The organism is Secundilactobacillus oryzae JCM 18671 (assembly GCF_000740055.1).
In the GTDB taxonomy this organism is placed as follows: domain Bacteria; phylum Bacillota; class Bacilli; order Lactobacillales; family Lactobacillaceae; genus Secundilactobacillus; species Secundilactobacillus oryzae.
The window spans coordinates 1-47,939 of the sequence record NZ_BBJM01000012.1; the positions used below are offsets into that span (position 1 = coordinate 1).

Below are 47,939 nucleotides of genomic sequence, written 5' to 3' on the forward strand. Positions count from 1 at the left end.
GTAATCACTCCCTATATTGGTTGGAATTAGCTACTACCATTGTAAGTGATTGCTTTGGGCTTTTTAATTTCTGTTCGGATTAATTATAGAATTTGCCTTATGGAAATCAAAAATTTTTTATTGTTACTCCGACTATCAGAAGGCATTGGCATTCACGGCGAGAACTTAATCTATCAGTGGTTAGTCGAAAATGAGGTACCGGAAACGATTGAACCGAACCTAGAGCAACTATGTCGGATTGCCCGATTACGTTCAGACCACGCTAAACGATTTCGCGAAAGCTTCAATGCCCAACGGCAAAAACTTCACTTACAAAAGTTCCCAATGCAAATGAAATGGTTAACCATTCTAGATGCTGAGTATCCAGATCAGTTGCGTGAAATTTACCTGCCACCGATTGTGCTGTTTTATTCTGGTAACCTTGAATTATTGACCAGTTCACACTTGCTGGGTGTTGTGGGCGCTAGGAAAGCCTCTGGCTACTCTATTCGCGTTTTGAAGGACTTGGTTAGGCCGGCCGTTCAAACGGGACTGACGGTCGTTTCTGGGCTTGCTGAAGGCGTTGATCGACTGAGTCATCTCTGCGCCATTTCAGCTAAGCAACCGACGATTGGCGTCATTGGGACCGGGTTGGACGTCTTTTATCCGAAAACCAATGTCGCGCTGCAAAACGAAATGAGCCGTTATCACCTGGTGCTAAGTGAGTATGGACCGGGCGCTCGCGCGGAGCGACACCATTTTCCAGAACGAAATCGCATCATTGCGGGGTTGGTGCAGACCTTAATAGTGACGGAGGCCAAGCACCAAAGTGGCAGTCTCATTACCGCCAACCTAGCCTTACAGGAAAATCGCAATGTTCTTGCGGTTCCCGGAAATATTGACCAGCCACTATCGGCCGGTTGCAATGAGTTGATCAGTGCCGGTGCTAAACCAGTTCTAACCCCCCAAGATATTCTCGAAGAATTCACTATTTAGCTTCTATTAATAGTAGGTTAGGGAGCGAAGGTATTTGACTTTCTAAAAATCTTGAAATATGATGTGAAAGAATTGGAAAGCGATACCGCTAATCTTTATTTGGAATTGAGGGAGTAACTTAATGGCGACAACGAAGAAAAAATCGCGTGCAAAAACACAAAAGAAATTAGTAATTGTTGAATCTCCCGCAAAGGCGAAAACAATTGAAAAATACTTAGGCCGGACTTACAAGGTAATGGCAAGTCTGGGCCATATTAGAGATTTACCCAAGAGTAAAATGGGTATTGATTTTGATAATGATTTTGAACCCCATTACATCTCGATTCGAGGTAAGGGTGACGTCATCAAAAAACTGAGATCAGAAGCGAAAAAAGCTAAACAAGTCTATCTCGCAGCTGACCCGGACCGTGAAGGTGAATCCATCGCTTGGCACTTGTCCTACTTGTTAGGGCTGGATGTTAATGATAAAAACCGCGTGGTCTTTAACGAAATTACCAAAGATACGGTTAAGGACGCATTTAAGTCACCACGAAGCATCAACATGGACTTAGTGGACGCCCAACAAGCTCGTCGAATTTTAGACCGGTTAGTCGGTTACTCAATTTCACCATTGCTGTGGCAAAAGGTGAAGAAGGGCCTCAGTGCTGGACGAGTTCAATCAATCGCTTTGAAGTTAATCATTGATCGCGAAAATGAAATTAAGGCCTTTGAGCCAGTCGAATATTGGACCATCGACTCTGAGTTCAAAAAGGGACGTTCAAAGTTTATGGCCAGCTATTATGGTGTGAACGGCAAGAAAGTTGACTTGAACAACAACGATGATGTTCAAAAGATCTTAGGTCAATTAGACCGTGATGGTGATTTTGACATTACCAAGGTTGTAAAAAAAGAACGGAAACGGATGCCACAACCACCATTTACGACTAGTTCGATGCAACAAGAAGCGAACCGAAAGCTACGGTTCAGAACTCGTAAAACGATGATGGCAGCCCAACAGTTATATGAAGGAATCAATATTGGCGAGGGTGGTACTCAAGGTTTAATCACCTATATGCGTACCGACTCGACCCGGATTTCATCAATTGCCAAGCACGAAGCTTCACAGTTCCTACATGAGAAGTACGGTGCTGAGTATGCTGCAACGAAACCCGTTAAAGGTAAGTTGCCAGAAGGGGCCCAGGATGCCCATGAGGCGATTCGTCCTAGTTCGGTCTTTAGAACGCCGGCGAGCCTTAAAGATTATCTTTCAAACGACCAGTTCAAGTTGTACCAATTAATCTGGAACCGCTTCGTGGCCAGTCAAATGACGCCAGCAGTCATGGATACGATGGCAGTCACTATCGAACAAAACAAAGTGATGTTTCGGGCCAACGGTTCAAAGCTGAAGTTTGATGGGTTCCTTAAGATTTACAACAGTGACAAGGAAAAAGATAATCTATTACCTGACCTCAATGAGGGCGACACCGTCAAGCTAAGTAAGACGGATCCCGCCCAACACTTTACCCAGCCACCTGCACGTTACAGTGAAGCGAACTTGATCAAGGCGCTGGAAGAAAACGGGGTTGGTCGTCCTTCAACCTACGCACCAACGTTGGACACCATTCAACGTCGTTACTACGTGAAGCTTAATGCCCGGCGCTTCGAGCCAACCGAGTTAGGTGAAATCGTTAACGGTATTATCTTGGACTACTTCCCAGACATCGTGAACATCGACTTTACAGCGAACCTGGAAAAGGATCTCGATGGTGTTGAAGAAGGCGACAAGAACTGGGTTCAAGTCATCAAGGAATTCTACAAACCATTCTCTAAAGAGGTGGAACATGCTACCGAAGACTTGGAGAAGGTACAGATTAAAGAAGAGCTTGCTGGCTTCGACTGTGAAGTCTGTGGCTCGCCGATGGTCGTTAAAATGGGTAAGTACGGTAAGTTCTATGCCTGTTCAAGATTCCCAGATTGCCGTAACACCCAAGCAATCGTTAAAGAAATCGGCGTGATTTGTCCTAAGTGTCATAAGGGTCAAGTCATCGAACGGAAATCGAAGAAGAACCGAATCTTTTATGGTTGTTCAAGATATCCAGACTGTGACTTTGTCTCGTGGGATAAGCCAGTCGGCCGTGATTGTCCTAAGGATGGTCACTTCTTAGTCGAAAAGAAGGTTAAGGGCGGCCTCCAGGTCATCTGTCCTAATGGCGATTACGAAGAACCCGTTCAAAATTAATTGCTTATAAAACGAAAGACTCACTAATCGATGCACATGCATCTGATTAATGAGTCTTTTTTTTGCGAAAATTCTCAATAAAATGTTTAATTTGTTGAATTTTTTGCAATTATTTTATTTATCCATTTCTAAGATATAGCTTACCCTAATCATAGGTAGCGCTTATCCAGCTGTATCATGACTATAATAAGGTTTGTTGAACAGCTGTGTCTGAATTCGAAAATGATTGAAACCGATTTTATGAATCTTTTCTCATCAAAATTGTATTTTTATGGGCGAAAACCCGTTCTCTTGCCATTGTCGATTATTTAAAAAGATGATAAAGTACTTAAGTTAGGTATAAATTCTTAATTAAATTTAAGGATTTTACCGTGGAGATACGTAGGTCCATAAATACACAAAGAAATTGAGTTGATAAATTTTATGAATACAGAAAGCGCAGGAGTTATTTCATTCGGCGAAATCTTGCTGACGTTGCGCAAGCACATTATGTTAATCCTTGGTACCACGGTGGTTGTTACACTGGTTGCTGCCATTGTCACCGTCTTTTTCATGACACCTAAGTACACGTCGGGTACTCAAATATTGGTCAATCGAAAGATGTCTGCTGAAATGGCGGGAGCTCAACTGCAAGCTAACCAAGCTGATATTCAAATGATCAATACATACAAAGATATCATCACTAGCCCGGTAGTTCGGTCCAGTGTTGAAAAGCAATCCAATAACCTCCCGGGGGCTACTGATAGTGAAGTTTCAGTAGCAACCCAAACGAACTCACAGGTCTTTACGATTAACGTGACGTCAACTGATCCGTTCACTTCAGCCTTTGTCGCAAACAAAACCGCGCAAGTGTTTAAAAAGCGGATTGTGAAGATGATGAGTATTAATAACGTAACGATTGTTTCAAAGGCGAAGGCTAATAAGCAGCCTGTATCACCAAAAACAAAGCTCAACTTGTTAGCCGGTCTGGTACTAGGTTTGATTTTGGGAATTGGCTTAGCCTTCCTAAGTGAGTTTAACGACAAGACGGTTAAGGATGAGAAATTCCTGACCGAAACATTAGGACTTAACAGTCTTGGGATTATCAATGAAATTGAGCAAAAGGAAATCAATCGCTTGATTCAGAGAAAATCTGGTGGAATCGAAAGATCCAGCACACATCGTAGAAGGGTCTAGGTGAGCAAATGCCATTATTTAGAAGAAAACGTAAAATTAATAATGATAGTCTTAAAAACGGTGTTGGCTTAGTCGCCATCGACGATTCCAAGTCAATCGTAGCGGAACAGTTTAGAACTGTTCGGACGAACATCCAGTTTTCATCAGTGGATGAACAAGTTCAAACGCTCTTGATTACCTCCTCCGATCCATCAGAAGGGAAATCGACCGTTTCAATGAACTTGGCAGCCGTTTGGGCACAACAAGGCCAAAAGGTATTAGTTCTAGATGCCGATCTTCGTCGACCAACGGTTCACCGGACATTTAGCCTATCCAATCGGGCGGGATTATCAACCTACCTAAGTCATTTGGCTAGTTATGAAGATATTATTCAAGAGTCGGGAATGGAGAACTTATCCGTCATTACCAGTGGTCCGATTCCACCAAATCCCGCTGAATTATTGAACTCAAAGGGATTAAGTGACTTGTTAGAACAATTGAAGGCTAACTTTGACGTTGTCATTCTAGATGCACCGCCTGTTAACACGGTTACGGATGCTCAGTTGCTTGCCCATAAAACGGATGGCGTTATTTTAGTGGTTCCTCAGGGAATTGCTGAAAAGAGTAGTGTGGCTCATGCCGTTGATATGCTCAAAAAGGTGCATGCAAATATTTTAGGAACAGTCATGAATCGGTTCCAATCAAGTAAAGCTGCTGGCTATTACGGTGGTTACTACGGTGGTTATTATGGGGTAGATGAGAAGAATGATTGATCTACATTCTCATATCTTACCCGGAGTTGATGACGGTTCACCTGATATGGCGACTTCACTAAAACTAGCAGAGGCTGCCGTTAAACAGGGAATTACACATATGCTCTTGACGCCACATCACATGGATGGCGAGTTTATCAACCATAAAGCCGACGTTATTGAGAAAACGGCACAGTTTCAAGCAGAACTCAATGCGCATGATATTCCATTAACTGTTTTTCCGGGCCAGGAAGTTCACATCTCCGGTGAATTAATACAAGCGATTGACGATGATGATATTTTGTTCGCTGATGAGGATAATCAATACTTAATTCTGGAGTTACCACATAACGAAATTCCAGAGTATACGGATAAGCTATTGTTTGAGCTCCAGGCAAGGGGAATTACGCCTGTAATCGTTCATCCAGAGCGGAATCAAGGCTTTATCAAACATCCTGATAAGCTATATCAGTATGTCGAGCAGGGGTGTTTAACCCAACTAACGACGACCAGTTATATCGGGGGCTTTGGTCCAGAGATTCAAAAGTTTACAGGTCAAATTATTGATAGCAATTTAGGCTTTGTCTTTGCTTCAGATGCTCATAATTTTAAGGGAAGAAGCTTTAAAATGGTGCAGGCGTTCGAACTTTTGGCAGAGACTAAAGGCAAAGCATTTGCAGAACAGTACATTGAGAATGCTAAAGCAATTCTCAATGGAGACAGCATCATCCCTAGGGAAATACATCATGTTCGGAGTCAGAAAAAGCGAAAAAAGTTTTGGGGACTTTTTTAATTAACGATTGAAGACGTTTTTTAAATAAGGAGTGTTTGATTATGAAAGTAAATGGGTATAGCAATCAGCGAATACACCAGCTTGATAAAGAAGATATTTATAGTCGTCATGTCTATTACGACGTCAAGCGAGCTTTTGAACGGAATGCTCAAATTATTGCTGAACCGCAACGATTATACAAGTTGGTCGAGGATGGGGTCTTGGCACAGGTTACGGCCACCAGTCCAGTTTAGTAGGTACTTTTGGGGAACAAGTCCAGCGAACCGCAAAAGAATTCGTTAAGTGTGGTTTAGTTCAAGTGGTCGCATCAGATGCGCATACGCTGAAAAATCGGGGCTTTGCTATGACCAAGGCTTATGACGTATTAAATGAGATGAATTAGGAATATCCTGGACGTTTTGCAACCAACGCTCGGGATTTGTTGAATGGTGAACAGATTGATATTGGCAGAATTGAGATGCCACGAAAACAGCGAAAGCACTGGTTGTTTTAAAAGAAGGAGCGAGTTAAATGAAAGCATTAGTAACTGGAGGAGCGGGATTTATTGGTTCCCACCTTGTGGATCACTTGGTATCAGAAGGTTTGGACGTTGTCGTAGTTGATAACTTGTCCATGGGGGACTTACATAATATTAAGCATCAGGATGAAGTCACTATTTATGTTGAAGATGTCCGCAACGAAAAATTCATGCAACAATTGCTACAGGAAGAACAGCCTGATTATATTTACTTTTTAGCAGCTGTTGCTAGTGTGGCCGATTCGATTGAACGTCCAGCTGAAACCCATTCAGTGAATCAAACTGCAGTATTCAATATGTTGGAATATATTCGGAAGACTAATTTACCAATTAAACAGTTCCTATTTACGTCTTCGGCAGCGGTTTATGGTAATCTTCCAGAATTGCCTAAGAAAGAAGACTCACGAGTCGATCCACTATCACCATATGCGATTGATAAGTATGCAACGGAACGCTTTGTCTTGGCGTATGGTGAGCTATATGATTTGCCAACGGTCTGCGTTAGATTTTTCAATGTGTATGGTCCGGGTCAAAATCCTAGTTCACCGTACTCAGGTGTTTTGTCGATTTTAACGGATTGTTTGCAAAATAATAAGCCTTTTACATTATACGGTGATGGTAGCCAGACACGTGACTTCGTTTATGTTGAAGATGTGATTCAGGCGCTTTGGCTGATTACCAAGAGTAAAACGGCACATGAGGTGTTCAATATTGCAAACGGTAATGAAACCAGTCTAAATTCAATTATTGAGACATACGAAAAGGTAGCAGGAATTTCATTAAAAGTAAAAATGATGCCAGGCCGTGATGGGGAAGTAAAACGTTCGGTAGCTAATATCGGTAAGTTAGTTAAATTAGGTTATACAACAAAATGGTCATTAGAATCAGGATTAAACAAATATTGGGAAGGGGCACAACAAAGTGAAACAAGTCGAAATTAATGAAATAGTCAAAGTTGGTCGTGTTCAACCCCAGACAAACTACCACTTTCCAATGATGATTGGAAAACCAGTTTCCGGTTGGAAATTGGTTGTGAAACGAGTTTTTGATTTGATTGTTGGGTTAATTGGTACAGTCTTGAGTTCACCGATTGTTTTGGTGTTTGCTATTTTTGTGAAGCTGACATCTAAGGGCCCAGCCTTTTATAAGCAAGAACGAGTTGGGCTGATGGGAAAGAGCTTTAATGTAATTAAGCTGCGGTCTATGTATCAGGATGCTGAAGCGCGAACGGGTGCGGTTTGGGCCCAAAAGAATGATCCGCGAATTACGCCCATTGGTCGGTTTATGCGAAAAACTCGTTTAGACGAATTACCGCAATTTTGGAATGTGTTAAAAGGTGATATGAGTTTGGTGGGACCGCGACCAGAACGACCAGTACTAACCGAGGAGTTTAGTCGTCAATTTTCAGATTTCCCTAAACGGTTACGAATTATTCCTGGTATTACAGGGTATGCACAAATTAATGGTGGCTACGATATTATGCCAGATGAGAAATGTAAGCTGGATAATTACTATATTGAACATTTTTCGGTTTGGTTCGATATTAAAATGTTATTTGGAACTGTCAAAATTGTGTTTACTGGGGGTGGGGCGCGATAGTGAAGATTGTTTATGTAATTACGCAGGCAACTTGGGGTGGGGCGCAAGCTCATCTATATAGCTTAATAAAGTATCAGGCTGCGATTGGTAACAATATCACACTGGTTTGTGGGAGTAGTGGACGGTTAAGTGAACAAATAAAAAAAGAGTTCCATTCTGTTGAGGTAATCTCAATTTCTAGTCTTGTACGTCGTATTTCACCAATTAATGACTTAAAAGCCGTCCATGCATTAAGAGGATTACTGCGCAATATACGACCAGACATTGTGCATTTACATTCTTCAAAGGCTGGTATGGTTGGAAGACTTGCAGCCGCTGGGTTGTCAATGAAAGTGATTTTTACAGTACACGGATGGGGATTCACACCGGGTGTAGGCACCAAACGTCAGATTTTAATGAAATATATTGAAAAAATATTACAGCCGTTGGCAACATATTATATCTGTGTTTCCAAATTTGATTATGATTTGGGTGTGAAAAATCGTGTTATTACAGCAAAGCATCCAGGATTCGTCATACATAATGGCGTTTCAGAGTTGAGTTTTCCAGTAAAAAAACGGGAGTCATTTGTTTTGTCGATGGCTGCACGTTTTGATGTGCCAAAAAGACAAGATGTAGTGATTAGAGCATTGTCGTATATACCTGATGATGTCCCGATTGTATGTAATTTTCTTGGTGATGGTCCTCTTGTTCAAGAATGTAAAAGCTTAGCCCAAAGTTTACACGTCGGTTCAAAAGTTAAATTTTATGGTGTTGTTGATAATGTTCAGAAGTATTATAGCCAGTCAGATGCGGCCATTTTAATTTCTGATTATGAAGCACTACCAATCAGTTTAGTTGAGGCGTTGGCACAAAGTTTACCAATAGTTGCCTCTAATGTAGGTGGAATCAATGAATTGATAGACCGTAATGGCTTTTTGGTTAAGAATGATCCCCAAGAAATTTCGGAAAAGCTTCTTTTACTATACAAATCAAATCAGATTGATGAAATAAAGAATAATTCTTATGAGATGTATCAACGACATTACACTGAGAGTGAAATGCTTGAAGAAACACAAGATTGTTATTTGCGATGCCTGGCATAATGGAAGGAGAGTATTGCCAATGACAAAGATTGTCCATGTTTTATTTTCTTCCAAATTAGGTGGAGCTGAACAAGTCGCTATTAATATTAGTAAGAACTTGAGTGGAAGCTATAATTTTGTTTATGTTTCTCCATCTGGACCAATACAGGAAAGTCTGAAAACTTTGGGAATTCAGTATCAAAGCTTTACCCCTAAAAAAATTTGTGAATTTAAGCATAAGATTGAAGCACTTAAGCCAGATATTATACATGCACATGATTTTAAGGCTAGCTTTTTAGTCAACTTACTTTTTAATAATATTCCGATTATTACACATATACATCAGGCACCTAAGTGGCAAACTAGTTACAATTGGAAAAGCATTGCTTTTCAATATATAGCAAAAAAAAGTTCACAGATAATATATGTTTCAGATTGGGCTAAAGAGTCCTATGTTTTTCAAGATAAACTAAAAAATGCATCCGTTATTCCTAATGGAATTGATACTTTGCATGTAATTAAAATGTCCAAGGTGAAAACATCAACGGTTTTTGACTTATTATTCGTTGGTCGTCTTGAAGCGGTTAAGGATCCTGAAAGATTTGTGAAAATTGTGAAGCGGTTATTGAAAAAAATTCCTGAATTAAAAGTTGGAATTATTGGAGATGGCACCCTAAAAGAACGTATAAGTGAGCAGATTGAGAATATAGCACAAATTGAATTGTTAGGCTTCAGCAGTAATCCATACAAGTATATGGTAAATGCCAAGGTGGTGCTATCAACTTCAAAGTCGGATGCCTTTGGACTAACGATGGTTGAGGCGGCTTTACTTGGTGCAATTCCATTTGCTCCAAGTATCGGAGGAATCGCACAAACTACCTCCAAAGTAAATGGTATTGTCTATTCCAGTGATGATGAATTAGTAGAATTATTATCCCGTGTTTTTTCAGATGTAGTATTTTACAAAAAAACTACATCTGAAATGTCGAAAGTCGAAATGAATTATTATGATCAGGGAAGATTTATTGAGCAGATACGACAAGAGTATGAAGGGGTATTGAATAATGGGCGAAACAGATAATTATACTGGCGGAATGCTTTTGAAGCCTCTTTTATTCATTACTGATTTTTATTTGATTTATCAACCCAATTTTTGGACTAGTAGCTATATTCCTACGGTAATTACGCTAGGGATTACAATTGTTTTTATCATGATGTTGTCACCTTATGAAGTGTTGCGGAGTATATATCAATTAAAAATTTTTGTGATTGGTGTGATATTGTCGCTGGGATACTTTGCTTTTAGAGCGATGCTATCTGGAAATGATCCACGTGTTTTTCAAAATGTTATTATCATTCTAAATGTTATTTCGCTAGTATTATGGTTAGAAGTTCTCCGCAAGTATTTTCACTTTACAAAAAATGATGTGTTAACTTGGATGCTATGGATGGTGGTTGTCCAATGTTTTTTTGCTCTGATAATGCTGGCAAGCTCAGGCATACGGGCAACTATTTTGGCAAAAACAGCCACTAATATTATTGATAATCAGCTTGTTTGAGAGCGTAAAATATCTTGTGTAAATGCATAAAAGATTTCTGAATTGTATAGAAATAGGGAATGCCCTCTAAATATGAAGGCTTTGGATTATCGGCGGTAGAAATGTTAGCTTTAAGGAAACCAGCAATTGCTAGTAATGTTGGCGGGTTGAAAGATATTATTAACAATGATTGTGGTAAGTTAATTGATGGCTTTGATGCTGATGAATACGTTGAAACATACTTTAAATTACTCGAGCCAGAAGTGTATAAGCAAAAATCACAAGGTGCATTATTAACTTCAAAGAAGTTTGCGAATACCAAGCGATTTAGTGCTAATTTTATGAATATTTATATGGAGGCATTAAAATGCCAGAATTAACAATTTTAACTCCATGCTTTAACCGCAAGCCTCGAATGAAGAAATTACTAGAAAGTTTAGAACAACAAACCATTTTTGATTTTCAATGGTTAATAATCGATGATGGGAGTACCGATGGAACGAAGGAATGGTTTGATCAACTTGATAAAGCTTTATACTCTTTTAAAATAGATTACTATTATAAGAAAAATGGTGGCAAGCATACTGCCTTAAATTATTCTCATCAATTTATAAAGGGCAAATATATTGTTATTGTTGATAGTGATGATCGCTTAGTTGATAATGCGGTAGAAACTATTTTGACGTATTGGCGAAAATATGAATCTGATTCCCAAATTGGTGGCATTACCTTTCAAAGAGGAGAACTAAGAAATCATCGAAAATTTGACGATAAAATCGTTGGGGTTAAAGAATCAACATTTAGTGCCATGACTAATGAGGGAATGTCAGGAGACCATTGCGAAACATTTAGGACGAGTTTATTTAGACAACGTAACTTTCCAGTATTTAGGGATGAAAAATTTGTCGCAGAGGCTGCTATGTGGTATTTCATCACTCGAAATTATCATGTGATATATGTTGATGATGTTGTTTATTTAGCTGAATACTTAGATGGTGGATTGACAAAATCGGGAAGAAGCTTACGAATATCGAATCCTAGAGGGAGTCGGTGGCATGCAAGAGCTTTTTTGAATTCCGATTTTAACTTTCGGATTAGGATAAAAAATTCCCTTTTGTTTAATACGTACTCTCATTTTATTGGAGAAAATTACTTTAAAGCTGTTTCTACAACAACCAATAGTCGATTTATATTGACTATAAATTGGCTACCAAGTTATGGTTTATATTATATTTGGAAGAAAAAATATGGTAATTAATGCTTTAGATTATTAATAAGTTAAGGTAGGAGTTAACTAATGATGAATGATATTAATTGGCAAAAAGAGAAAACGCTCATTTTAACTCAGACTGATCCTAATGTTGACGTTATGTTTAAGAGCTGGCTAAAGTATGGCCTACATGCGGACGTTATATTTAAGAATATATCTAAACCTTTAAGAGCTATTAGGAGGGTAGTAGCAACTAATTTGCCTGCAAACTTTCTTGCTGGTTGGCTTAACGATTGGAAAAATGAACTAGATAAATATGAAACTATTATCATTCATGCTAGTGAGTTAACTTCTCACTTGCCAACATATATTCATCAAATAAATCCGCAAGCTAGGATTATTTACTGGTATTGGAATCCGGTTAATAGCCATACTTTGCCTTCCTTGGTTACTGATTCAGATGTAGAATTTTGGACATTCGATAAGGGGGACCAGGGAAAATATAATATGAATTTTAATATTCAGTATTATTCGGGGATGGATAATGTAAAAAAAACTAAATTGAAAAATGATATTTATTTCATTGGTCATGATAAGGGAAGAAAACAAGAGATTGATAATATCCTTGAAAAAGTGAAAGCTTCAAATCTTAAATATAGAGCGGATATATTATCAGATGGGTCAAAAAATTATATTCCATATGATACAGTAAAAAAAAGGGTGTTAGAATCACGCGCTATTTTAGAAGTAAATCAACAAGGGCAAAAAGGGTACACTCTTCGTGCACTTGAGGCTTTATTTTTAGAAAAAAAGCTAATAACAACTAATAAAAGCATTATTAATGAGGACTTTTATTCATCTAATAATATTTTTGTTGTTGATGTAGATGATTGGGAAAGACTTCCAATTATAATAAAATCGCCATATTACAAAAAAGTAAATCGTTTTAAGAATGAGTATGATGTTAATAAGTGGTTCAGTAATTTTTTTAGGCTTGAATTTACACTTTAAGTGCAACACTAATTAAATAAAGAATGGCCCATGGCCAAATTTCTGTAAAATGATGTTTGCGAAAACAATCATGAAAGGAATTTAGCCATGGACCACTACAAGCATATTACCATAGATGAACGGGAAACTATCTTTTTAATGAGGAATCATGGAAACTCACTTCGTGAGATTGCCAGCCATATCAAGAAAAGTTACTCAACCATTTCTCGAGAATTAAGCCGTAATTCTACTGGTAAATCCTATTCACCTTCGAAGGCTCAGGAGAAGTACAAACAGCGCAAAGGCAATTGTGGCAGAGTCTCTCTTTTGAGTAACCCTCAGGTGTTTGAAGTGGTGAGAGAACACTTCTGCGAAGACCTTTGGTCTCCGGAAGAAATATCGAATCGCTTGGCAGTCGAAAAGTATCCGGTGCAGATCAGTACCACGACTATTTACCGTGGGATTTTCAATGGCTTATTTGATAATTTATTTAAATCTGGCAGCTCTAGTGCCGTGCGCCATCTAAGGCATCACGGCAAGTCTCGCCACAATAAAGCTTATCAAGAAAAGCGAGGCAAGATTCCAATCCCCACAAGATTCATGATCGTCCGCGAGAAGCTGACAACCGTGTAGAAATTGGTCACTGGGAAGGTGATACCGCGTTAGGCAAAAGCGGAAAGGCTTGTGTCGTTACATTGGTTGACCGAAAATCTCGTTACCTGCTTATTGGTAAAGCTGCTAAAAGAACTTCAGAAGCAGTCACGGATACTTTGAGCGACTTAATGAAGCTATGGCCTGGTAGATCGTTAACGATTACCCCGGATAGGGGTAAAGAGTTTGCCAAAGTTCAATGTTTAACTGATAAGTTTGGTACGCCCTTCTACTTTCCCGATCCTCACTCTCCTTGGCAACGAGGAACTAACGAAAATACTAACGGCTTGCTTCGCGAATATTTGCCAAAAGGAACTGACCTTGATTCAATTACTGACCGCCGGATACAAGCATATGCAGAACAAATGAATAATCGTCCCCGTAAATGTCTCGGATGGAAAACGCCTTATGAAATATTCTTTAATGTAGTGTTGCACTTAATTTGACAGTTCAAGGGAGTAAATAATAATGTATCTTGTTTTAGCTTTATTAATAGCTTTAGGACTATTTTTTCCCCAAAGTAAGTTGGTAATAGTAATTGATGTAGTGGTGCTTGGTCTTATAGTAGGTTTAAGGACAAATAGTATGGACTATTATAATTATTTACTTGAGTACAATACGGCGCAAATAGTTCCCCCATCACTAGCGGATTTTCCAGGATATAATATTATAATGAGATGGAGCCAATATATAGGATTAGATTTCACGCAATTTGTATTAGTAATGGCATTTATTTCCTTTACTTTAATGATCACTGGGATGATGATATTTAGTCAATATGTCCCATTTGCAATGGCCCTTTTTATAGTATATCCATTTGGTCATGAGGCAATTCAAATGCGAACCTTTTTAGCTGATGCGCTGGTAATATGTGCACTTCCCTTACTATTAATAGATCATAAGACAAGAATGAAAAATATCTTATCAAAAAGCATCTTTTTTATCCTTGTATTTTTTGCAAGTAGAATACATACGCTTTGTTGGTTCTATTTAGCTATAGCTGCAATATATTTATTTTTAAGAAGAAAAAAATGGTATGTTCCACTTATTATTATCATTACCATAATAACAATGCTACTTATTAGATTGAATATACTTACTCGTCTTATGATGGTTATTTCTTCGAGCGATAAATTAGATCACTGGGTTCAGGGGTCTTCTGGGCTTGGTATGATTTTTTATACTTTTTTAACAATGGTTTTATATTTGTTAATTAGGTACTCTATTTTGAATATGGTAAAAAATGAAACAGATAAAGTTTCTAAACAAGTAAAAATTAATATTTTAAGCTACTCAACGTGTCTTTTATTGATTATACCTTTATTAACCTATGATATAACCTTTAACAGATTATGGCGAATTTTCTTGATTTTACTGTATCTTATGGCCGGAGAATATTTATACCGAACGCATTTCGATCGAAATAAATTAATCTACATTTTTGCTTTATTGGCAATGGTTATTAGTATGTTTATTATAGAAAATGAATTAACTATTTTAAATTCATTAAATTAATAGGGTGATCTTATGAAAATAAATATGGTCTTACCAGGAATAGGACATTCTGGTGGGGTACAGATGGCTATCGATTATCTAAACTATTTTGCGCGTCATGATAATGACGTTATATGCTATGTTCCGTTTACTGGTGCATACTATGGGTGGAAAAGAATTTTATTTCCTAAGGCAATGTATCGAATTATTAAATCTAAAGACCTGCAGGGAAAATGGATTTCACATAAAATTAATATAAAATTTGTGCCTTATATTAATAATCTCTATGTTAGAGATGCTGATATTACAATTGCAACAAGTTGGTTAACAAGCTATTGGGTTTATAATTTAAAACAGGAAAAGGGCGCTAAAGTATATTTTGTTCAGGACTTTGAAACTTGGGGTAATGATAAGGAAAATAACAAGGTTAAAGCAAGTTATCAGTTGCCGTATGATTTACGAATTTCAGTTAGTACAGAACTCCATGACAGATTAATACAGGAAACAAAAGCAAGTTCAATAGTTATCTGTAATGGTCTCCCTAAAGAGTCTATTCGTAAATTTTCTAAAATCAATAGCGAAAAACTTGTTATTGGTTTTCCTTTTAGAGAGAAACGTGCAGTTCAGCAGGATATAAAAAATACAGAATTTGGTACTAACAGCTTACTAAAATTTGTGCATGAAAATCCAGAAATAAAGGTAAAAACATTTGGTTTTAAAAAACCAATAGAATTTCCTAAACTAATAGAATTTCTTGAGAATCCCAGCAAGGATGAACTAAATAAGTGGTATGATTCTATTGATATTTTTTATGTTCCTAGTTTATATGAAGGCTGGGGGTTACCTGCAATGGAAGCGATGGCTCGTGGGTGTGCAGTAATAGGTGCAAATACTGGATGTCTTAAGGAATTTGGTAAGCATTTAGAAAATTGTTATAAAATTAATAATATGACGAATCAGCAAGAACTATTTCAAGGGTTAGAACTGCTAATTAAAGCAGATGATTTAAGACAAAAAATTTCTGAAAATGCAATTAAAATAGTGAACAATTATACTTTTGAAAATAAGGCACAAAAGTTTTTAGAACTTCTTGAAAAACTAAATTCAGAAGGAGCGATTAATTGAGTAATAGTAATAAAAAACAGTGTTCCTTGGGAGTCAATGCTATTCTTAATGGCTTACAAAGTGTATTAAATCTAATTTTTCCACTGATAACATTTCCATACGTTTCTAGAATTCTTTCTGTTGATGGAATGGGAATATATAATTTTTCAAATACATATGTAGGATATTTTTTATTAATTGCTGGTTTGGGCATTACTACATATGCGGTTAGAGAGGGAGCTAAATTTAGAGATAATTATAGGAAAATGAGTGATTTTTCTAGTGAGATATTCACTCTTAATATGATTTCTACACTGATAGCGTACATTTTATTGGTATTGAGCCTATTAATCTTTAATGCATTAAATACCTATGCACTATGTATTTTGATTTTCAGTGTTCAAATATTATTCACCACTTTGGGGACAAATTGGCTTTATGTTATCTATGAAGATTATGCGTATATAACAAGTAGAAATATTGCTTTCAAAATAGTTTCTGTTATCTTGTTATTTGTTTTTGTGAAAAAGCCTACTGATTATTTTGTTTATGCGTGGATAACGGTATTAGCTTCAGTAGGATCGAATATCTTGAATTATATTCATGCAAAATCATTTGTTAATTTACGCTTTTTATGGAGAACAAAATGGAAAACTCATTTAAAACCTATCTTGATTATCTTTGCATCAGCAGTAGCAGTTAATATATATGTATCATCTGACAATACGATTCTTGGTTTAATAAAGGGAAATTATGAAGTTGGTATTTATGGTGTTTCGGTAAAGATTTATACAATTGTTGCGAGTTTACTAACCGCAATTTTAACCGTGACAATTCCACGACTCTCCGCTCTGTATGGTAAAAAATTATTTGATGAATACCATGCTCTATTAAATAGGCTAATGAACTTATTAATTATTTTAGCTTTTCCTGCTATGACGGGATTGATGATGCTTAGCAAAAATATTGTAATAATTATTGCAGGAGAAAAATATATACAGGCTTCTACTTCTTTAGCAATTATTGCCTGGGCAATTTTATTCTCACTATTTAGCTGGATTTTTTCCGATTGCGTTTTACTTCCAGCTAAAAGAGAAAAGTATCTTCTAAAAAACACGATTATTACAGCGATATTTAACATCTTAATCAATTTAATTTTTATACCACTATGGTCATATGATGGTGCAGCACTGAGTACTGTTTTAGCAGAAGTAATGTCTGTAACAATGAATGCCTATTATGGAAGAGATATTTTAAAACGAACATTTTCTAACAGATCAATTTTGAAAAATATTTTTGATTCTTTAGTTGGTTGTATTGTTGTTGTGATAATTTGCTATGTGGTTAACTCAAACATCGATTCATATATAATTGGCTTAATAATTTCGGTATCACTTGCCATTGTAGCTTATTTTTCGGTTTTGTTATTAATGAAAAACTTGGCATTTAAAGAGTTTATTAGGGCTGTAAGTAATGTACTACAAAGAAGGAGAAGCAGATCATGAAAGGAATAATTTTAGCCGGTGGGTCAGGAACCCGTCTTTATCCAATTACGCGTGGTATTTCAAAACAATTGATTCCGGTTTATGATAAGCCGATGATTTATTATCCTTTATCGACTTTAATGTTAGCTGGAATTCGTGATATTTTAGTTATTTCAACCCCTGAATATATGCCTCTTTTTCAAGACTTATTAGGGGATGGTTCTAATTTAGGACTTAATTTTTCATATAAAGTGCAGGAACACCCTAATGGCTTAGCGGAAGCTTTTATTCTTGGCGAAGAGTTCATTGGGGATGATAGTGTTTGCTTAATTCTTGGTGATAATATTTATTATGGGGCAGGTTTATCGGACTTAGTTCAGTCGGCGGCTAAAAAGACTGACGGGGCAACTGTCTTTGGTTATCATGTCAATGATCCTGAACGGTTTGGGGTCGTTGACTTTGATGATCAGATGCATGCTTTATCAATAGAAGAGAAGCCGGCTCATCCCAAGAGTAATTATGCGGTTACTGGTTTGTACTTCTATGATAATCAGGTCGTTGATATTGCTAAAAATATCAAGCCATCGGATCGGGGAGAACTTGAGATTACTGACGTTAATAAGGAATACCTACGTCAAGGCAAGCTGGATGTGAAGTTAATGGGTCGTGGCTATGCCTGGCTTGATACGGGGACCCATGATTCAATGTTGGAAGCAGCTAACTTCATTGCTACAATTGAAAAACGGCAAAACCTTAAAGTGGCTTCCCTTGAAGAAATTGCCTACCGGATGGGCTACATTAATAAAGAAGAATTAGCAGAACTGGCGCAACCGTTAAAGAAAAGTGATTACGGTCAGTATTTATTACGGTTAGCGGAACAGGAGAATTAAGATAATGGGTCAATTAAAGGTTCAAACGACAAAATTACAAGATGTTAAGATTATTACACCAGCCGTCTTTGGCGATCAGCGGGGATTCTTTGAAGAAACTTACTCCGACCGTGACTTTAAGGAAGCCGGGATTGATTTTAATTTTATTCAAGATAACCAATCCTTATCTAGCCGTGCTGGGGTTTTGCGGGGATTACACTTCCAACGCGGTAAGGCCGCCCAAACTAAGCTGATTCGGGTGGTTACCGGTGCCGTGCTTGATGTGATTGTTGATGTCCGGAAGGGTTCGCCAACCTATAAGCAATGGGAAGGCTACATCCTTTCGGCCAGTAACCACCGGCAACTCCTCGTTCCCCGTGGCTTTGCCCATGGTTTCTTAACCTTAACCGATAACGTTAACTTCCTTTACAAGGTGGATAACTACTATGATGCCGAAGCTGATGGCGGCTTCTCCTTCAAGACCCCAGAGTTAAACATTGATTGGCCAATTGAATTTGATAAGGCGATTACCTCCGAAAAGGACGCGGCCCAACCAACCTTTACTGAATTTGAAAAGGATAACCCGTTCGTTTACGGTGAAATTTAAGGAGCTTACGCAAGATGAAAAAAGCATTTAAAAACATTATTGTTACTGGGGGTTGTGGCTTTATTGGCTCCAACTTTGTCCACTACCTAGTAAATAATCATCCGGAAGTTGAGCATATTACCGTACTCGACAAGTTAACCTATGCTGGTAATCCGGCTAACATTGCTGGTTTACCCAAGGATAAGGTGGAACTAGTGGTCGGCGATATTTGTGACAAGGACCTCGTTGATAAGTTAGTTAGTCAAGCTGATGCGGTTGTTCACTATGCGGCGGAAAGTCATAACGATAATTCCTTACTTGACCCGACACCATTCATTAAGACCAACATTGAAGGAACCTTTACCTTAATTAATGCTTGTCGGAAGTACGATGTTCGTTACCACCATATTTCGACCGATGAAGTGTATGGTGACTTGCCATTGCGGGAAGACTTACCAGGCCACGGTGACGGTAAGGGGGAGAAATTTACTCCCGATTCACCATACCGGCCATCGAGTCCGTACTCCTCATCCAAGGCTAGTTCTGACTTACTTGTTCGGGCCTGGGTGCGTTCCTTCGGTTTACGGGCCACCATTTCCAACTGTTCTAACAACTATGGTCCTTACCAACACATTGAAAAGTTTATTCCCCGCCAGATTACCAATATCTTGAGCGGCATTCGACCAAAGCTCTACGGTTCCGGGAAGAACGTCCGCGATTGGATCCATACTAATGATCACTCCCGCGCGGTTTGGGATATCCTCACCAAGGGTAAGATCGGTGAGACTTACCTGATTGGGGCTGACGGTGAAAAGAACAACAAGGAAGTTCTCGAAATGATTCTGGAATTGATGGGCCAACCCAAGGATGCCTACGATCACGTTAAGGATCGTCCGGGTCACGACTTACGTTATGCGATCGATGCTACCAAACTTAAAACTGAACTCGGCTGGGAACCAGAGTTCACCGATTTCAAGGAAGGGCTTCAACATACCATTGATTGGTACACCCAACATGAAGATTGGTGGAAGGACGAAAAAGCTGCAGTGGAAGCCAAGTACGCGAAGAATGGGCAATAATTAGGTAGATGATTTAACCAGGCAGCTGATGGTTGCCTGGCTTTTTTGGAGGGAATAATCATGATGAAGATTTTAATCACTGGTGCTAATGGTCAGTTGGGAACCGAATTGCGGAACCTGCTGGATGAACGTGGCGTTGCTTATGATGCCTTTGATACTAAAGATATGGATATTACTGATCAGCAAGCCGTTGACGCGAAGTTCGACGCCTTAAAGCCTACGGTAGTCTATCACTGTGCGGCCTACACGGCGGTTGATAAGGCCGAAGATGAAGGCAAGCAGGTCAACTGGCGGGTTAACGAAGAAGGTACGCGCAACGTTGCCGCGGCAGCTAAGCGGGTCGGGGCCAAGCTAGTCTACATCAGTACCGACTATGTATTTGATGGTACCAACTCGGACGAGTACCAAGTTGATGATCCGACGAACCCAAAGAATGAGTATGGTAAGGCTAAACTGGCTGGTGAGCGGGCTGTCAAGGAGAAGACGGATGACTACTACATCATCCGGACGTCCTGGGTCTTTGGAAAGTACGGTAAGAACTTTGTCTACACCATGTTGCGGTTGGCTAAGGACCATGACAAGCTGACGGTGGTTGATGATCAAGTTGGTCGGCCAACCTGGACGCGGACCCTGGCGGAGTTCATGACCTACTTGGTTGACCATAAAACGCCATTCGGTATCTACCAACTCTCTAACGAAGGGAGTTGCTCCTGGTATGAATTCGCTAAGGAAATCCTGAAGAACCAGGATATTGATGTTGCACCAGTACCATCTGAGGCTTACCCGCAGAAGGCTTATCGGCCACGATATTCTATTATGAGCTTGGACAAGGCTGAGGAAACTGGATTTAGAATTATTAGCTGGCAAGAGGCGCTAAAAGGCTTTTTGAGTCTAAATAACTAGTCTTAATCTTATTTGAACTATTTGGAGAAGTTATGAATAAGGCAGATTGTAAAATTTAAGTTGAACATTTAAGTGGACAGAAAAACCCATAAAGGTCTTTAATGGTGTTACCACACAATCCATTAGAAAGAAGGACCTTGATGAGCACCACTATTTATCATTCCAGAACCGTGTTGTCATTGAAACGCTTCATAATGAAGGACGTTCCTTGCGATACATCGCTAACTACTTAGACTTTAGTAAGACCACCATCTTTAACGAACTTCACCGACTAAATGGTGAGTACCAGGCTGAGCTAGCGCAAACTGACTTTGAACGAAAGGTTAGTCAACGGGGGCGAAAGTCTTCGCTTACTAAAAACCTTAAACACTTGATCGAGGAAAAGATTCAAGTCCAGAAGTGGTCCCCTGAACAAGTTGCCCATGTGGTGGGGATTGCCTACAAGACGGTCTATAACTGGATTGATCAAGGATGGCTTGATGTACAGCTACCCGATTTGCCTGATCATGGAATTCGTCGTCATCGTGCTAAAGAAAAGCGTGGTACGTTCAGTCACGGCCGCTCAATTGAGAAGTGTCCTCATAAAGTTGAAACTCGCCAGAAATTCGGCCACTTTGAAGCTGATACCGTACTTTCTGGTAAACGTAAAGGTCAAGCTGTGGCTACTTTTGTGGAGCGTAAAAGTAGCCTGACAATTGTTAAACGGCTCCATGGTCGCGACAGTCAGTCCATGACTCAAGCCGTACTTGAACTAGCTAGTCAACTTCAAGACAAGCTCAAGACGCTTACTGTGGATCATGGTAAAGAGTTCGCTAACTACCAGACAATTGAACAGCTAACAGGTACTCAGGTTTATTTTGCCCATGCTTATTCACCACATGAACGCGGTAGTAATGAGAACCGTAACCGAGTTTTGCAACGGTTTATTCCCAAGGGACAAGCCATTGAAGAACTAAGTGATTACCAACTGGTTCAAATCAATTGGTATCTGAATTCACGGCCACTTAAATGTCTTAATTGGCATACACGAGAGCGTAAAATATCTTGTGTAAATGCATAAAAGATTTCTGGATTGTATAGAAATAGGGAATGCCTTCCCTTATGATATTTAGTAATCACAGAAAACATCACAGGAGGCATTCCCCATGAATGAACTTACCACAGAAATTATCGCTGCACTAGCCCAAAAGCAAGATTTGGACGAAGTTTTTCGTCACCACCTAGAAATTGCGATTAACCAGCTGCTTCAAACCGAACTGGCAGAGTTTTTGGGTTACGAACGCTACTCATACGCTTGGATTAACACTGGTAATAACCGCAACGGCAGTTATGAGCGCTCGTTTGATACGAAGTACGGCCAACTTAACTTAACCATTCCTCGAGATCGCAATGGCCGGTTTGGAAATCATACCTTGCCAGCCTACGGTCGGCACAGTGATAATTTAGAAACAACGGTCATTCAGTTGTATACCAAGGGAATTACCACTGCTGAAATTGCCGAACTCATTGAGAAAATGTACGGTGCTCACTACTCCAAAGCCACGGTTGCCAACATGACTAAAGCCGGCAATGAACAGGTTCAAGCTTTCCAGCAACGTCGACTGGCTTCACAATATGCGGCCATCTTCTTAGATGCCACTTACTTGCCGTTAAAGCGGGATACTGTTCAAAAAGAAGCCGTTCATATTGCGATTGGCATTCGTCCAGATGGTACGAAAGAAGTGCTGAACTACCAAGTGGCGCCAACGGAATCGACTGGAATCTGGACTGAACTGCTGGGAACCTTGATCAAGCAGGGCGTTAAAGATGTGCTGTTGTTTGTGGCCGATGGGTTAGTTGGTTTGGATGAAGGCTTGAATCGGCATTTCCCTAAAGCCAAACGACAACGTTGCCTGGTTCATGTTGGGCGGAATCTGATGAACAAAGTTCGCGTAAAAGACCGCAAGGCCGTGATCAGTGACTTTAAACAAGTTCATCGGGCCGCCAACCGTGAAGCAGCCGAACTGAAACTGAATGAGTTCGCCAACAACTGGCATCAGACCTATCCCAAATTAATCAAAGATCTGCTTAAAATGCCGAATTTACTCACTTTCATGGACTTTCCACCAGCTATCCGGCAATCACTATACTCCACTAACCTGATTGAGAACTTTAATAAGCATCTCAAGCGCACCACCCACCACAAAGAACAATTTCCAACGGAAGATTCCCTGGATCGCTTCCTGGTTTCTCAGTTTAATGTTTATAACGAGAAGTCTCTGAAGCGGATCCACCGAGGGTTCAAAGGACTCCAGGACACCTTGGAAGCATCATTTATTTAAGTTAGAGGGCATTTCATTTACACAAGATTCTTGACGCTACCGATGCCAACCAACCAACATTTACTGAGTTTGAAAAAGACAATCCATTTGTCTACGGCGAAATTTAAAAGGGGTAACCTATCACGATGAAAAATATAATTGTTACCGGCGGTGCCGGTTTTATTGGTTCAAACTTTGTTCACTATGTCGTGAACAATCATCCAGAAATTAACGTTACCGTATTAGATAAGCTAACCTATGCGGGAAACCGAGCTAACTTAGCCGGACTTCCTGAAGATAGGGTCAAACTAGTTGTGGGTGACATTGCTGATGCTAAAATCGTAGACGAGTTGGTCAAAGATGCAGACGCAGTTGTCCATTATGCAGCAGAAAGCCATAACGATAATTCGCTAGTTGATCCGAGTCCATTTATTCAAACTAATGTGGTTGGAACATATACCCTAATTGAAGCTTGTCGTAAATACGATGTGCGGTTTCATCATATTTCAACTGATGAAGTATTTGGTGATTTACCATTACGCGAAGACCTTCCTGGCCACGGCGAGGGAGTGGGCGAAAAATTTACACCAGATTCACCATATAAACCAAGTAGTCCATACTCCTCAACCAAGGCCAGTTCAGACCTATTGGTGCGCGCTTGGGTTCGTTCATTTGGCTTAAAGGCCACAATCTCAAACTGTTCCAATAACTATGGACCTTATCAACACATTGAAAAATTCATTCCCCGCCAAATTACGAACATTCTAAGCGGTATCCGTCCTAAATTATACGGGTCTGGTAAGAATGTTCGTGACTGGATTCATACCGATGATCATTCCCGTGCAGTATGGAAAGTACTGACCGAAGGACAAATTGGTGAAACTTACTTAATCGGTGCTGACGGTGAACAGGATAATAAAACAGTATTGGAAATGCTTCTAGAGGAAATGGGTCAACCAGCTGATGCTTATGATCAAGTTAATGATCGTCCTGGTCATGATATGCGTTATGCAATCGACGCCACTAAACTCAAAAAAGAGTTAGGCTGGCAACCTGAAATTACTGATTTCCGAGAAGGTCTTCGAGCAACAATTGATTGGTACACTAAACATCAAGACTGGTGGCAAGATGAAAAGGCAGCCGTTGAAGCTAAGTATGCAAAAAACGGTCAATAATTACGGATGACACTGCAAAATTGTTAGAAGTTGAGGTAAACTAATGAATGACATCCTTATCACCGGCGCACATGGCCAACTAGGAACTGAATTATGTAAATTACTTGATGATGAGCAAATTTCATATGTAGCTACTGGATCTGAAGAACTTGATATTACGAATACTGGAGCTGTCGAAGCTTTCATTTCCAATCAGCGTCCCAAAGTTATCTATCACTGCGCGGCTTATACAGCTGTTGACGCTGCAGAGGAAGAACCAGGTAAGTCACTTGATGAAAAAGTGAACGTAGATGGTACTCGGAATGTTGCGATGGCGGCAGAGCAAGTTGGGGCTATACTCGTTTATATCAGTACGGATTATGTCTTTGATGGTGAAAATGATCAAGCATACGTTGAAACAGATGAGATTAATCCACAGACTGAGTACGGTCGAACGAAGGCGCTAGCAGAACAAATTGTCCAAGAGACAATGAGCAAGTTCTATATCATTCGGACTTCGTGGGTTTTTGGTCAGTACGGCAAGAATTTTGTCTATACCATGCTGAATCTAGCTAAAACGCATGATACTTTAACAGTGGTGGCTGATCAAATTGGTCGTCCAACTTGGACTGATACATTAGCTAAGTTCATGGTCTATGCGGTTAATTATAAGATTGACTATGGAATCTATCATTTAAGTAACGACCATCAGGCTAGCTGGTTTGATTTTGCTTCTGCTATTTTGAAAGCGACGTCAACCCAAGTTAATCCAGTGACTTCAGCTGAGTACCCACAAAAGGCTAAGCGACCTGCTCATTCGGTTCTCTCACTGGAGAAAACGAAAGCCACTGGGTTCAACATTCCAACTTGGGAAAGTGCGCTGGAACAAATGATGAGCGACATCAAGGAATAGTTTGGAGTTAAAACTTTTAACATTCAGGGGGCAACCATCATGAATCATCAACATCATAAGGGACACAATCGTAAACGTTTCAGAGCTGGTCGAATTATCCTCGGCATTATTTTAGTTATCCTGATTGCGGTAGGTGCTTTTGCAGCCGTTAAGTACCATAACTTAAAAAGCGCTGTTAATGATACATACCAAGGAGCCGGAATCAATAAGGCCAGAAATGCGAGTGCATTGTTGCAAAACAAGAGCTCTATTTCAATCCTATTAATGGGAACTGATACCGGTGCATTAGGTAGATCATATAAAGGTCGAACAGATACGATGATGCTGGTTACAGTTAACCCAAGAACTAAACAATCAACCATTACCAGTATTCCTCGTGATACAGGGCTTAGAATTCCTGATTATGAGGATAAGGGGCCACAAAAGATTAACGCTGCTTACTCGTATGGCAGTGCTGCAACTGCCATAAACTCGGTTCAAGAACTACTAAATGTTCCAATTGACTACTATGCACTCATAAACATGGGTGGCATGGAAAAAGTCGTCAATGCAGTGGACGGCATTGACATTTCACCAACTCTAAGCTTTGACTATGCTGGTTATTCATTTGAAAAAGGCCAAAAGACTCATATGAACGGCAAGAAAGCCCTAGCATATGCTCGTATGCGCTATGATGATCCTCAAGGTGATTATGGTCGTCAAACACGTCAACGTGCCGTAATTACAGCTATTTTGGGTAAAGCTGGGTCGATTTCAACTCTGCTAAACCAAAAGTTCCTGAATTCATTGTCCAAGCAAATGAAGACTGACTTAACCTTTGCCGATTTAACTGCTTTAGCTAAGGATTACCGCGATGCTAGAAAGACAGTTAAGGAAACCCATCTCCAAGGAACTGGAAAGATGGTAGACGGTCAAGCCATGGAAATCATTTCTAAGAAGGAATTGCAACGGGTCACTAATCTGAACCGTGCTAACTTAGGTATGAGTCGCGAAAAAACTGGTTCTGCTGCTTTGACTTTATCTTACATTGCTAAGTTGAATCACAGTTCCAAGAGTATCAGTAGTACAACTTCAAGCACGACTACTTCAGATACTACAACTACAACACCTGCTTATTAATATTTCCAACGTCCACTACAGTCGTAGCGGGCGTTTTTCTTATAATAAACCATTAAATTCCTGACAATTAAATTGTCTTTTAGCACTCGTTTTGGTAGAGTGACAGTGTCGCAAGAAAAGGGTGAAAGAACTTGGAAAAAGAAGTATCGCTGTTTAAGGAATACCTCGTGGACGAACGGCAGTATTCCGATGAAACCGTCAAAGCCTATTTGTCGGACATTCGGGAATTCAGTGAATTCATGAAGGAGACGGGGGACTTCACCTCGTTTGATAAAGTGGCTACGCTAGATGTTCAGGTGTTTTTGAGTCATTTGTACAACTTGAACGAAGCCCGGACGACAATTATTCGTAAGGTTTCCAGCCTGCGCTCGTTTTATAACTTCATGGTTCGTGAAGATTTGGTGGCGGATAATCCCTTCGAGTACGTATCGATTAAGAAGCACGAGAAGGCGTTACCACGATTCTTCTACGAAAAGGAAATGAACGCGCTGTTTGCGGCCGCTAAATCAGGTGACAATGAACAGCTGAATCTACGTGATTCGGCATTGCTAGAGACGCTATACGGCACCGGTATGCGGGTGAGTGAGTGTGCAGGATTGACGCTTTCTGACGTTGATTTTAACGTCAAGATGATGTTAGTCCGTGGGAAGGGTAAGAAGGAGCGCTATATTCCGTTTGGCAATTACGACAAGCAGGCGCTCCAGGACTATTTAACCCAAACTCGCGAACCCCTGATGCAGAAGTATCACAAAACGCATGATGTTGTATTTGTAAACCATTACGGCGATCCGATTACATCAACAGGAATCGAGTACATCTTGAATCGCATCATCGAACGCAGCAGTTTAACGGCGGATATTCATCCCCACATGTTACGGCACACGTTTGCCACGCATTTGCTTAATCGGGGAGCTGACTTACGAACGGTTCAGGAACTCCTTGGGCACAGTAGTTTATCGACCACTCAGATTTACACTCACGTGACTCGTGACCATTTGCAACGCGATTATCGCAAGTTCTTTCCTCGCTCGACTAAATAATTAAAATGAATTGGAGATGGCAACATGCCAGTAAAATTTGAAGCAACTACGATTGTGGCCGTACGTCATAATGGTCAAAACGCCATGGCTGGTGACGGTCAAGTCACGATGGGCGAAAAAGTGATTATGAAGGGCACCGCCAAAAAGGTTCGTCGAATCTATAATGATAAGGTCATTGTCGGTTTCGCCGGCAGCGTCGCTGACGCCTTTAACCTGGAAGAAAAATTTGAAAAGAGTTTGAACGAATACAGTGGCAACCTTGAAAGAGCTGCTGTGGAACTCGCTCAAGAATGGCGTTCAGACGCTAATTTACAAAAACTAGAAGCTTTACTAATCGTTATGGACGAAAAGGACATGTTACTTGTCTCTGGTTCCGGTGAAGTCATCGCGCCAGATGATGACATTCTCGCTATCGGATCTGGTGGTAACTTTGCCTTAGCTGCGGCTAAAGCGATGCACCACCACGCCAAGGATATGTCAGCTAAGGAAATCGCTGAAAATGCGATTAACATTGCCGGTAGCATCGATATTTTCACTAACCAAAACATTATTTCGGAAAGCTTTTAACGGGAGGAACCGCAATGGAATCAGTAGATAAAACACCCAAACAGATTGTTGAATTACTCGACCAGTACGTGATTGGTCAAAACGCCGCCAAGAAGGCGATTGCGGTTGCGTTGAGAAACCGATACCGCCGCATGCAGCTTGCTGCCGACATGCAAGAAGAAATCACCCCTAAAAACATGTTAATGATTGGACCTACCGGGGTCGGTAAAACGGAATTGGCCCGTCGTTTGGCTAAAATCGTTTCTGCACCATTCGTCAAGGTTGAAGCCACCAAGTTTACCGAAGTTGGTTACGTTGGTGGAGACGTCGAATCAATGGTTAGAAACCTAGTTGACGTCGCCGTTAACATGCAAAAGGAACTACAATACGCCAGTGTTCGTCCGGATGCTGTTCGGGCAGCTGACAAGCGTTTGGTCAAGCTTCTAGCCCCTGGCATCAAAAAGGAGAAAAAGGGCAACGACCTCCAAAACATGATGAGCATGTTGACTAATTTGCAAAACGGCAAGGTACCTGAGATGCCAGAAGAAGAGAGCGAAACGGTTACGGACGAGATTCGTAACCAACGCCTATCAATCGCCGACCAATTGGCCAAGGGCCTCTTAGAAACTCGCGAAGTGACCATCGACATGGATGATCCTAACCAAGGTGCCATGGGCAATAACAACATGATGAACCAAATGGGTATCGATTTGAACCAAACCCTGTCCCAGATGATGCCTAAGAAACGGGTACAGCGGACGATGCCCGTTAAGGAAGCACGGGAAGTCTTGGTAAAGGAAGAATCTGCCAAGTTAGTTAACGATGCGGATATCTACCATGAGGCTATTCAACTTGCTCAAGACTCCGGTATTATCTTCATCGACGAGATCGATAAGATTACTTCTAAGTCGAAGCAAAACAGTGGCGAGGTTTCCCGTGAAGGGGTTCAACGCGATATTTTACCAATCGTTGAAGGCACTCAAGTGCAAACGAAGTATGGTACAGTGGATACCAACCATATCCTATTTATCGCATCGGGGGCCTTTGCCGAGAGCAAGCCTAGCGATTTAATTGCCGAACTTCAAGGTCGTTTCCCAATTCGGGTGGAACTGGATAGTTTGACTAAGGATGATTTTGTGCGAATCTTGACTGAACCAAGCAACGCACTGATTAAGCAATACATTGCCTTAATCGGTACGGATAACATCAAGGTGACGTTCACTATGGAAGCCATTAACCGAATTGCCGAGTTGGCAACAGAACTCAACCGTGAGAACCAAAATATTGGAGCGCGTCGTTTGCACACAGTACTGGAAAAGCTCCTCGAAGATATTTTATTTGAAGGCCCTGACATGCAAATGGGTGAGATCACGATTACTGAAAGCTACGTCAATGACAAGATTGGCAACATTGTTCAGGATAAGGATCTTTCGCGTTATATTTTATAGTCAAAAAGTTGTGACAGAAGTTGGGTAGTTTCTGAGCACTAACCTAGATTGGCGAATAATTCGTTCCTGGAATTGTTCGTTAATCGTAGTTAGGCGGAAGAAATTAACTTCTGGAACACGATTAGAACGTAAGAAGAGGATGTCCAAAATTTACTTTTGGCGCATCCTCTTTTTCGTGAGTATGGTAAGCTAAGAGAAAAGCAATCGGAGGTTTAGGTCTTGATTACACTGAAAAATGATTACTTAACGGTTAAAATTAATGAAGTTGGCGCTGAGCTCACGAGCGTAGTGGATGCAGAATCGCAAGCAGAATATATGTGGCAGGGCAGTTCCAAGTCATGGAATCGCCACGCCCCCATTTTATTTCCCATTGTTGGCCGGTTGCAGGATGACACCTTCACATATGATGGTCAGGAATATCACATGGGCCAACATGGTTTTGCGCGTGACCATACGTTTGAAATCGAAACGGTATCAGACACATTAGTGACGTTGAAATTGGCGAGTTCAACTGAAACACGGGAAAAGTATCCATTTGATTTTGTATTGCGTGTTACCTTTGAACTCAAAGATCACGTTTTGTCCGTTCAAGACCAGGTGACGAACACATCAACGGGCGAAATGCTGTTCTCTCTGGGTGGCCATCCGGGATTCAACGTGCCATTTGACGAACCAACTGCTGACTTTACTGATTACCAGGTGACGGTTTCCCCACGGCAGGTCTACACCACGCTACCGCTTAAAGGCGCTTCAGTTGATGTTGCCAACGAGGGCACGCTGGATTTGAATCAACCCCTGAAGCTAGATCATGAATTATTTGATCAAGACGCTAAGATTTTAAAGCTTAACGAAGTTGAAACGACAGTGATGCTTAGTTCCACCGTCAACGATCATGGTGTGGCGCTAACGGTTCAGAACGCGCCTTATTTAGGTATCTGGTCCGCTTACCCCAACACCGGTAACTTCGTTTGTATCGAACCCTGGTGGGGCATTGCCGATCCAGTGGGGCACAACGGTGAGTTAAAGGATAAATTGGGCATGCGTCGTTTGGCAGCTAACGAAACCGAAAGCTTCACTTATCAAGTTAGTTATTTTTAGAGCAGAAAAAAGCGTTGAGGTCGTGAAGATCTCAACGCTGTCTTATTTTTCCGTTCTTTTTTTATAGCCAAGGCCAAAGTGCACCATGTTTTCAGTGCCGGCCTTAATGCGTTTGATGTTGGTTCTGTGCCGGTAAAAAATAAATCCGGTGAGGAGCAATGCCAAAATAGTGAGGTAAGGGTCCCTGAGCCATAAGCTCACAACCGTTACGATACTAAAGGCGATCATAGACGCTAAGCTGACCATGCTGGTGATGTAAATCAGCGATACCCACAAGGCTGCGGCAAAGACAAAAAACCAAGGATTGTATGCGAGTAACATCCCCGCTGAAGTGGCCACTGCCTTGCCACCATTGAATCGGTCAAAAATGGAAAAGGTGTGGCCTAAGATGGCGAACACCCCAAAGATTAACGGGTTAATGTGTTGGATGCCGAAGAACGTTGGCAACAAAGTCGCGATGGTTCCTTTGGCAATATCCATAATCATGACGACGGTGCCGGCCGTTTTGCCAAGCACCCGGAAGGTATTGGTCGTGCCAATGTTGCCAGAACCTTCCGTTCGAATGTCCTTATTGAAAAATAATTTGCCAATCCAGACACCACTAGGGACTGCCCCCAGTAAATAGGCAATAATGAATAAAATGATTAGTTTCAATTCAATTCCTCCGATAATACGACTTCAGTATTGTCCATTTTACCATGTTTATACTGGGGGTCCAACGAAAATTATGGACAGCCACCCGGCAAACAAATGTTCGCCAAGTGCTCTGAAAGCTCTTTCCAAAGCGCTAGAAATAAGTTATGATAATAAAGATTGAAATATGAAAGGGGTTTTTACGCGTGGCAAAGAACAAAGCGCAATATGATGATTCTTCTATTCAAATATTAGAGGGATTAGACGCCGTTCGTAAAAGGCCAGGAATGTATATCGGTTCGACGGATGGACGAGGCCTGCACCATTTGGTCTACGAAATCGTCGATAATGCTGTTGATGAGGCTTTAGCCGGCTACGGTGACGAGATTAACGTCACGATTCATTCAGATAACAGCATCACGGTCGTTGACCATGGACGGGGAATGCCTGTGGGAATGCATGCGTCAGGTAAACCAACGCCTGAAGTTATTTTGACCGTGCTACATGCTGGGGGAAAGTTTGGCCAGGGAGGCTATAAGACATCCGGTGGTTTACATGGGGTCGGTTCAAGTGTCGTTAATGCACTTTCGAGCCGATTAGTCGTGACCATCGTGCGTGACGGCATCAAGTACCGCCAAGAATTCAAAGATGGCGGTAAACCTGCCACAACCCTTGTCAAACAGGGCAAGACTAAGGACCATACCGGAACAACGATTACGTTCAAACCAGATACTAGTATCTTCACCACCACGGTCTTTAACTTTGGGACCCTAGAAGAACGACTCAAGGAATCGGCCTTCTTACTCAAGGGTGTGAAGATTACGTTGACTGACGAACGCGAAGGTCAGGAACGCACTGAAGTCTTCCATTTTGAAGATGGTATTAAAGAATTTGTGAGTTACTTAAACGAAGATAAGGATACCTTAGGCGATGTCATGTATTTTGATGGCACCAAGGAAGGCGTCGAAGTTGAAGTTGCGGCCCAATACAATGACGGCTATTCGGAAACCCTGTTGTCATTCGTTAATAACGTCCGAACTAAGGATGGTGGCACTCATGAAGCTGGTATGCGTTCGGCCTGGACAAAGGCGTTTAACGAATATGCTCGCAAAACTGAACTACTGAAAGCCAAAGACAAAAATCTGGAAGGATCTGACGTTCGAGAAGGGCTTTCTGCGGTCATTTCACTACGAGTCCCTGAAGAACTACTCCAGTTTGAAGGACAAACCAAAGAAAAATTAGGAACGCCAGAAGCCCGTTCCATCGTGGACAATGTGGTTGCTGAGCAACTAGGTTACTACCTGATGGAAAACGGTGAATTTGCTAAAATGCTAATTCATAAGGCGTTACGAGCTCGAACTGCGCGGGAAGCCGCACGTAAGGCTCGTGATGAGAGCCGTACCGGAAAGAATCATAAGAAACAGGAACGCCTGTTATCCGGAAAACTCACACCAGCACAATCCAAGGACTCGACCAAGAATGAACTTTTCCTAGTCGAAGGGGATTCTGCCGGTGGTTCTGCTAAGCAAGGCCGTAACCGGAAGTATCAAGCCATTTTGCCATTACGTGGAAAAGTCTTGAATACCGAGCGAGCCAAGCTTCAAGACATTATGAAAAACGAAGAAATTAACACCATGATTTACACGATTGGTGCGGGCGTTGGACCAGAATTCAATATTGAAGACGCTAACTACGACAAGATTATTATCATGACCGATGCCGATGACGATGGTGCCCATATTCAAATTCTCCTCCTCACGTTCTTCTACAAGTATATGAGACCGATGATTGATGCGGGTCATGTTTACATCGCCTTACCACCACTTTACAAGATTCAAAAGGGAACTGGTAAGTCCGCCATCGAGCGTTATGCTTGGACAGACGGTGAATTGGAACAAGAAACAAAAGAAGTTGGAAAAGGCTACAAGCTCCAACGATTCAAGGGTCTTGGTGAAATGGATGCTGAACAATTGTGGGAAACTACGATGAATCCAGACGATCGGACACTGATTCGGGTTCGAATCAAAGACGCTGCTTTGGCAGAACGTCGGGTTACCACGTTAATGGGTGACAAGGTTGAACCACGTCGGAAGTGGATTGAAGACAACGTCAAATTCACGCTTGAAGAAGAAGGCAGTATCTTGGATACGACCGAAAGCAACGTTTAACTGAATGTAAAGGAGCGATAAACGAACGTGGCTGAAGGACAAAAAATTGAAGAAATAACGTTAGAAGACGTCATGGGTGAACGATTCAGTCGCTACTCCAAGTCCATCATTCAGGAACGTGCCTTACCTGATATACGTGATGGCTTGAAGCCAGTACAGCGACGGATCTTGTTCGCCATGAATAAAGATGACAACACGCATGACAAAGCATTTAGAAAGTCTGCCAAATCCGTGGGTAACGTCATGGGTAATTTTCACCCTCATGGTGATAGCTCAATCTATGAAGCCTTAACCCGGATGAGTCAAGACTGGAAGGTGCGGGAACCACTTGTTGAGATGCACGGTAATAACGGTTCGATGGATGGTGATCCAGCCGCCGCAATGCGTTATACCGAAGCACGTCTTAGCAAAATTGCCAATGAACTCTTAAAGGACATCGATAAAGACACCGTTGATATGGTGCTCAACTTTGATGACACCGAGTATGAACCAACCGTTTTACCTGCAAAGTTTCCAAACCTACTGGTCAATGGCGCGACCGGGATTTCTGCCGGTTACGCAACGGACATTCCACCTCATAACTTAGGTGAAGTGATTGATGCTTTGATTTACTTACTGAGTCACCCTAAAGCAGAAGTCGTCGACCTGATGCAATTCGTCAAAGGTCCTGATTTTCCAACTGGTGCCATTATTCAGGGTGTCGATGAAATTAGGAAAGCCTACGAAACTGGTAAGGGACGGATTGTCGTTCGTTCTAAAACTAGCATCGAACCACTTCGCGGGAACAAGTCCCAAATTAAGGTGACCGAAATTCCATATGAAGTGAATAAGGCCGTCTTAGTTAAACGGATTGATGAAATTCGCCTTAATAAGAAAATTGAAGGCATTTCAGAAGTTCGTGATGAATCTGATCGTGATGGATTGTCAATTGCAATTGAATTGAAGCGGGACGCAGATGCACAAGGGATTCTGAACTACTTGTTTAAGAACACCGAGTTGCAAGTCACATACCATTTCAACATGGTTGCTATTAACAAGAAGCGTCCAGAACGGGTTTCATTAAAGACAGCACTTGTTTCGTATCTTGATCACCAACGCGACGTCATCAAACGTCGGACTGAGTTCAATTTGAAAAAAGCCCAGGACCGTGTCCACATTGTGGAAGGACTGATTAAGGCACTTTCAATCTTGGATCAAGTCATCAAGACGATTCGGGCAAGTAATAACCGAAAAGATGCTAGAGACAATCTGGTTAAAGCTTACGACTTCTCTGAAGCGCAAGCTGACGCTATTGTTGCTTTGCAACTTTACCGGTTGACCAACACCGATGTGACCCAGTTACGACAAGAATCCGATGAGTTACACAAGTCCATCGCCGAATTCAAGGCGATTTTAGCGGATGAAAAGGAACTCAACCGGGTTCTACGTAAGGAACTCAAGGACGTAGCGAAGGAATACCGCAATCCACGAAGAACCGAAATCCAAGATCAAATCGAAGATCTGAAGGTTGATACCAAAGTGATGATAGCGGATGAAGAAGTTATCGTTCAAGTTAGTCATGATGGCTACTTGAAACGGACTGGAATTCGTTCATTCAAAGCTTCGGATGAGTCCGAAAATGGGTTAAAGGAAGACGATTTCCCAATCTTCTTGCAGAAGCTCACGACGTTGAACCATCTATTCATGTTCACTTCCAAAGGTAATCTAATCTATCGTCCCGTTTATGAAATTACGGACGCAAAGTGGAAAGATACTGGTGAGCATATTTCCCAAACGATTGGTTTAGATAGCGATGAGGAAATTGTGGCAACGCACGCGTTCAAGACGCTTAAAGAAGCAGGTCATTTCCTCATTGCCACTAATGATGGCTATATCAAGCAAACCGAATTTGCAGCTTTAACACCAGGTCGAACTTACAAGAAACGCGCCATGACCTATGAAAAGACCAAGACGGATCAAACGCGAGTGGTCAATGTCATCTACATGCCACAACAGCCAGAGGGACTCGTTTCAACTGATTCAATCCTGCTAATGTCTCGCAAAGGGCAAGGCCTTAAGTATGACCTGACCGAAGTTCCAGTGAATGGCGCACGCACAACCGGGGTTAAGTCGATGGACTTACGTGATGAAGATGAAGTCGTCGACGTTCAGTTGGTTCATGACGATGATGTTGTCGCAATGATTACGCAACGTGGATCGTTTAAGAAACTACCAACCGAAGAAATTCCAAGTACCAGTCGTGCTCGTAAAGGGGTCATGGTCCTTCGAGAATTGAAGTCCAACTCACATGAGATTGTCGACTTCATTAAATTGGAAAGTGACACGACACCGCTTGAAGTGATTACCACCAGGGGACTCATTCATGACATTCTACCTGGTGATCATCCGGTAGGCGGTCGTTACTCAAATGGTTCATTTGTGATCGATGTTGATACTGAGGGTACGCCAACGCAAATCCGCACGAAAATGATGGGACCAGTCGTTAATTAAGCTTAATAAAGTCTGGTATTATCTTAAGAAAGCACATATCTGTTGCATTTTATGACCTAGAGGTTATCATAAGTATGTACTAATAGAATTGCGTACTTTATAATGAAACCTACTAGGAGGATTGCCATGAAGACTAAACAAGACAGTATCTTCTCATCGAAAACATTAACTTATTTTCTCCAATTAGCTGAGACAATGAACTATACTCAGGCTGCTCAAATCTTGGGGATTACTCAACCAGCCTTAACGCAACAAATTAAAAAACTTGAAAAAACAGTTGGTGCCAGCTTATTTTACTCAGTTGGTAAGAAGCTTAGATTGACGGATGCCGGATTTACCATGCTTAGTGCCACGAAGGATATTTACGAGGTGCTTAACAAGGCGACCGACGAAATTCAACAATCAACCAGTGCGACTCAGGGTAACATTAGCATTGGGATTCTTGCTTCAACCGAGGACAGTGTCTTAGAAAAATTTGCGATTCAGTCATACCGGGAAAATCCCGATGTGAAGATTAGTTTCCACATGTTAACGCGAAAAGAAATCTGGGACCGTTTAGAGAACAACAACATTGATCTTGCGGTCATGTACTTACCAGATGAATCTATCAAGAACTGGAAGCCATATGAATCAAAGAAGATTGTGAGTGATGATCTATTGTTCATTCATCACGACGAGCAGCTGGCTAAAAAGAAAAAGGTTAAGTTGGTAGATACAATGGATCGGCCTTGGGTCATGTATCCAAGCAACTACTACTTGAACCAAACGATTCGCGAAGCTTACAAAAACGAATTAGTGAATATTCCAAGTGCGGTTGCCAACTTCACAACACCACGCCAGATTCTAAGGTTCTCAATGGAAACCAATACGTACACTGCATTACCAAACTCCTTCATGATGGGACAAGGTGAATTGAAGGATACCTGGACCGCTAAATTTGATCCCAATATTAATTTCGATTTAGCCTTTGTCTTCAGAAAAGGGAAGGATAAGATTCCTCGCATTGGCCGCTTCTTAGCCCAGTTTGATGAATACTTAAAAACCGAGGATTACTTCACTCGTTTAAAAGATTTGAATCTTAATAAATAATAAAGGGGAAATTTTACATGTCTAAAGAATTAGTTTTTGGTCACCAAAATCCAGATACCGACGCAATCGTCGCAGCTAAGGCCTATGCCTACCTACAAAACAAGCTAGGTTTAGACGTTGAAGCCGTTGCATTAGGCGAACCAAACGCCGAAACTAACTTTGTTTTGAATTACTTCGACGAACCAGCACCACGCGTGGTGACTGAAGCTAAGTCAGAAGTTGAGAGTGTCATGCTTGTGGATCACAACGAACCACAACAAAGTATTTCAGACATCGAAGACTTACAAGTAACGCACGTTGTTGACCATCACCGGATTGCTAACTTCAACACATCAGCACCTTTGTTCTACCGTTCAGAACCAGTTGGCTGTACCAGCACAATCTTGACGAAGATGTTTGATGAAGAAAAAGTTGAAATTCCAGCCCAATTAGCTGGTTTGATGCTTTCTGCTATCATTTCTGATACGTTGTTACTCCAATCACCAACAACAACTGAAGCCGACAAGATTGCCGTTAAGACGTTAGCTGAAATTGCTGACATCGATTACGAAGCATACGGTATCAAGATGTTGAAGGCCGGAACTGACTTGGATTCTAAGTCAGACAAGGAATTAGTTGATGGTGACGCCAAGTCATTTACTATGGCTGACAAATCAGTCCGTATCGGTCAAGTGAACACAGTTGACTTACAAGACGTTATCAGTCGCCAAGCCGGTTTAGTTGCTGCGATGGATGCTGAACGTGCCTCAGAAGGTTATGATTTATTCCTAACCCTCGCAACTAACGTTTTAGACAGTAACTCAGTATTGTTTGTTTCTGGCGATCCTACTGAGCCCGTTGAAGCTGCATTTAACGCTAAATTTGAAGATGGTCGGATGAGCTTGCCAGGCGTCGTATCACGAAAGAAACAAGTTGTACCACCATTGCAAGATGCTTTTGAAAAGTAAATTGATGTTCAGTAAATAAAAATAAGGCCACCTAATATGGGTGGTTTTGTTGTATCCAGATGGAGGGCTTATAATGTACAACTTAAATTACAAATTCCCTGATACGAAGGCCTACGAATTCGTGGTTAATCGACTCGAAGAACGTGGCATCACAATTAATGATATTGCGGAAATCGCGAAAGAAACTCAAAAGAAGTTCCATCCATCGATTCCGCTGGAGCAATACGTGAAGAACACAATCGACGTGCTGCACAAACGCGAAATTTTGAATAATGCGATGGTTGGTTTGGAACTTGACCGCTTAGCTACTGAAAAGAAGCTGGAGCAACCACTGCAGGATATCATCGCTAATGACGCTTCCGTTTTTGGTGTCGATGAAGGGCTTGCGCTGAACATGGCCAACATTTATGGGACCATCGGCGTCACCAACTTTGGGTTCCTAGATAAAGAGAAGACCGGTAAAATTGCGTCGCTAGATCGTAATTCTAAGCACATTAACACGTTTATCGATGATATTGTGGGGGCAATTGCAACCGCCGTTTCCGCCAAAATCGCTCACGAATATGCCTAAGTCGAATCCTTGCAAATTGGCTGATAAGTTATAAAATGAAAGTTACATTAAAAAAGACGAGGTGATTGAGTTGGCAGAGTCTGAAAAGGATTTAAAGCAACGTTTATCAGAGGAAGCATTTGAAGTAACACAGCACGCAGCCACCGAACGTCCATTTAGCGGTCAATACGATGATTTTTATGAAGACGGCATCTATGTCGATATTGTGAGTGGTGAGCCATTATTTAGTTCACGCGATAAATACGACGCAGGTTGTGGCTGGCCATCATTTACTAAACCAATCGACAAAGCAGCGCTTAATTCCGAGACTGATACATCATTTGGTATGGTTCGCGAGGAAGTACGTAGTAAAAACGCCAATTCTCACTTAGGTCACGTTTTTGACGATGGGCCAACCGAAGCAGGCGGTAAACGTTTTTGTATTAACTCGGCCGCGCTTCGTTTCGTTCCAGTCAGCGACTTAGCAGACCAAGGCTACAAGGATTATCAGAAATTATTTGAATAGGAGCGAACAAGGCATGGAAGAAAAAGCAGTATTTGCGGGTGGTTGTTTCTGGTGCATGGTGCAACCATTTGAAGATCAACCCGGTATCAAAAAGGTTTTATCTGGCTATACGGGTGGTCACGTGGCTAACCCAACTTACGAGCAAGTTAGCTCACACACAACTGGCCATACCGAAGCAGTTGAAATCACTTATGATCCAGATGTCGTGTCGTACGACAAACTAGTTGAGATCTATTGGCAACAAACGGATCCAACTGATGCTATGGGCCAATTCCAAGACCGTGGCGATAACTACCGTCCGGTCATTTTCGTCAACAACGACGAGCAACGGCAGATTGCTGAAGCTTCAAAGAAAAAACTTCAGGAAAGCGAACTATTTGATGATCCAATCGTCACCAGCATTGAAGATGCCAAGCCATTCTATGTTGCTGAAGAGGAACACCAACAGTTCTACAAGAAGAATCCCGCACGTTATGCGCTTGAGGAACAAGGCGGCCGTGAGCAGTTCAAAGAACAACACTGGAATTAAAACCATTAAGATCGCAATTACGCGATCTTTTTTATCGGGTTCAGATAAGCATTGAACCCGCTTACTAAAAGCTATAAACTAATAGAAACAGGACTTAGGAGTGAGACAATGCAATTTGGCAGTATTGAAGCGGGTGGCACGAAGTTTGTGTGCGCAGTTGGTGATGAGCAACACAATTTAATTGATAAAATGACGTTTCCAACAACGGACCCAGAACCAACTTTTCAGCGAACAATTGATTATTTTCGTCAGTTTCCTGATATCGATGCGATTTCCATCTCATCGTTTGGACCGATTGAAATTCGGCCTGAAGCCCCAAACTACGGTTATGTGACGAACACACCAAAACCTAATTGGTCAAACGTAGACTTTCTCGGTACCATTAAAGCAGCTTTGAATGTCCCAATTTACTGGACAACAGACGTTAATGGATCGGCTTATGGTGAATTTAAAGTAGAAGAAGCGGCTCATAGCAACATTAAGTCGCTTGCTTACTACACAATTGGGACTGGCGTTGGTGCTGGTTTCGTTTTAAATGGCCAGTTTCTCGGTGATCAAGGTCATCCAGAAATGGGCCATGTGCGCCTTAAACGTCATCCTCATGACCTCGATTTCAAAGGAATTTGCCCATTTCACGGCGATTGTCTTGAAGGATTGGTTGCAGGACCTACTTTTGAAGCAAGATTAGGGCAAAAGGGGCAAGATGTCCCATTTGATAACGAGGTTTGGGAAATCATGGCTTACTACATCGCTCAGGCAGCGCTTCAGGTCACGTTAATGCTACGGCCGGGTAAAATTGTGTTCGGTGGTGGTGTGACGTCAGAGCGCTTCCTAGAGGTTGTCAGACGCCATTTCAATTCGCTCATGAACAACTATCTTGATGTTGGCGATTTGCAGGACTACTTAACGCTGCCCAGAGTGCCAGATAACGGCTCAGCCACACTCGGCAACTTTTACTTAGCAGAATCGCTCTATAATCAATTACAAGAGTCCTAAACGAATGGAGTTCACCAGACATGAATAAGAAAATTAGAGTGTCATCAATGATCGTGATGCTGTGCTTGTGCTTAGGCACGATAATTGAAGGCTTAGTGCCAAACGCAGCAAGTTCGGTTGCATTAACAAGTTATCGACCATGGGTCACAATTATTAGCTATATTGGCGTTTATACGATCATTTTATGGTTATTAACGGATACCGGGACCATTAAAATCATTTTGACGCTGATCAATATTTTTGCGGTCGTAATTTCGTTGACGTTTGCATTCAGTGGTTTTATGAGCTTTCACGGAATAACAGGCGTTTCATTGATGGTTGTCGGAATTGTCGGCGTAGTTATTGGCATTTATGCGGTACTAGCAAACAACAAATTTACAACAGTGCCACACAAATCATCTGATAAAACAGATAAATAATCGTATTAAAAGAATAGCGGGATTCGGCGAAATCTGTTGAATGCTGTTATTTTTTGTTGTTTAGTCTACTTTGGATAATATATATTATGTAAACTAGAAAGAAATATTTTCCAACTCACCAAATTCATCACTCACCCGCTACTAATTGTTGATAACAAAAAAGCCAAACCAGATTCGGTTTGGCTCTGACGATTACTTATCAACTTGATGATCATTTAGAAAGTTAATGATACTTTGACTCGTTAAGAATCCCTTAGTCTCATTATTCAATACAATTTCAATGACCTTATTATTTGCTAATACCTGTAAACCATCACCCAGTGTGTCATTTTCAGCCAGCTTTTCTGTCAGCTGATCCTCTGGTTGACCCACATAATACCCAAGCGTCCCAATCCGGCCAAGGTACGTTTGATAAACGTCTTCTGAGCCACTGTTCGCAAATAACTTGGACACCAGTTCATTCGCTGGTTGCTGTGCAATCTCTGTTGGTGTACCAACTTGTAGCAATTCACCGTTGTTCATGACCCCAATGCGATCGCCTAACTTAAGTGCTTCATTCATGTCGTGCGTGACAAAAACAATTGTGGTGTGCGTCTCTTCGTGCATTTTAAGCACAAGGTTTTGCAACTGGTTTCGGGAAATTGGATCTAACGCACTAAACGCTTCATCCATCAAAACAACTCGTGGATTGGAGGCAAACGCTCGCAGAATACCAATTCGTTGCTGTTCACCGCCCGATAGCTCGTGAGGCATGCGCTCTGCGTAAACCGCTGGATCGAGGTTAACGCTGCTTAGCGCGTCGCTGACGAGCGTTTTCTTGGCTTCCTTTGTTTTAATCCGATGCTGAATCTCTGATATTAGTGAGATATTCTGGGCAACAGTCAAATTTGGAAATAACGCGATCTGTTGAAGTACATAGCCAATCTGCCAGCGCAGTTGTCTGATATTGTATGATACAAGTTCTTTTCCGTCAAATACAATCGAACCTCCAGTCGGTCGCTCAAGACCATTTATCATCTTTAAAGTAGTCGTCTTACCGCTTCCGGATGGTCCAACTAAAACGAACAGTTCGCCATCTGCTATCGACAAGTTGAAATTAGCGACGGCGGATTTATCAGGGAATTGTTTTGAAACGTTTTTAAATTCAATGAGGTTATTTGTCATTTTAGTCACCCGCCTTTAACAAGTGATGGCTTTGTAAATACTTGTGTGCCACAGATTTAGCAGAGCGATGTTTGACACTAACTTGATAATTCATGTCTTGCATCTCCTCATCTGTAATCTGATTAGCAAGTTTGTTCAAACTCTTTTTGATACCAGGATAGGCCTTCAGTGTTTCTTTACTAATCAAGGGCGCACCTTGGTAAACTGGGAATAAGTGCTGGTCGTCCTTTAAAGCGACCAGGTTAAACTGGCGAAGTTGCGCGTCTGTGGTATAGCCATCAGTAATATTAATTTTACCTTGATCAATTGCCTGATAACGTAAATCAGCGTCCATTGAAATCTTAGAGAAGTTTAGCTTGTAAATTTTTTGGATGCCTTTAAAGCCATCATTACGATCGATGAATTCAAGATCAAAACCACCGTGTAATTTTGCTGAAATGCGGTTTAAATCAGAAATCTTGGTCAGACTGTACCGCTTAGCAAATGACTTTTTAACGACCAGAGCGTACGTGTTGTTATAGGCCATGGGCTTTAGGTAAGTCATATGATACTGCTGTTGCAACTCTTTCTTAGCTAAACGATAGGTTTGCTTGGCGGACTTCTGATTGGCTTTTACATCAGTATGCACGAGGCTTTCAAGAACCGTACCACTAAATTCGGGATAGAGACTAATTTGATCATTTTTCAATGCCGAGAATAAAAAACTGGTTTGCCCAAAATTGGGTTTTAGTTTGACGTTGATGCTTGGCGCATCATCTTTAATTAACTGTCGGTACATTTCAATTAAAATATCCGGCTCAGAGCCTAACTTCCCGGCAATGGTAACAGTTGGTCTCGACGCCTGATAGCGACTATAGCCAATACCCCCGCCTAATAAGACTGCAAAGACGAGAACAAAAATACCTAGAGTTTTAGGCTTAACCTTCTGCAACACCTGAATAAGAACGCTGAAGGCAATGGCTAATAAGGCGGCTGCTAAAGCACCCAGGAATGTTAACATCGGTTCATTTCGGTTAATTCCCAACAAGATAAAGGTCCCTAGTCCCCCTGCACCAATTAGGGCGGCCAGGGTAGCCGTTCCAATAATCAGGACCATGGCTGTTCGAATACCAGAAATAATCACTGGCATTGCAATTGGCAGCTCAATTCGGGTCAATTTCTGCCCCCGCGACATGCCGAATGCTTCGGCTGCCTCTTCTAGTGAAGGATCGATATTGTTCAACCCGACATACGTATTTTGATAAATTGGTAATAACGCGTAAACAACAAGTGCAATGATTGCTGGTACGTTACCAATTCCCACAACTGGAATTAGTAAGCCTAGGAGTGCTAGCGATGGAATCGTCTGCAGCACCCCTGCAACCTGCAACAAGACGTTTGCTAATCGTTTGTGGCGAATGGAGTAAATTGCCAACGGAATCGCAATCAGCATCGCAATAATGAGTGACACTGCGGAAATCCCGATATGTTGCAGCAGAGCCGTTCCTAAGCCCGCCCGATTTTTTTCAAATGTTGCCACTAATTCGCCCATGCCATTACCCCTCATTGCATTCCATATTTATCTTCATTAATACTTCCATAATACCAGATTCATCAAACGCACCAAAAAAGTTCGCTCCGAAAAATAAAAAAAGCTCGTAACAACAGGCAAGTTGTTATGAGCTCGTGTCATCAGAGTCGATTCCCTAGATTGCGAACCGTCGAATTTTTTAAGATAATATACACAATGATAATTTGAATTGGTGTTGAAATTAATTCTTTCAGCCCTCTAGCTGGTAATAACGCCCAGAATGGGGTTTGATACATTAAAGTTAGCCATAATGTATTCAAAACTAGATTAACAATTAAAGCAACGAGAATCTGAGAAGCAATAATACGCCAAACAGATGGCTTCTGTTCGTATAGAAACACCCCGTAAATAAATGCGCCTAGCATTGCCGAAATGGTAAAACCAACAAAATATGGGGTTCCCATCATTAAGGTGCCAATGATGTCAGTTAGTGCAGAAGCTGCACTGGCCCAAAGTGGGCCCACCCAAATTGCCATCAAGACGGTTGCGACAAAAGTGAAGCTAAGCCGAAACATTGGGGTTGGACTCAAACTGAAACGACTAAGAATCAGTTGCAAAGCCATTAATACCCCAAGAACGGCGGTCTTACGCGTACTGAGCCTGTTAAGGCCTAAATCTAAAGTTTTCAAATAAAGCATCTCCTAATAGATAATAGAGCTGCCACGGTTAGGCGGCGAATGCGGAACCAATATCGCAAGCAACTGCTTTTCGTCCAATGTTCACATTCCGTTCCATCGGCACTTTACGCATTGATTCCTACTCCGTTTATTTTGTTACCTTGAATACTCTACCACACTTTTATCATTGAACCAATCCTTAGGCCTTGTCGAAGTCCTTTAACCAAGCTAGTGCTAGCGCTTTTTCGCCTAAATGGGTGCCAATAACGGGCCCAAAATAGCTAAAATCGACCGTCATATCAGGATATTGCGTTTTAATGGCTTCTCGCCAAGACTGACCTGCTGCTTCATCATTAGCATGAATTACCAACGCTCTAAGCGGATAGTCCGCTTTAGCATAAGCTTCCGCAAAAAGGGTTTCTACCCGTGCCAAAGCCTTTTTCCGTGATCTAACCTTCTCAAAGGCGACGATTTCGTGACTATTATCGTCGAAGGTCAATAATGGCTTAATCTTTAAAACACTACCAATAAAGGCTGAAGCATTTGAAAGTCGACCACCACGAACTAGGTTCTGCAAATCGTCCACAATAAATAATTCATCCATGGAATCCCGCAAATCGTCTAGTCTTGTCAAAATAGCATCAACTTCTTCGCCACGTTGCGTCATTTTGGCCGCTTCGATAGCTAAGTAACCCATCAACTTAACCGTAATTTGAGAATCATACGGAATCACTTTGATACCCTCAATTGTGGGCGCAATATTCTTCAGCTGATTAACAAAACCAGAAATTGTGCTAGCCAGATGAATACTAATAACGGCATCATAACCGTCAGCTGCAAGTTGATTATATAGGTTAATCATTTCACCCAAAGGTGGTTGTGATGTACTTGGAAATGACTGTGATACCTTTAATTGTTGGTAAAATTCTTCCGTCGAAATATCAACGCCTTCGTTGATAGAGCGTCCATCCATGATAACTGGAATGGGCACAACATGAATATTGTACCTTTCAACTTCTTCTTTTGAAAGATAACTCGTGCTGTCAGTAACTACAGCGATTTTCATTTAAACACCTACTTTGGTTTTCTTTGAATAATCGATCGTAATAATTGCCAGAAATCTAATACAATAGAAACATAGTATCGCACTCAACCCATTCTGACAAATTAAATCGTCCCTCAGAAAACGCTTTAAATCAAATTAGGCTTCGATTCGATTAACACTTTTGGCCAATCGGTTCAGCAAAATCTGAAGTAGTTGTTTTTCTTCGTCAGACCAGTGCTCGAAGATGGTCGTATCCAGACGTTGAACCTGTTCTTGAATGCTTGCCTTTGCCTGATCACCTTTTTCCGTAACGTCATAAATTAATTGACGGTGATCTTTACCTGTTGCTGTCTTATCCAGCATTTCTTTGGTTACCAAGTTCTTTAATTGTCGACTAAGCGTCGACGTATCCAAATCCATTAACTTAGATAAAAGTTCCTGTGTATTATTTTCGGCAGTTACCCGATTTAATAGTTCCCACTCCGAAATTGTCAGGTTGGCCTGCTTCGTCACTCGCATGAGTTGTTGCTTATGTAGACGTTCAATTCTTCTTAGTATGTTTAAACTGCTCTCCATAAAACCATCTCCAATCATTAGTTGTATTATACATCAGTTAAATTGTAGTATGCAATCTTTGCTTAAATAATTTCTTTGGACCCCTTCCCTTTCTATCCACACAAAAGACAGATATACTGTAATGTGTTAGTCTAAAAACAATTTGAAAAGATGTGATATTGTGAGTTTTGATGGCGCATTTACCCATTCCATGACCCAAGAATTAAATAACCAATTACAATCGGCGCGCGTTTCCAAAATTAGCCAACCCTACCCAAACGAAGTGGTCCTGACTTTTCGCAGCAACCGACAAAACTTGCCATTATTGCTGTCAGCAAATCCAACTTATGCACGGGCGCAAATCTCCCAGATTCCTTACGTCAATCCTGAAAAGCCAACCAACTTTACGATGATGTTAAGAAAATATCTCGGTGGTGCCGTGTTAAAACACGTCACTCAACTCGATAATGATCGTGTGATGAACTTTGCCTTCTCCAGTCGTAATGAACTTGGAGATGAAATCGAGCTAACGTTGATTATCGAAATCATGGCTCGGCACAGTAATGTCATTTTAATTGATCGCTCCACCATGACGGTACTAGATGCTATCAAGCACGTGGGCTCTGACCAAAATCGGTATCGAACTTTGCTCCCTGGTAGTACCTATATCAATCCACCTGCACAGGATTTGATTAACCCGTTTGAGCTAAATACTGATGACTTGAACAACATGCTTAGCCAATTCCCTAACGAGGATGTTCTGGCTAAGGAATTGCAACATACCTATCAGGGTCTCGGAACTGATACGGCAAAGGCTTTAGCTAGAAAATTACATGAGCCTGGCGATGCCACTCAAAACTTTGCAGCGTTTTTCTCCGGCTTTGATCATCCACAACCAACATTATCGGAACTATCCAATAACAAAACGCAATTTTCCGCCTTTCCGTATGTTGAAAGTGAGCACAATCAGAGTTTTGACAGTTTGAGTGCCTTGTTAGATTTTTACTTCCAAGATAAAGTCGAAAAAGATCGGGTTCAACAACAAGGTAGCACGTTAATCCATGTTGTTAACAATGAACTTAAGAAAAATCGCAATAAAGTCAAGAAGCTCAATAAAACTTTACTAGAGACTGAATCTGCGGATGATTATCGGATTAAAGGTGAAATTTTGACCACTTACCTTTCTCAGGTTGAACGTGGTATGACTGAAATCACCTTACCTAACTTTTATGACGATGAAAAGCCCCTGAAGATTTCACTTTCCAATCAAATTTCGCCCTCACAAAATGCCCAAAAATTCTTTAAAAAGTACAACAAGCTACAAACCGCCGTGGAATTTGTGAACGAGCAATTAGCCGAAACCAAACAGGAAATTGCCTATCTGGAAAGCGTCATGTCTCAAATCGAGCTAGCTAAGCCTGGTGACTTAGTTGAAATTCGGTTAGAGCTTGAAGAAGGTGGTTATCTCCGCCATCATGAAAAAGGTCAAAAGAAGAAAGTTCGAAAACCTAAAGTGGCTAAGCCTGATCAATTCACTGCTAGCGATGGCACTGCTATTGAAGTCGGCAAGAACAACCTTCAAAATGACCAATTGACGCTGAAAACGGCTAAAAAAACGGACATTTGGCTTCACGTTAAGGACATTCCCGGATCGCACGTCATTATCCATGATAGTGATCCAAGTGAACAAACCTTATTAGAAGCTGCCAACCTAGCTGCTTACTTCTCAAAAGGCCGCCAATCAAGTACGGTACCTGTAGATTACATCCAAGTCAAAAAGATTCGGAAGCCTAATGGTGCTAAGCCTGGTTTTGTTGTCTATGAAGGCCAAAAGACGGTATTCGTTACACCTGACGAACATTTAGTTGAGCAATTGGCAAAATAATCTGTTACAAAAAAAGCATCTGAGATTTTTTTGGCTCTATACTAAATCCTGTTGATGGATATCTTAAGTGATATTCTATTAACAGGGTTTTTTGCATAAAAAAAGGCCCATGGCCTCATATACTTAAAATCCACCCACCACAAGCATCATTAGAAAG

47 protein-coding genes, 1 pseudogene and 1 riboswitch are annotated in these 47,939 nt (G+C 41.1%); of the genes and pseudogenes, 42 read left to right on the top strand and 6 right to left on the bottom strand.

Features of this window, described 5'->3' with window-relative positions; all coding sequences use genetic code 11:
- The first annotated feature begins 99 nt into the window (after nt 1-99).
- The 32 genes and pseudogenes from dprA to LOSG293_RS04420 all read left to right on the top strand — a co-directional run bounded on the left by dprA (nt 100) and on the right by LOSG293_RS04420 (nt 30,599).
- Nucleotides 100-975 (top strand): DNA-processing protein DprA, encoded by an 876-nt coding sequence (gene dprA / locus LOSG293_RS04270; RefSeq protein WP_034527450.1) that lies wholly within the window; start codon nt 100-102, stop codon nt 973-975.
- 121 nt (nt 976-1,096) lie between these two features.
- Entirely contained in the window at nt 1,097-3,193 is a 2,097-nt protein-coding gene (gene topA, locus LOSG293_RS04275; protein ID WP_034527452.1) for a type I DNA topoisomerase, read from the top strand.
- A gap of 423 nt (nt 3,194-3,616) precedes the next feature.
- On the top strand, nt 3,617-4,369 hold the full coding sequence (locus LOSG293_RS04280; protein WP_034527454.1) for a YveK family protein: 753 nt from the start codon (nt 3,617-3,619) through the stop codon (nt 4,367-4,369).
- 8 nt (nt 4,370-4,377) lie between these two features.
- Nucleotides 4,378-5,121: a CpsD/CapB family tyrosine-protein kinase gene (locus LOSG293_RS04285; protein WP_034527456.1), complete on the top strand. Its 744-nt coding sequence runs from the start codon at nt 4,378-4,380 to the stop codon at nt 5,119-5,121.
- On the top strand, nt 5,114-5,893 hold the full coding sequence (locus LOSG293_RS04290) for a tyrosine-protein phosphatase (RefSeq protein ID WP_439950830.1): 780 nt from the start codon (nt 5,114-5,116) through the stop codon (nt 5,891-5,893). The genes LOSG293_RS04285 and LOSG293_RS04290 overlap by 8 nt, the downstream gene beginning before the upstream one ends.
- 41 nt (nt 5,894-5,934) lie before the next feature.
- On the top strand, nt 5,935-6,126 hold the full coding sequence (locus LOSG293_RS10120) for a hypothetical protein (RefSeq protein ID WP_235786806.1): 192 nt from the start codon (nt 5,935-5,937) through the stop codon (nt 6,124-6,126).
- Nucleotides 6,069-6,275: a CpsB/CapC family capsule biosynthesis tyrosine phosphatase gene (locus LOSG293_RS10125; protein ID WP_235786808.1), complete on the top strand. Its 207-nt coding sequence runs from the start codon at nt 6,069-6,071 to the stop codon at nt 6,273-6,275. The genes LOSG293_RS10120 and LOSG293_RS10125 overlap by 58 nt, the downstream gene beginning before the upstream one ends.
- Nucleotides 6,276-6,403: 128 nt before the next feature.
- Nucleotides 6,404-7,351 carry an NAD-dependent epimerase/dehydratase family protein gene (locus LOSG293_RS04300; protein WP_034527461.1) on the top strand — a complete coding sequence of 316 codons (948 nt, stop codon included), beginning with the start codon at nt 6,404-6,406 and terminating at the stop codon, nt 7,349-7,351.
- On the top strand, nt 7,332-8,009 hold the full coding sequence (locus LOSG293_RS04305) for a sugar transferase (protein ID WP_034527464.1): 678 nt from the start codon (nt 7,332-7,334) through the stop codon (nt 8,007-8,009). The genes LOSG293_RS04300 and LOSG293_RS04305 overlap by 20 nt, the downstream gene beginning before the upstream one ends.
- Entirely contained in the window at nt 8,009-9,094 is a 1,086-nt protein-coding gene (locus LOSG293_RS04310; protein WP_034527467.1) for a glycosyltransferase family 4 protein, read from the top strand. Before LOSG293_RS04305 ends, LOSG293_RS04310 begins: the two co-directional genes overlap by 1 nt.
- Before the next feature lie 19 nt (nt 9,095-9,113).
- Nucleotides 9,114-10,154, top strand: a complete 1,041-nt coding sequence (locus tag LOSG293_RS04315; protein WP_034527470.1) for a glycosyltransferase — start codon at nt 9,114-9,116, stop codon at nt 10,152-10,154.
- On the top strand, nt 10,138-10,632 hold the full coding sequence (locus LOSG293_RS04320) for a hypothetical protein (protein WP_034527547.1): 495 nt from the start codon (nt 10,138-10,140) through the stop codon (nt 10,630-10,632). Before LOSG293_RS04315 ends, LOSG293_RS04320 begins: the two co-directional genes overlap by 17 nt.
- 59 nt (nt 10,633-10,691) lie before the next feature.
- Complete coding sequence (locus LOSG293_RS04325) at nt 10,692-10,991, top strand: glycosyltransferase (RefSeq protein WP_081919894.1); 300 nt, start codon at nt 10,692-10,694, stop codon at nt 10,989-10,991.
- Nucleotides 10,979-11,869 carry a glycosyltransferase family 2 protein gene (locus LOSG293_RS04330; protein ID WP_051907215.1) on the top strand — a complete coding sequence of 297 codons (891 nt, stop codon included), beginning with the start codon at nt 10,979-10,981 and terminating at the stop codon, nt 11,867-11,869. The genes LOSG293_RS04325 and LOSG293_RS04330 overlap by 13 nt, the downstream gene beginning before the upstream one ends.
- A 39-nt stretch (nt 11,870-11,908) precedes the next feature.
- Nucleotides 11,909-12,832: a WaaS/CpsH family glycosyltransferase gene (locus tag LOSG293_RS04335; RefSeq protein WP_034527473.1), complete on the top strand. Its 924-nt coding sequence runs from the start codon at nt 11,909-11,911 to the stop codon at nt 12,830-12,832.
- 87 nt (nt 12,833-12,919) lie between these two features.
- Nucleotides 12,920-13,908 (top strand): annotated as a pseudogene (locus LOSG293_RS04340) (IS30 family transposase).
- Nucleotides 13,909-13,930: 22 nt separating this feature from the next.
- Nucleotides 13,931-14,977: an EpsG family protein gene (locus tag LOSG293_RS04345; RefSeq protein ID WP_034527475.1), complete on the top strand. Its 1,047-nt coding sequence runs from the start codon at nt 13,931-13,933 to the stop codon at nt 14,975-14,977.
- A gap of 63 nt (nt 14,978-15,040) precedes the next feature.
- Nucleotides 15,041-16,081, top strand: a complete 1,041-nt coding sequence (locus LOSG293_RS04350) for a glycosyltransferase family 4 protein (RefSeq protein ID WP_160171704.1) — start codon at nt 15,041-15,043, stop codon at nt 16,079-16,081.
- Nucleotides 16,078-17,565, top strand: coding sequence for a flippase (locus LOSG293_RS04355; protein ID WP_034527481.1), 1,488 nt, complete (start codon nt 16,078-16,080; stop codon nt 17,563-17,565). The genes LOSG293_RS04350 and LOSG293_RS04355 overlap by 4 nt, the downstream gene beginning before the upstream one ends.
- Nucleotides 17,562-18,434 carry a glucose-1-phosphate thymidylyltransferase RfbA gene (gene rfbA / locus LOSG293_RS04360; RefSeq protein WP_034527484.1) on the top strand — a complete coding sequence of 291 codons (873 nt, stop codon included), beginning with the start codon at nt 17,562-17,564 and terminating at the stop codon, nt 18,432-18,434. Before LOSG293_RS04355 ends, rfbA begins: the two co-directional genes overlap by 4 nt.
- A 4-nt stretch (nt 18,435-18,438) precedes the next feature.
- Nucleotides 18,439-19,020 (top strand): dTDP-4-dehydrorhamnose 3,5-epimerase, encoded by a 582-nt coding sequence (rfbC, locus tag LOSG293_RS04365; RefSeq protein WP_034527487.1) that lies wholly within the window; start codon nt 18,439-18,441, stop codon nt 19,018-19,020.
- 14 nt (nt 19,021-19,034) lie between these two features.
- Entirely contained in the window at nt 19,035-20,078 is a 1,044-nt protein-coding gene (gene rfbB, locus LOSG293_RS04370) for a dTDP-glucose 4,6-dehydratase (protein ID WP_034527490.1), read from the top strand.
- A gap of 60 nt (nt 20,079-20,138) precedes the next feature.
- A complete protein-coding gene (gene rfbD / locus LOSG293_RS04375; RefSeq protein ID WP_034527491.1) occupies nt 20,139-20,981 on the top strand; it encodes a dTDP-4-dehydrorhamnose reductase in 843 nt (280 codons plus the stop codon).
- 178 nt (nt 20,982-21,159) lie between these two features.
- Complete coding sequence (locus LOSG293_RS04380) at nt 21,160-22,041, top strand: IS30 family transposase (protein ID WP_439645965.1); 882 nt, start codon at nt 21,160-21,162, stop codon at nt 22,039-22,041.
- Between the two features lie 85 nt (nt 22,042-22,126).
- Complete coding sequence (locus tag LOSG293_RS04385; protein WP_034527493.1) at nt 22,127-23,302, top strand: IS256 family transposase; 1,176 nt, start codon at nt 22,127-22,129, stop codon at nt 23,300-23,302.
- Between the two features lie 125 nt (nt 23,303-23,427).
- Nucleotides 23,428-24,456, top strand: a complete 1,029-nt coding sequence (rfbB, locus tag LOSG293_RS04390; protein ID WP_034527495.1) for a dTDP-glucose 4,6-dehydratase — start codon at nt 23,428-23,430, stop codon at nt 24,454-24,456.
- A 43-nt stretch (nt 24,457-24,499) separates the two neighbouring features.
- Nucleotides 24,500-25,348, top strand: coding sequence for a dTDP-4-dehydrorhamnose reductase (gene rfbD / locus LOSG293_RS04395; protein ID WP_034527496.1), 849 nt, complete (start codon nt 24,500-24,502; stop codon nt 25,346-25,348).
- Nucleotides 25,349-25,387: 39 nt separating this feature from the next.
- A complete protein-coding gene (locus tag LOSG293_RS04400) occupies nt 25,388-26,467 on the top strand; it encodes an LCP family protein (RefSeq protein WP_051907216.1) in 1,080 nt (359 codons plus the stop codon).
- A gap of 131 nt (nt 26,468-26,598) precedes the next feature.
- Complete coding sequence (gene xerC, locus LOSG293_RS04405; protein ID WP_034527497.1) at nt 26,599-27,507, top strand: tyrosine recombinase XerC; 909 nt, start codon at nt 26,599-26,601, stop codon at nt 27,505-27,507.
- Nucleotides 27,508-27,531: 24 nt separating this feature from the next.
- Complete coding sequence (gene hslV / locus LOSG293_RS04410) at nt 27,532-28,074, top strand: ATP-dependent protease subunit HslV (protein WP_034527498.1); 543 nt, start codon at nt 27,532-27,534, stop codon at nt 28,072-28,074.
- Between the two features lie 14 nt (nt 28,075-28,088).
- Nucleotides 28,089-29,501, top strand: a complete 1,413-nt coding sequence (gene hslU / locus LOSG293_RS04415) for an ATP-dependent protease ATPase subunit HslU (RefSeq protein WP_034527500.1) — start codon at nt 28,089-28,091, stop codon at nt 29,499-29,501.
- Between the two features lie 219 nt (nt 29,502-29,720).
- Nucleotides 29,721-30,599, top strand: coding sequence for an aldose 1-epimerase family protein (locus LOSG293_RS04420; RefSeq protein WP_034527501.1), 879 nt, complete (start codon nt 29,721-29,723; stop codon nt 30,597-30,599).
- Between the two features lie 42 nt (nt 30,600-30,641).
- Here LOSG293_RS04420 and plsY read toward each other — a convergent pair whose 3' ends face one another.
- Entirely contained in the window at nt 30,642-31,253 is a 612-nt protein-coding gene (gene plsY, locus LOSG293_RS04425) for a glycerol-3-phosphate 1-O-acyltransferase PlsY (RefSeq protein ID WP_081919895.1), read from the bottom strand.
- Between the two features lie 185 nt (nt 31,254-31,438).
- Here plsY and parE point away from each other — a divergent pair, with 185 nt between their 5' ends.
- The 9 genes from parE (at nt 31,439) to LOSG293_RS04470 (ending at nt 40,946) form a co-directional block, all read left to right on the top strand.
- Nucleotides 31,439-33,400: a DNA topoisomerase IV subunit B gene (gene parE / locus LOSG293_RS04430; RefSeq protein ID WP_034527507.1), complete on the top strand. Its 1,962-nt coding sequence runs from the start codon at nt 31,439-31,441 to the stop codon at nt 33,398-33,400.
- A gap of 72 nt (nt 33,401-33,472) precedes the next feature.
- Nucleotides 33,473-35,890: a DNA topoisomerase IV subunit A gene (parC, locus tag LOSG293_RS04435; RefSeq protein WP_051907217.1), complete on the top strand. Its 2,418-nt coding sequence runs from the start codon at nt 33,473-33,475 to the stop codon at nt 35,888-35,890.
- A 126-nt stretch (nt 35,891-36,016) separates the two neighbouring features.
- Complete coding sequence (locus LOSG293_RS04440) at nt 36,017-36,979, top strand: LysR family transcriptional regulator (RefSeq protein ID WP_034527512.1); 963 nt, start codon at nt 36,017-36,019, stop codon at nt 36,977-36,979.
- Nucleotides 36,980-36,996: 17 nt separating this feature from the next.
- Entirely contained in the window at nt 36,997-37,926 is a 930-nt protein-coding gene (locus LOSG293_RS04445) for a manganese-dependent inorganic pyrophosphatase (protein ID WP_034527515.1), read from the top strand.
- Nucleotides 37,927-37,999: 73 nt separating this feature from the next.
- Complete coding sequence (locus LOSG293_RS04450; protein WP_034527518.1) at nt 38,000-38,497, top strand: phosphatidylglycerophosphatase A family protein; 498 nt, start codon at nt 38,000-38,002, stop codon at nt 38,495-38,497.
- A gap of 70 nt (nt 38,498-38,567) precedes the next feature.
- Complete coding sequence (gene msrB, locus LOSG293_RS04455; protein ID WP_034527522.1) at nt 38,568-39,002, top strand: peptide-methionine (R)-S-oxide reductase MsrB; 435 nt, start codon at nt 38,568-38,570, stop codon at nt 39,000-39,002.
- Between the two features lie 13 nt (nt 39,003-39,015).
- Nucleotides 39,016-39,531 carry a peptide-methionine (S)-S-oxide reductase MsrA gene (msrA, locus tag LOSG293_RS04460; RefSeq protein WP_034527525.1) on the top strand — a complete coding sequence of 172 codons (516 nt, stop codon included), beginning with the start codon at nt 39,016-39,018 and terminating at the stop codon, nt 39,529-39,531.
- Between the two features lie 108 nt (nt 39,532-39,639).
- Nucleotides 39,640-40,527, top strand: a complete 888-nt coding sequence (gene scrK, locus LOSG293_RS04465; RefSeq protein ID WP_034527528.1) for a fructokinase ScrK — start codon at nt 39,640-39,642, stop codon at nt 40,525-40,527.
- A 20-nt stretch (nt 40,528-40,547) separates the two neighbouring features.
- Nucleotides 40,548-40,946: a hypothetical protein gene (locus LOSG293_RS04470; RefSeq protein WP_034527531.1), complete on the top strand. Its 399-nt coding sequence runs from the start codon at nt 40,548-40,550 to the stop codon at nt 40,944-40,946.
- A gap of 192 nt (nt 40,947-41,138) precedes the next feature.
- Here LOSG293_RS04470 and LOSG293_RS04475 read toward each other — a convergent pair whose 3' ends face one another.
- From LOSG293_RS04475 to LOSG293_RS04495, 5 genes are all read right to left on the bottom strand, one after another.
- Nucleotides 41,139-42,110 carry an ABC transporter ATP-binding protein gene (locus LOSG293_RS04475; protein ID WP_034527534.1) on the bottom strand — a complete coding sequence of 324 codons (972 nt, stop codon included), beginning with the start codon at nt 42,108-42,110 and terminating at the stop codon, nt 41,139-41,141.
- Nucleotide 42,111: 1 nt separating this feature from the next.
- Nucleotides 42,112-43,641, bottom strand: a complete 1,530-nt coding sequence (locus tag LOSG293_RS04480) for an ABC transporter permease/substrate-binding protein (RefSeq protein WP_034527537.1) — start codon at nt 43,639-43,641, stop codon at nt 42,112-42,114.
- A gap of 140 nt (nt 43,642-43,781) precedes the next feature.
- On the bottom strand, nt 43,782-44,318 hold the full coding sequence (locus tag LOSG293_RS04485; protein ID WP_369690584.1) for a folate family ECF transporter S component: 537 nt from the start codon (nt 44,316-44,318) through the stop codon (nt 43,782-43,784).
- 31 nt (nt 44,319-44,349) lie between these two features.
- A riboswitch (THF riboswitch) is annotated at nt 44,350-44,446 on the bottom strand.
- Between the two features lie 50 nt (nt 44,447-44,496).
- On the bottom strand, nt 44,497-45,363 hold the full coding sequence (locus LOSG293_RS04490) for a DegV family protein (protein ID WP_034527541.1): 867 nt from the start codon (nt 45,361-45,363) through the stop codon (nt 44,497-44,499).
- A gap of 135 nt (nt 45,364-45,498) precedes the next feature.
- A complete protein-coding gene (locus LOSG293_RS04495) occupies nt 45,499-45,918 on the bottom strand; it encodes a MarR family winged helix-turn-helix transcriptional regulator (RefSeq protein ID WP_034527544.1) in 420 nt (139 codons plus the stop codon).
- Between the two features lie 160 nt (nt 45,919-46,078).
- On the opposite strand from LOSG293_RS04495, the gene LOSG293_RS04500 reads away from it, so the two are divergent.
- Nucleotides 46,079-47,782 (top strand): NFACT RNA binding domain-containing protein, encoded by a 1,704-nt coding sequence (locus LOSG293_RS04500; RefSeq protein ID WP_034527546.1) that lies wholly within the window; start codon nt 46,079-46,081, stop codon nt 47,780-47,782.
- The last annotated feature ends 157 nt before the right edge of the window (nt 47,783-47,939 follow it).

Excerpts from the sequence above, each read along its gene's own strand:
- LOSG293_RS04475 (WP_034527534.1), bottom strand. The coding sequence starts at position 42,110 with ATGACAAATAACCTCATTGAATTTAAAAACGTTTCAAAACAATTCCCT.
- LOSG293_RS04450 (WP_034527518.1), top strand. The coding sequence starts at position 38,000 with ATGTACAACTTAAATTACAAATTCCCTGATACGAAGGCCTACGAATTC.
- LOSG293_RS04315 (WP_034527470.1), top strand. The coding sequence starts at position 9,114 with ATGACAAAGATTGTCCATGTTTTATTTTCTTCCAAATTAGGTGGAGCT.
- LOSG293_RS04330 (WP_051907215.1), top strand. The coding sequence starts at position 10,979 with ATGCCAGAATTAACAATTTTAACTCCATGCTTTAACCGCAAGCCTCGA.
- LOSG293_RS04280 (WP_034527454.1), top strand. The coding sequence starts at position 3,617 with ATGAATACAGAAAGCGCAGGAGTTATTTCATTCGGCGAAATCTTGCTG.
- LOSG293_RS04385 (WP_034527493.1), top strand. The coding sequence starts at position 22,127 with ATGAATGAACTTACCACAGAAATTATCGCTGCACTAGCCCAAAAGCAA.
- LOSG293_RS04335 (WP_034527473.1), top strand. The coding sequence starts at position 11,909 with ATGATGAATGATATTAATTGGCAAAAAGAGAAAACGCTCATTTTAACT.
- LOSG293_RS04485 (WP_369690584.1), bottom strand. The coding sequence starts at position 44,318 with ATGCTTTATTTGAAAACTTTAGATTTAGGCCTTAACAGGCTCAGTACG.
- rfbB (WP_034527490.1), top strand. The coding sequence starts at position 19,035 with ATGAAAAAAGCATTTAAAAACATTATTGTTACTGGGGGTTGTGGCTTT.
- rfbB (WP_034527495.1), top strand. The coding sequence starts at position 23,428 with ATGAAAAATATAATTGTTACCGGCGGTGCCGGTTTTATTGGTTCAAAC.
- parC (WP_051907217.1), top strand. The coding sequence starts at position 33,473 with ATGGGTGAACGATTCAGTCGCTACTCCAAGTCCATCATTCAGGAACGT.
- LOSG293_RS10120 (WP_235786806.1), top strand. The coding sequence starts at position 5,935 with ATGAAAGTAAATGGGTATAGCAATCAGCGAATACACCAGCTTGATAAA.
- LOSG293_RS04495 (WP_034527544.1), bottom strand. The coding sequence starts at position 45,918 with ATGGAGAGCAGTTTAAACATACTAAGAAGAATTGAACGTCTACATAAG.
- hslU (WP_034527500.1), top strand. The coding sequence starts at position 28,089 with ATGGAATCAGTAGATAAAACACCCAAACAGATTGTTGAATTACTCGAC.
- LOSG293_RS04325 (WP_081919894.1), top strand. The coding sequence starts at position 10,692 with ATGCCCTCTAAATATGAAGGCTTTGGATTATCGGCGGTAGAAATGTTA.
- scrK (WP_034527528.1), top strand. The coding sequence starts at position 39,640 with ATGCAATTTGGCAGTATTGAAGCGGGTGGCACGAAGTTTGTGTGCGCA.
- LOSG293_RS04445 (WP_034527515.1), top strand. The coding sequence starts at position 36,997 with ATGTCTAAAGAATTAGTTTTTGGTCACCAAAATCCAGATACCGACGCA.
- rfbD (WP_034527491.1), top strand. The coding sequence starts at position 20,139 with ATGATGAAGATTTTAATCACTGGTGCTAATGGTCAGTTGGGAACCGAA.
- rfbC (WP_034527487.1), top strand. The coding sequence starts at position 18,439 with ATGGGTCAATTAAAGGTTCAAACGACAAAATTACAAGATGTTAAGATT.
- LOSG293_RS04290 (WP_439950830.1), top strand. The coding sequence starts at position 5,114 with ATGATTGATCTACATTCTCATATCTTACCCGGAGTTGATGACGGTTCA.
- msrA (WP_034527525.1), top strand. The coding sequence starts at position 39,016 with ATGGAAGAAAAAGCAGTATTTGCGGGTGGTTGTTTCTGGTGCATGGTG.
- LOSG293_RS04480 (WP_034527537.1), bottom strand. The coding sequence starts at position 43,641 with ATGGGCGAATTAGTGGCAACATTTGAAAAAAATCGGGCGGGCTTAGGA.
- dprA (WP_034527450.1), top strand. The coding sequence starts at position 100 with ATGGAAATCAAAAATTTTTTATTGTTACTCCGACTATCAGAAGGCATT.
- LOSG293_RS04350 (WP_160171704.1), top strand. The coding sequence starts at position 15,041 with ATGGCTATCGATTATCTAAACTATTTTGCGCGTCATGATAATGACGTT.
- LOSG293_RS04470 (WP_034527531.1), top strand. The coding sequence starts at position 40,548 with ATGAATAAGAAAATTAGAGTGTCATCAATGATCGTGATGCTGTGCTTG.
- LOSG293_RS04320 (WP_034527547.1), top strand. The coding sequence starts at position 10,138 with ATGGGCGAAACAGATAATTATACTGGCGGAATGCTTTTGAAGCCTCTT.
- LOSG293_RS04300 (WP_034527461.1), top strand. The coding sequence starts at position 6,404 with ATGAAAGCATTAGTAACTGGAGGAGCGGGATTTATTGGTTCCCACCTT.
- LOSG293_RS04400 (WP_051907216.1), top strand. The coding sequence starts at position 25,388 with ATGAATCATCAACATCATAAGGGACACAATCGTAAACGTTTCAGAGCT.
- LOSG293_RS04345 (WP_034527475.1), top strand. The coding sequence starts at position 13,931 with ATGTATCTTGTTTTAGCTTTATTAATAGCTTTAGGACTATTTTTTCCC.
- LOSG293_RS04440 (WP_034527512.1), top strand. The coding sequence starts at position 36,017 with ATGAAGACTAAACAAGACAGTATCTTCTCATCGAAAACATTAACTTAT.
- topA (WP_034527452.1), top strand. The coding sequence starts at position 1,097 with ATGGCGACAACGAAGAAAAAATCGCGTGCAAAAACACAAAAGAAATTA.
- hslV (WP_034527498.1), top strand. The coding sequence starts at position 27,532 with ATGCCAGTAAAATTTGAAGCAACTACGATTGTGGCCGTACGTCATAAT.
- LOSG293_RS04490 (WP_034527541.1), bottom strand. The coding sequence starts at position 45,363 with ATGAAAATCGCTGTAGTTACTGACAGCACGAGTTATCTTTCAAAAGAA.
- rfbA (WP_034527484.1), top strand. The coding sequence starts at position 17,562 with ATGAAAGGAATAATTTTAGCCGGTGGGTCAGGAACCCGTCTTTATCCA.
- rfbD (WP_034527496.1), top strand. The coding sequence starts at position 24,500 with ATGAATGACATCCTTATCACCGGCGCACATGGCCAACTAGGAACTGAA.
- LOSG293_RS04285 (WP_034527456.1), top strand. The coding sequence starts at position 4,378 with ATGCCATTATTTAGAAGAAAACGTAAAATTAATAATGATAGTCTTAAA.